Origin of the sequence: Enterobacter cloacae complex sp. I3 (assembly GCF_014896175.1) — a bacterium.
Taxonomy (GTDB): domain Bacteria; phylum Pseudomonadota; class Gammaproteobacteria; order Enterobacterales; family Enterobacteriaceae; genus Enterobacter; species Enterobacter bugandensis.
In genome coordinates this window covers 230,387-281,834 of sequence record NZ_JADBQZ010000001.1, presented here as the reverse complement: position 1 = coordinate 281,834, position 51,448 = coordinate 230,387, and the positions used below count along the sequence as shown (strand labels likewise).

Below are 51,448 nucleotides of genomic sequence, written 5' to 3'. Positions count from 1 at the left end.
TCTCTGCCCCGTTATATGCCTTTAAGATTATTTATCCATAATTATCGTGAATGTCATTTGGGAAACTAAAGAGAGATTCATTAATTATCTGGATTAGCCCGATGTGAAGACATCGGGCTTTTTTTATGGCAAAAAAATGCCCGGACAAGCCGGGCAGTGGAGTTAGTCGCTGGTTGATTTTTCGGCTTTACCCGCCATTTGTGCCAGGAAGTCATACCGTTTTTGCAGATCTTCGGCGGCGTCTTTCCAGAGCTGTTCTGCCACCTCAGGCTGTTGCGCATTCAGACGGCGGAAGCGCTGTTCCTGCATCAGCGTCTCTGCCAGGGCATCTGACGGCGGACGTGAATCTAGCGCCAGCGGTAATTTGCCCTCGTCCGCACGGCGCGGATCGAACCGGTAGAGCGGCCAGAAGCCGGTGGCCGTCAGCTGACGCATCTGATCGTGGCTTAGGGCCAGGTCGTAGCCATGCTCTTCGCACGGGCTGTAGGCAATGATCAGCGACGGCCCCGGATACGCTTCAGCCTCCTGAATGGCTTTCACCGTCTGGTTAAGCTGCGCCCCCAGCGAGATTTGCGCGACGTAAACGTGGCCGTACATCATCATGCTCACGCCGAGATCCTTACGTGCCTTGCGTTTACCGTGTTCACCAAATTTCGTGACGGCGCCCAGCGGCGTGGCTTTCGATGCCTGCCCACCGGTATTGGAATAACATTGCGTATCCAGAACCAGAATGTTGACGTTTTCGGTCAGGCTTAACACATGATCCAGCCCGCCAAAGCCGATGTCGTAAGCCCAGCCGTCACCGCCAATCAGCCAGATCGATTTTTCGACCAGGGCGTCAGCGTCGGTCAGAAGCTGTTCAGCGCCGTCAATTCCCTTGAGTGCGCTGCGAAGTGCAGCTACTTGCTCGCGACGAACCTCTGGCGTGGCTTCTGCGTGTAGCGCCGCGTTAAGTTCAGCCGGGATCTTATCGGCAAATTGTTCAAGCAGGCGCATCACGCGCGCGCGGTGCTGGTCAACGGTGAGTCGGAAGCCCAGGCCAAATTCGGCGTTATCCTCGAATAACGAGTTAGCCCATGCCGGACCGCGCCCATTCGCATCGGTGGTGTACGGCGTGGAGGGCAGGTTACCGCCATAGATAGACGAGCAGCCGGTGGCGTTGGCAATCAGCATCCTGTCACCATACAGCTGGGTAAGCAGTTTGATGTACGGCGTTTCACCGCAGCCGGAGCATGCGCCGGAGTACTCGAACAGCGGCGTGATCAGCTGCGAGGTACGAATATCAATGCGTTCCAGCTTGCTGCGATCGATTTCCGGCAGGTTCAGGAAGAAATCATAATTCACTTTTTCTTCTTCAACGTGTTCAAGGCGCGACATCATATTGATGGCTTTGATGTCCGGGTTCTGCCTGTCCTTCGCCGGGCAGACCTCAACGCACAGGTTACACCCGGTGCAGTCTTCCGGTGCGACCTGCAGAACGTATTTCTGGCCGCGCATGTCGCGGGATTTTACATCCAGAGAGTGCAGGCTGGCCGGGGCATCTTCCATTGCTTCCGGTGACACCACTTTGGCGCGAATGGCCGAGTGCGGGCAGGCCGCGACGCAGTGGTTACACTGGGTACAGAGTTCTTCTTTCCAGATGGGGATCGCTTCGGCGATGTTGCGTTTTTCCCAGCGGGTGGTGCCCATCGGCCAGGTTCCGTCCGGCGGCAGCGCAGAGACGGGCAGGGCGTCACCCAGCCCGGCCAGCATGGCGGCCGTGACGGTCTTCACGAAATCAGGTGCGGCATCCGAGACCACCGGAGGGCGATTCGGGCTGGCGTCATTGACCGGCTGCAGCGGCACCTCGAACAGCGACTCGCGCGCCAGCGCCAGCGCCTGCCAGTTTCGCTCTACCAGCTCCTGCCCCTTGCTGCTGTAGCTTTTGGCGATGGCGCCCTGAAGTTCCACCAGCGCGCTGTCGCCCGGCAGGATATTGGTCAGATGGAAGAAGGCCATTTGCATGACGGTATTAATACGCGCGGCCAGGCCACATTCGCGGGCAATTTTCGCCGCGTTAACCACATAGAATCGGGCTTTTTTCTGATTCAGCACCGTCTGTACTTCCTGCGGCAGGCGCGCCCAGACCTCATCCGCATTGTATGGCGTATTGAGGAGGAAAATACCGCCGGGCTTAAGGCGCTCAGCCATCTGGTACTTGTCGATAAACTGCAGCTGATGGCAGCCAACAAAGTCGGCCTGAGAAATAAGGTAGGCCGAGCGGATGGGCTGCTCGCTGACGCGCAGGTGAGAAACGGTCAGACCGCCGGCTTTCTTGGAGTCGTAGACGAAGTAACCCTGCGCGTACCACGGGGTTGAATTGCCGATGATCTTGATGTTGTTTTTGGTGGCCGAGACGCTGCCGTCGCTGCCCAGGCCGTAGAACAGCGCTTCAAGTTTGGCTGTCGCAGGCAGGGTATTTTCCGGTAAAGGCAGGGAAAGATTCGTTACGTCATCATAAATGCCGACCGTGAAACGCGGCTTAGGTTTCGCTTCCCTTAGCTCGTTAAACACGGCCAGCACGCAGTCCGGGCCAAACTCTTTGGAAGACAGGCCATAGCGACCGCCGATAACGCGCGGTAGCGTTTCACGTTCGCCGTTATTAAAGGCTTCAGCGAGGGCGGTCATCACGTCAAGATACAGCGGTTCCGCGTGTGCGCCAGGCTCTTTGGTTCGATCGAGCACCGCCACGGTACGCGCGCTTTCCGGCAGGGCAGAGAGCAGATGTTTAGCCGAGAACGGGCGGTAAAGACGCACTTTAAGCACGCCGACCTTTTCGCCGCGGGTCAGCAGCTCGTCAACGACTTCTTCACAGGTGCCGATAGCAGATCCCATCAGCACAATCACGCGCTCAGCCTGCGGATGGCCGTAGTATTCGAACGGCTTGTACTCGCGTCCGGTTGCGGCGGCAAAGTCATTCATTGCCTGCTCGACGTGGTCATAAACCGCGTTGTACCACGGGTTTGTGGCCTCGCGTGACTGGAAATAAGTATCCGGGTTTGCCGATGTCCCGCGAATTACCGGATGTTCCGGGTTAAGGGCGCGGGCGCGATGCGCGTCAATTTCCGCCTGCGGCAGCAGATCCAGGATAGTCTCGTCAGCCAGCGGGACGATTTTGTTGATTTCGTGAGAGGTGCGGAAACCATCAAAGAAGTGAATAAACGGCACGCGACTTTTAAGCGTGGCGATATGCGAAATTAAGGCAAAGTCCTGCGCTTCCTGAACGCTGCTGGCGCACAGCATCGCGCACCCGGTCTGGCGCACGGCCATCACGTCCGAGTGATCGCCAAAAATTGAGAGTGCGTGGGTGGCCACCGTACGCGCCGCGACGTGCAGGACGAAGGGGGTCAGTTGTCCCGCGAGTTTGTACAGCGTTGGGATCATCAACAGCAATCCCTGAGAGGAGGTGAACGAGGTGGAAAGCGCGCCAGTCTGCAGCGCACCGTGGACCGTAGCAATCGCACCCGCTTCAGACTGCATTTCAACCACTCTCGGGACATCGCCCCAGACGTTTTTTAACCCGTTTCCCGCCCAGGCATCCGCCTGCTCGGCCATAGTTGAACTTGGCGTGATCGGATAAATGGCGATAACTTCACTGGTGCGAAACGCGACTGAGGCAACTGCACCATTACCGTCAATAGTTTGCATAGGACGACACCCTTACATTGCGCAAAAAATAGGGGGCTGTCATAAGGCGACAAACCCTGAATATTATCTGTGTAGTCTAGCAAACAGGGGGTTTTACGATTTTCGCTTTTGTGTCCTCGGTATTCCCACCATCAATGGTTAGATCAAACTTAGGGCGAAAAAATTGCGAGAAATTGTTTCAGCGGCGCATAAATACGCACTTCCGCTCTCGACGACACGGGATGTGATGCCTATTATGCTTAGGTTTCGCACTAATTACGGGGAAGAGAGCATGCGTTCAGCATTTTGGGTAGGGTGTGCCGCGTTGTTGTTGTCGGCATGTAGCAGTGAACCTGTGCAGCAGGCCACGGCGGCCCACGTGGCGCCGGGAATGAAAGCGGCAATGTCCAGTTCAGGCCAGGCCAACTGCGCCATGATTGGCGGCTCGCTGTCTGTTGCCCGCCAGCTTGACGGTTCGGCTATTGGGATGTGCGCCTTGCCAAACGGCAAACGCTGCAGTGAACAGTCGCTTGCCGTTGGAAGCTGCGGTAGCTACTGATTATTCTGCTCGCTTAAACATCAGCGTCTTATCGGCCGTCGCCAGCGTCAGCTGGTCTTCAGTCAGGTCGACCTGCGCCCCTTTGCGCAGCATGTCGCCGATGGCCTGATCCAGCTCGTTAAGCTGTGGTTCGGTACAAAGTTTGCGGGTCATCGCCAGCGTTTTCACTTTCAGCTCACCTTCGGACAGCTTTCCCTGCCCGTTGAAGCGGTTACACATCTGGCCCGAAACGCTAATGTTATCAATGAGGCTAATGTCGGGAAGCGCATTAAAAGCGATCTCAGGCTGCGTTGTCATGCCCTTCACGGATTTGCCGTCCACGTTTTCCAGAACAAAACGGTGGCTCTTCAGCTGATCCGGCTGAACGGATGCTTTGCCCGGATTAACGCAGCCGCTGAGGACAAGGCTGATAACACTTAACGCGATGAGCTTTTTCATTTTTCTTCTCTAATAATAAATTCTGTGAATCTTTTACCAGTGTAACGATACTCTGCGGTGCGTTAATGGGGTTTATCTGAAAGTGCGGGGTGGTGCCGGGCAGCGCAGGGCTGCCCGGAATGAAGTTTAATGCGATTTAAACCCGGCAGCCGTCATCAGCATGCGAAAGAGCATGCTGACTGCTGCCAGCGCAAGAACGCTGCCGCCCCAGATAATGGCCAGCCACAGCAATCTTTTCCAGACAGGTTGTTGCATCAGTGATAACCCTCCCCAGGCTGAACTTTGCCGCGAAATACGTAGTAGCTCCAGAAGGTGTAGACCAGAATAACGGGAATGATCAACAGCGCGCCCACCAGCATAAAGCCCTGGCTTTGCGTCGGCGCGGCGGCCTGCCACAGGGTGATCGACGGCGGTATGATATGCGGCCAGATGCTGATCCCAAGCCCGCTAAAGCCGAGAAATATTAGCCCCAGCGTCAGAATAAACGGGCGAGCATGGCTGTCAGGATTACTCAAGCAGCGCCACTGGTAGAAGCTAAACATGACGACCAGGGCAGGGACTGGCAGCAGATAAAACAGATTCGGCAGCGTAAACCAGCGCGCCGCGATGGCCGGGTGTGCCAGCGGCGTCCAGAGGCTGATCGCTGCGATAAACGCCAGAAGCACGATTAACAGCGTTTTCGATACCTCACGCATCCGCTGCTGCAGCGCATTTTCGCTTTTCATCACCAGCCAGGTTGAGCCTAACAGCGCGTAGGCCACCACCAGACCCGCGCCGCAGAACAGGTTAAACGCGGTAAACCAGTCAAACGGTCCGCCGGTATACGTTCTGCCAGTGACGCTAAAGCCGTTAATGACGGCACCTACCGTCACGCCCTGGGTAAAGGTCGCCAGAACGGAACCGCCAATAAACGCCTTATCCCAGAAAGGACGGTGGGCCGGCGTGGCTTTAAAGCGAAATTCAAACGCCACGCCGCGGAATATAAGTCCAATCAGCATTAACGTCAGCGGAATGGTCAGAGCATCAACAATCACCGCATAGGCCAGTGGGAATGCACCGAACAGGGCGGCACCACCTAGCACCAACCAGGTCTCATTGCCGTCCCAGACCGGTGCGACGCTGTTGACCATCACGTCGCGATCGTCGGCGTTTTGTGTTGCCGGGAACAGAATACCGATTCCCAGATCAAACCCGTCCATGACGATATACATCAGCGTGGCAAAGACGATGATGACAAACCAGATAATGGAAAGATCGATACCCATTATGGCTGCTCCTTATGTTCAGCTGTGACGGCAGAAAGCGGGCGCGCCGGGCGTCCATCGGACTCGGTGGCGAACGATTCATGCGGCTGCGGGCCTTTTCGGATGAGGCGCACCATATAGCTATAGCCCACGCCGAATACCGAGGTATAGACGACGAAGAAGGCCAGCAGGCTCACGCTCATATGCAGGTCACCATGGGCTGAAACCGCATCCTTCGTTCGCTGGAGTCCGTAGACCACCCACGGCTGGCGGCCGACTTCGGTGGTAACCCATCCGGCCAGAATGGCAATCAGCCCGGATGGCCCCATCAGCAGGGCAAACCACAGGAACGGACGCGAAGAATAAACCCGCTTTTTATAACGCAGCCAAAGCGCCACTACTCCAAGCAGCAGCATCAGCATCCCTAAACCCGCCATAATGCGGAACGACCAGAAGACGATGGTGGAATTAGGACGGTCTTCCTTTGGAAACTCTTTTAGCGCAGGGACCTGTTTATCCAGGCTGTGCGTCAGGATGAGGCTACCCAGCGCCGGGATCGCCACTCCAAAGCGGGTGCGTTCCTGCTCCATGTCAGGCCAGCCAAACAGCAGCAGTGGGGTAGGCTCGCCCGGCGGATTTTCCCAATGGCCTTCAATAGCGGCAATCTTGGCCGGCTGATGCTTTAAGGTGTTCAACCCGTGCATATCGCCAACCAGGGCCTGGATGGGGGCAACAATCAGCGTCATCCACAGCGCCATCGAAAACATCGCCCGAATGGCAGGGGTATTATTCCCGCGCAGCAGATGCCATGCCGCGGATGCACCGACAAACAGGGCGCTACTCAGGAATGCCGCAATCGACATATGCAGCAGGCGGTAGGGGAAGGAGGGGTTAAATACCACGGCGAACCAGTCCACCGGTACCACCTGTCCGTTGACGATCTCGTAGCCTTGCGGGGTCTGCATCCAGCTGTTCGAGGAGAGGATCCAGAAGGTTGAGATAATGGTGCCCAGCGCCACCATGCAGGTGGAGAAGAAGTGCAGCCCTGGCCCCACTTTATTCCAGCCGAACAGCATCACGCCGAGGAACCCGGCTTCGAGGAAGAAGGCGGTAAGCACTTCATAGGTCAGCAGCGGGCCGGTAATGCTGCCTGCAAACTGCGAAAAGCCGCTCCAGTTGGTGCCAAACTGGTAGGCCATCACCAGCCCGGAGACCACGCCCATGCCAAAGTTGACGGCAAAAATCTTCGACCAGAAATGGTACAGCGAGCGCCAGACCGGATTTTTTGTTTTCAGCCACAGCCCTTCGAGCACGGCCAGATAGCTGGCCAGGCCGATAGTGATGGCCGGGAAAATAATGTGAAAGGATACGGTAAAGGCAAACTGTATCCGCGCAAGGTGAAAAGCATCTAAACCAAACATGCACAGCCTCAATGTCAAACGGTGTACTGTTATGCTATAGGGGCAACGTTCGGACTTTCAGACGCAGAAAAGTGATTTTTAACCATAACAGTTGGCATAAAACGCATGCTTTAGCTATCAGATATACCTCGCCAACGAGGAATAAAAACACTATTTTTATGAATTTTAGGCATTAAACCGCTTGCTTTGTCGTCATCGCCGTGCGTTAATGGTCTTCTGGTTTTGAGTCCAAAAAAATATCTGACGTAGTTTCATAAAGCAGTTCTCATCACGTTGTGCCTCTCCGCAGCCTCTCTTGGGTCTTTATCTACATTCCGATTAGTTTTGTTTAAAACCATTATTGCCTGATCGGCTCATGAGTAATTTACGTTTTTACGTTCACAGGAGAATCCTATGACTTCTTATATCCATTTCCGCTGCCCATGCTGTCATGGCTCGCAGTACCGTACCTCAGTCTTTGATGTATCTGAGAAAAACCCGCTCGGTGCGAAATGCATCTTTTGCAAATCGTCAATGATCACGCTCGATCACCTGGCCGCTGCGCGTCAGGCGCAAAGCCACGTTACCGAGTACCGTAAGTAATTTTTACTTAAACTATAACAGTTAGCAAAATCTTCTCTTTTTCTCCTGCTGATATACACTGTCGGCAATAAGGAGAATCTGATGAAAAAATACCAGCGTCTGGCGCAACAAATTATCTCGCAGATTGAGCTTGGCGTTTGGCTGCCAGGCGATAAGCTGCCTTCCCTGCGAGAGCAGGTGGCAAGCAGCGGCATGAGCTTTATGACCGTTGGCCACGCGTATCAGATGCTGGAAAGTCAGGGGCGCATTGTCGCCAGGCCGCAGTCGGGCTATTACGTTGCCTCGCGCCCGACCGCACAACAGCCTGCGCCGCCTGCCCAGGTAATGCGTGATGAAGCGGTAGATATCAACACCTATATCTTCGAGGTCTTACAGGCCAGCCGAGATCCGTCCGTTGTTCCTTTCGCCTCCGCGTTTCCCGACCCCCGGCTTTTCCCGCTTCAGCAGCTCAACCGCTCGCTGGCAAACGTCAGTAAAACCGCTACCGCAATGAGTGTGATTGAGAACCTGCCGCCCGGTAACGCTGAACTCCGTCACGCCATTGCGCGCCGTTATGCGCAGCAGGGGATGAACATCTCGCCGGACGAGATCGTCATTACCGCAGGCGCCCTTGAGGCCCTCAACCTGAGTTTGCAGGCGGTGACGGAGCCAGGAGACTGGGTGATTGTTGAAAACCCGTGTTTTTACGGCGCGCTGCAGGCGCTGGAGCGTCTGAAGCTAAAAGCGCTGTCGGTCGCCACAGACGTCCGGGAGGGTATCGATCTGAATGCGCTGGAGCAGGCGCTGAACGACTACCCCGTAAAAGCCTGCTGGCTCATGACCAACGGCCAAAACCCGCTTGGCTTTACGCTGAGTGCGGAAAAAAAAGCGCGTCTGGTCGCGCTCCTGACGGAGCACAACGTCACTTTGATCGAGGACGATGTCTACAGCGAGCTCTATTTTGGTCGCGAAAAACCGCTTCCGGCCAAAGCCTGGGACCGGGTAGATATGACGCTTCACTGCTCTTCCTTTTCAAAATGCCTGGTGGCGGGGTTTCGCATCGGCTGGGTGGCGGCAGGAAAACACGCGCGCCGCATTCAGCAGCTGCAGCTGATGAGCACGCTTTCAACCAGTTCCCCCATGCAGCTGGCGCTGGTGGACTATCTGGCGACAAAACGCTACGACGCCCATCTGCGCCGCCTGCGACGAACCCTCGCAGAGCGAAAACAGCAGGCGTGGCAGTCGCTTCTGCGCCATATGCCCGCCGGTGTCAAAATCCACCACAACGACAGCGGCTATTTTTTATGGCTGGAGCTACCTGCGCAGCTGGACGCGGGGCTGCTGAGCGAAAAGGCCTTAACGCACCATATCAGCATTGCGCCCGGAAAGATGTTTTCCACCTCTGACGCGTGGACGCCGTTCTTCCGGTTTAATACGTCCTGGGCGTGGGGCGAGCGGGAAGAGCAGGCGGTCATTCAGTTAGGTAAATTAATTAGCACAATGATGGAATAACTTTTCCCCTTTATTTAAATAATCATTTCTTATCCTGACGACGGCACGGCAAATATTTTGCGGTGCCATATCATATGAAATCTGCATACCGGCTTTCGCGGCTAACTCCTTGTCTATAATCCAGTTAACGGGGAATGCGTCCTCGGTCACACCTTGATGAAATTTCCTTAAGCCGAACGGTGCGGCGCATTTGCGCGGTCTACGTTTAATAAGGGAGATATTTTTACGGCACGGCTGCCGCTAAATTTCATTGCGACAGGAGTAACTCTTATGAGCAAAAAATTTGCCCGCAGCAGCCTGTGCGCGCTCGGCATGACTATCATGACCGCGCAAGCCGCAGAACCACCAAAGGCCATTGGCGACGGTGAAGGCCGACTGGATATTATCGCCTGGCCGGGGTACATCGAACGCGGACAGACGGATAAAAATTATGACTGGGTTACCCAGTTTGAAAAAGAGACCGGCTGCGCGGTCAACGTTAAAACGGCGGCCACGTCCGATGAAATGGTCAGCCTGATGGCGAAGGGAGGTTACGACCTTGTCACCGCGTCAGGTGATGCCTCGCTCCGCCTGATTATGGGAAAACGCGTTCAGCCGATTAACCCGGAACTGATCCCCAACTGGAAAACTCTTGACCCGCGCATCGTGAAGGGCGAGTGGTTTAACGTGGGCGGCAAGGTCTACGGCACGCCGTATCAGTGGGGGCCCAATCTGTTGATGTACAACACCAAAACCTTCCCGACGCCGCCGGACAGCTGGAGCGTGGTCTTTACGAAGCAGGATCTGCCGGACGGCAAAACCAATCAGGGACGCGTGCAGGCGTACGACGGTCCGATTTATATCGCCGATGCGGCGCTGTTCGTCAAAGCCACGCAGCCGCAGCTGGGTATTAGCGACCCGTATCAGCTCACTGAAGAACAGTATGCCGCCGTGCTCAAGGTACTTCGCGACCAGCATGCCCTGATCCACCGCTACTGGCATGACACCACCGTCCAGATGAGCGACTTCAAAAATGAAGGCGTCGTGGCCTCCAGCGCCTGGCCGTATCAGGCGAATGCCCTGAAGGGCGAGAACCAGCCCGTTGCCACCGTCTTCCCGAAAGAGGGGGTGACCGGCTGGGCGGATACCACCATGCTGCATGCAAAGGCAAAACACCCGATGTGCGCCTACAAGTGGATGAACTGGTCGCTCACGCCGAAAGTGCAGGGCGATCTGGCGGCATGGTTTGGCTCGCTGCCCGTCGTGCCTGAAGGGTGTAAGGCCAGCACGCTGCTGGGTGACAAGGGCTGTGAAACCAACGGTTATAACTATTTTGACAAAATCATGTTCTGGAAAACCCCCATCGCAGAAGGCGGAAAATATGTGCCTTACAGCCGCTGGACGCAGGATTACATCGCCATCATGGGTGGCCGTTGATCATCCGGGAGCAGAACATGACGTACGCGGTAGAGTTTAATGACGTTTCCCGTCTGTACGGCGACGTGCGGGCGGTGGATGGGGTCACCATTGCCGTTCGTGACGGAGAATTCTTCTCCATGCTGGGGCCTTCGGGCTCCGGCAAAACCACCTGCCTGCGTCTGATTGCCGGCTTTGAGCAGCTGTCAGGCGGCACGATATCTATCTTTGGCAAAGAGGCGAGCGCGCTGCCGCCGTGGGAGCGGGACGTGAACACCGTCTTTCAGGATTACGCGCTGTTCCCGCATATGTCGATCCTCGATAACGTCGCCTACGGGCTGATGGTGAAAGGCGTCGACAAGAAAAAACGCCACGCGCAGGCTCGCGACGCGCTGGAAAAAGTGGGCTTAAGCTTTGCCGTCGCCCGCAAGCCTTCGCAGCTTTCCGGAGGCCAGCGCCAGCGTGTGGCCATCGCGCGGGCGCTGGTGAATGAACCGCGCGTCCTGCTGCTCGACGAGCCGTTAGGCGCGCTCGATCTCAAGCTGCGGGAGCAGATGCAGTTCGAGCTGAAGAAACTTCAGCAGGAACTCGGCATCACCTTTATTTTCGTCACCCACGATCAGGGTGAAGCCCTCTCCATGTCGGACCGGGTGGCGGTGTTCAATAATGGGCGCATCGAGCAGGTCGATACCCCGCGCGATCTCTACATGCGCCCGCGCACGCCGTTTGTCGCCGGTTTTGTCGGCACCTCGAACGTCTTCGATGCAGGCCTTGCGCATAAAGTCTGCGGCATGGAGGGCAGCTATTCCCTGCGTCCGGAACATATCCGCCTGAATGAGGGCGGTGAGGTTCAGGTGCAGGGCGTCGTCCAGGCCGTTCAGTATCAGGGGGCTGCCACGCGCCTTGAGCTCAGGCTCGCCGACGGTGCCAAACTGCTGGTGAGCCAGGCCAATCTCAGCGATTTCTCGCCGCTAAGCGGCATTGCGCCGGGGCAGGCCGTCACGGCGTCGTGGTCGCGCGAGGCGATGATTCGCCTGCAGGAGGAGAGGTGAAATGGCTATGAGTGTCGCGCACCCTCCCGCCCCGCGCGGCCGCATAAGCCGCATTACGTCACTGTTCTGGCGTAAACCGTCGCTCGGACTGTTCCTGCTTCTGCTTGCACCGCTGATGTGGTTTGGCATCGTCTATTTAGGATCGCTGCTGACACTTTTGTGGCAGGGGTTTTACACCTTTGACGATTTCACCATGGCGGTCACGCCGGATCTGACCCTGGCGAACGTACTGGCGCTCTTCAACCCGGCAAACTACGACATCATCCTGCGCACGTTAACGATGGCGATTGCGGTGACGATTGCCAGCGCAATTCTGGCGTTCCCGATGGCCTGGTACATGGCGCGATACACCCGCGGCAAGTGGAAAGCGTTTTTCTATATCGCCGTGATGCTGCCAATGTGGGCGAGCTACATCGTCAAAGCCTACGCCTGGACGCTGCTGCTGGCGAAGGACGGCGTGGCACAATGGTTCCTCAACCACCTGGGGCTGGAGCCGCTCCTGACCTCGATCCTTACGCTCCCCGCGGTAGGTGGCAACACCTTATCCACCTCCGGGCTGGGACGGTTTCTGGTCTTCGTCTATATCTGGCTGCCGTTTATGATCCTGCCCGTTCAGGCGGCGCTGGAACGGCTGCCGGCTTCGCTGCTGCAGGCCTCTGCCGATCTCGGCGCCCGCCCGCGCCAGACCTTCCGCTATGTCGTTCTGCCGCTGGCTATCCCGGGCATTGCCGCGGGCTCAATCTTCACCTTTTCCCTGACGCTGGGGGATTTCATCGTACCGCAGCTGGTCGGGCCGCCGGGGTTTTTCATCGGTAACATGGTCTACTCCCAGCAGGGGGCGATCGGCAATATGCCCATGGCCGCCGCGTTCACGCTGGTTCCCATCGTGCTGATTTCACTCTATCTGGCGTTCGTGAAGCGTCTGGGAGCATTCGATGCACTCTGAACGCGCACCGCTGTTCCTGAAAGTGGCAGCGTGGGGAGGCGTCATCTTCCTGCACTTCCCGCTGCTGATTATCGCAGTCTATGCCTTTAATACCGAAGATGCTGCCTACAGCTTTCCGCCTCAGGGGCTGACGCTGAAGTGGTTTACTGCGGCGGCGGGGCGCGGGGATATCATCGAATCGGTGACGTTGTCACTTCAGGTTGCCGCGCTATCCACCGCGATAGCCCTTGTGCTTGGCACGCTTGCTGCAGCGGCGCTCTGGCGAAGCGAGTTTTTTGGCAAGAACGCGATCTCGCTATTGCTGCTGCTGCCGATTGCGTTGCCGGGGATCATCACCGGCCTGGCGCTGCTGACAGCGTTCAAAACAATCAACCTTGAGCCGGGGTTTTTCACCATTGTGGTTGGGCATGCCACGTTCTGCGTGGTGGTGGTCTTCAATAACGTGATTGCCCGGTTCAGACGCACCTCCTGGAGTCTGGTGGAAGCGTCGATGGATCTCGGGGCCGACGGATGGCAAACCTTCCGCTATGTGGTGCTGCCCAACCTGGGCTCCGCGCTGCTGGCCGGGGGAATGCTGGCGTTTGCCCTGTCGTTTGACGAAATTATCGTCACAACCTTTACGGCGGGACACGAACGCACGTTACCGCTGTGGTTGCTCAATCAGCTAGGCCGTCCGCGCGACGTGCCGGTCACCAACGTCGTTGCACTGCTGGTGATGCTGGTAACAACCATCCCCATTCTGGGAGCCTGGTGGCTAACCCGCGACGGCGAAAACATCGCCGGCGACGGGAAATAACATTGATTTGAACAGGACAATGCTATGCAAACACATCTGCTGATAAAGGGTGAACTGGTTGCCGGAGAGGGAGAGAAACAGCCTGTCTATAACCCGGCCACCGGAGAGGTGCTGCTGGAGATTGCTGAAGCGTCAGCGGCACAGGTCGACGCGGCGGTTCAGGCCGCCGACCGTGCTTTTGAGGCGTGGGGACAAACGACGCCGAAAACCCGCGCCGAGTGCCTGCTGAAGCTCGCGGATGCGATTGAAGCGCATGGCGAAGAGTTTGCCCGGCTCGAATCCCTCAACTGCGGCAAGCCGCTGCACTGTGCGCTGGGCGATGAAATTCCCGCAGTGGTCGACGTTTTCCGTTTCTTCGCCGGGGCGGCCCGCTGCCTGAACGGGCTGGCCGCGGGTGAGTATCTTGACGGCCACACGTCGATGATCCGCCGCGACCCGGTGGGCGTGGTTGCCTCTATCGCGCCGTGGAACTACCCGCTAATGATGGCGGCATGGAAGCTGGCGCCTGCGCTGGCGGCCGGTAACTGTGTGGTCATCAAGCCGTCTGAAATCACGCCGCTAACGGCGTTAAAGCTGGCGGAGCTGGCGAAAGATATCTTCCCGGCTGGCGTTCTCAACGTGCTGTTTGGCCGTGGAAAAACGGTGGGCGACCCGCTCACCGGACATGAAAAAGTGCGCATGGTGTCGCTGACCGGTTCGATTGCCACCGGGGAGCATATCATCGGCCACACGGCGTCCTCCATTAAGCGCACCCACATGGAGCTGGGCGGTAAAGCGCCGGTTATCGTGTTCGATGACGCCGACCTGGATGCGGTTGTAGAAGGCGTGCGGACGTTTGGTTTCTACAATGCCGGGCAGGACTGTACGGCGGCCTGCCGTATCTATGCCCAGAAGGGGATCTACACCCGGCTGGTGGAAAAGCTCGGTGCCGCGGTGGCCAGCCTCAAAATGGGTGCCCCGGAGGATGAGTCTACTGAACTCGGTCCGCTCAGCTCGGCTGCCCATCTTTCACGCGTCTGTCAGGCGGTTGACGAGGCGAAAGCCCTCGGCCATATCCGCGTGGTGACGGGCGGGAGCAAAAAAGAGGGGGCGGGCTACTACTTCCAGCCAACGTTGCTGGCCGGGGCGAAACAGGAGGATGCCATCGTTCAGCGAGAAGTGTTTGGACCTGTGGTGAGCGTCACCGAATTCGACGATGAAGCGCAGGTCCTGGCCTGGGCGAACGATTCGCAATACGGCCTGGCGTCGTCGGTCTGGACGAAAGACGTGGGACGCGCCCATCGCCTGAGCGCGCGCCTGCAGTACGGCTGCACCTGGGTCAATACCCACTTTATGCTGGTGAGCGAAATGCCGCACGGCGGCATGAAATTGTCTGGCTATGGAAAGGATATGTCGGTGTACGGGCTTGAGGACTATACGGTTGTCCGGCACGTTATGATTAAACATTAGAAAATCATGCCCGGCGGTCTGCATCGCCGGGCGTTTGCTTTACCAGCCACACACCTCGTGCTCATTTTCCGTGTCGTAAGCGCGGACGGTATTCACCAGATCTTTTACTACGTCTGCGGCGATGTCGGGGATGAGCAACTCCATGGGGGCCTCTGTTTCGTAATCCACCGAGACGCCGTTGCTGTTGTTGGTCACGGTCACTGTGTACGTTGCTTTACCCACGCGGTTACTCCTTATGTGTATTGACCACTTTGCCGATGCCCGCGCCCTGAAGCGTAACGTCAGGATCGGCAAAAAAGTCGATATTGAAATAGGTATCGTCGGTCAATAGCTCGATGCGGTGCCATTTCTCTGGCGGCGAGATGCCAAACGATCCGGCTTCAATCACCAGTTCCAGATCCGGTTCGGTCGCGTCAGCGTTCGGGAAACCAAAATAGCGCACCGCACCCTGCATCACCGACAAACGGCCATATACGCTGGCTTTCGTATTATGGTGGGTGAAAAGGGCTTTTGGCGCGGTGTCTTTGTTCCAGAATGGCGTGGAGCGGGTATGAACAAAATTCTCAGGGATACGTAGCATAAAGGTTACCTCGTAAATAAAAGCCGCTTAAAGCGACTTCAACACCTCTGGTTCGACGAAAAATTCAATATTAAACAGCGTGTCGTCGCTCATCACCTCGATGTGATGCCATTTCTCAGGGGGAAAAACACCGAAGTGGCCGGCCCTGATAATCAGTGTGCTGTCAGGCTCAGGGGCATGTTCATCAGCATAACCCAGGTAGCGGACGGCACCCTGCATAACGGACAGGCGTGGATAAACGCCCGGACGGGTACCCGTATCGAGATGACGCTGAAAGATCCCGGCGGGGGCGGTTTCTTTATTCCAGAAAGGGGTAGAGCGGATATGAATACAGCTTTGCGGAATGCGTAGCATATTGCCTCCCATGTATGTCTGCATTTATTAGACGCCTTTGCGGAAGAGAGGATTTATCAAAAAGTGCATTTAAATTGCATGTTATCAATAAAGATAATGGGTGGCTCCCCCTGTTTGTAATACAAAATACTCAGTTGTTATTAGCCTTAATATTTAAGTGGTTATTATGTAATGAAAAAACTTGATCTGTATCAACATATGACGCATATTGCGTGCGGTTATTTTTTCGGCTCTGGTATACAGAATGACGTTGTATCAAAAGATGTTGGTTTTTTACGCAGTGATGGCTTCCATCTGTGCATTAATTACCTGGTTCCTTTCTAAAGACCGCAAGCGCATCCGCCTGCTTAGCGCGTTTCTGGTCGGGTCGACCTGGCCGATGAGTTTCCCCGTTGCGCTGCTGATTTCTCTTTTCTGAAGCATCCTTCCAAGTTCGAAAGATGAACATAGCATTCCAGTTACGATGGCTGTATAAATACACAGTGCATCGTAAAAGGAGTGCTTATGAACAGTTTTTACTCGCAGCATGCGGGTTGCACCGTGCGCTGGCATGATTTGCCCGGCTCTGGCGATCCCGTAGTCTTTATCCACGGATTGGGCTGCGCCTCTTCCTATGAATATCCTCGCGTCGTCCGAGACCCTCAGTTTGGCGGGCGCAGAGCTATTCTCATCGATTTACCCGGCAGCGGTTACAGCGATAAGCCTGAACATTACAGCTATAAAACGACTGAACAGGCGCGCGTCGTGGCGGAGTTGATTGACCATCTTCAGCTGGATGCCTTCTGGTTATACGGTCACAGCATGGGCGGCAGCATTGCTATAGAAACGGCGGGGCTGCTGGCACCGCGCGTGAAGGGACTGATGGTGTCGGAGCCCAATTTTCACGCCGGTGGGGGGATGTTTAGCCGCGCTATTGCGGCGCAAACCGAACACCAGTTTGTGGCGCAGGGCTATAATGCCATGCTCCGTAAAGAGACCACCGCCTGGGCCGGGTGCCTGCAAAGCAATGCACCCTATGCCGTCTGGCGCGGCGCATCAAGCCTGGTCGCCGGTGTTGAGCCGGACTGGGAAGCGCAATTTCTGTCGCTGCCTTGCCCGGTGACGTTGATTTTTGGTGAGCTCTCACTGCCGGATGACGATGTGGATAATCTGAAGCTGAAGGGCGTTGAGGTCAAAATCATCCCTGCGGCGGGGCACTCCATGTCGTGGGAAAACCCGTCGGCACTGGCGCAGGCGTTAGCGGAGTGTATGGCGGCGTGATTATCGTCGCGGAATACAGGCCGGGTAAGCGCAGCGCTACCCGGCAAGATAGGCCGCTACAGGATTAAAGCCCGCAGTGCCCGACGTGCGTCAGGCTGAACATCATGCGGGTGCTGATAATCAATGTTTTCGATTGCCCGGCTATAGAGGGCAACCAGCCAGTCGTAAACGTACGCGGTGGCCGCATGAACAGGCTGCTCCCCCAGACGCGTCAGGCGCGGTGCGGCACTGCTGACGACGGGCGTAACAAAGATTGCCTGACCTTTGCGAATGCGGCTTGCGGGGCGTTCTGCTGACGGGGTCTGGTCGTAACCCAGCCAGCCAACGAAATTCCCTATCACCGCATGCAGCTGCGCCGCGCTGCTTTTATCCGCGTCGACAATGCGCTGAAGCTGTTGCGGCAGATTAAGCCGGTAGCTGGTTACCACCAGCACATCCGCGATTTGCTGCAGCACCGCGGGCTCCAGACCAAGACGGGCGGCGGTAGCTTCATTGCGGCTCCACTGGCGCAGATGATTTATCCATACTCTGTGCGCCAGGCGCGCTTTGTCTTTTGTCTGGAATCGTCCTGCGCTTTCCTGGGCGTTATCGGCGAACAGATCGATGGTGTCCGTGAACAGCCCGTTCACCTGCTCCTCGCGCGGCTGCTGAACGGCGAGCAGCGTTTCAAAGGCTTTCAGCGGCGGCAGCAGGCCCTCAAGCAGCTCGCCGTGACGGGCGGCACTGCTTTGCAGCGTGCGCACCATGTTTTCGGCCTGAGCACGTCGCGTACCCGGTTCCTCAACCAGCGGCGCCAGATAGCTTTGCATCAGCGACGCGATCTCCTGCCGCAGCAGGTTTTTCAGCGTGCCGAGACGCTTCTGCCGCTGTGCCGGGAGCGTCGCCTGAGACAACCACTCAATGACGCGCTGCATGCTGTGGCTGTCCAGCGCCTGCAGAGTTCCCCAGCGCAGGCCTGGCTTGCCCAGCAGATGCTGTACGGCTTCATCGAGATTCTGTCGGGTAGTGAAACGAGCGTCATGCGGGGTGATCGCCCACACCAGCCCCGGCAGGGCAGACTCCTCGGCAGGCTGGGTCTCTTTAATCCAGTTAATTAACACTTTTGCTTTTTGGGCCGTCTGCTCGTGCCGCGCTGTCGCGTTGCAGATAACCAGCACATCCGGCTGGAGCTGCTGGCGGTAATGTTCAAACAGCCACTGGCATTTAGCCTGTACTAAAGGATCGGCACTGCCGTATTCAAAGACCGGAATATCAATGATATCAACGTTATCCAGCGCGCCATTCTCAACCGGCAAGACCAGCTCGCGGGTAAGGAAGGCAAGCACGTCGACCGGGATGCTGATGGCGTTGAGCATTTCACCGTTGTTCAGCGGATGAAGCAGCGTCTCCTGAGTTTCCTGCTGGGTTAAGGTACCGTGCGTCAGGAACCCTTCACCAGGCAGACCAAAGCTGTCCACCAGCAGGCTCAGCGGCGCAGCCAGCTCGCTCGCATGGCTGGTCTGATGCAGCACGTGGGCAAGCTTCAGCCACTGCTGGGTTAACTCCTGTTGCTCGCCCCACAGTAGCGACCAGACGCTGGCGCGGGTGCTGAGATCGAGCGATGGCACCAGCTGGGCAAACTCATGCCACAGGGCGTCATCAATTTGCTGTCTCGCGGCGGGTACCGTGCTTTGCCAGAAACGCGAAATCGCACCCACATCCTGCGCCGTGATGCCGGGCACGCTCTGCGGCTGGCGAAGGCCGCGCCATTTCTCCAGACGCGTCTCAATGACCGCCTTATCCACCGCGCGCATCTGCGGGTGCAGCGTCGTGCGGGCAATAAACAGCTGTACCAGTTCGGCCTCTGTGACCAGGCTCAGACGCAGCGGAAACGCCTCATCCGCTACCTCCGGGGTGTCTCGTGTGAAGCGCACGGCCATGTTGGTCAGGGCATGCCCTGGGTTAATATGCGAAAAATAGTCAAAGGTGCGCTGGCCCGGCATCACGTTCAGGCGCCCGTTACCGCTGCCGCACAGCGACAGCAGCAGGTGCGCTTTGGCGCTCTGAGAATGGCCGTAAAGCCCAATGCTGCTCCGGCGGGTCAGGGCGTGTTCAATGGCCTGCTCCCGCGCCTGCGCCGCGTTGATGCGAGCAAGCAGGGCATCAGCATCGTTATCCAGCACAGGGGCGGTCAGGCGCGTCTCATTAATCCACCCGATTAAGGCCTGAGTGGTGGTCGTGGTCGCTGTCATTTCAGGTATACGCTCCCGCTGTCGATCCAGTAGTGGCTACCGCTGTGTCGGCGATCGGCCAGGGTATTCAGTTTGAAGGTTAACGCGTCAGGCGCAACCGGCGTGCCGTCCTGAAGCCAGGCATCGCTGAGCTCGAAGGACTCAGAGCCCTCTAATTTGCTGCCGCCGCAGAGCTTAAGCCGCACGTTCAGCACGCCGTCGCCGGCAATCGCTTTTGCCAGTTCAGCCGAGTTGATGCTGAGCGTATAAAGCGGCGTGGCGGGCCAGCGCGCGTTCGCCAGCTGGCGGAAGCCGAGGGTAACGTTACCGCGCAGCGGGAAGTGCAGACGGGCGTCAAGCTTCGCGCCGGGTTTATCGAGATCGATATCCTGATACCAGACGTTTTCCTCGCGCAGGGTATTGACGGTGTTATCCAGCACGCCCAGATAGCGCACGGTGGAATAGGCGCCAATGTCCGCGGCCTTAAAGTTAAAGCGCGGCAGACGCAGATCGAGCGCCAGGCTGCAGAGCATGGCCCCCACCGCGGCGGTCGATTTCGGATTGCCTATGCGCCCCTGCTGGCTGAAGGGATACCACTCGTGAACCTGATATTTATCCAACCAGACGATGCGGTTGACCGGCACCGGCTGCAGATGCCGAATCAGCGCCTGAACGCCCGGCAGGCAGCCCGGGCGCCCGGTGATGAGCAGAATATCGCAGCTGTAATGGGAAATCGCTTCACACACCGCGTGAAGCGGCGAGGTCAGCGTAAACTGACCGGCCAGCATTGCATCCTGCATTTCGCGGAAGTTCACGTGCAGCGGCACGGCGAACAGGTCGAACGCCTCTGAGCCCGCCGGCAGGGCATGATCGATTGCCTGCTGAAGATAGTTCATCACGTTGCGGGTTGGTTTCTGCGCAAGGAGCTCGCCAAAGGTGGCATGCAGGCCCGCCAGCGGATCGTCAATGTCGCTGGCTTCCCACGCGGAAAGAATGGCGTGGCCAATCGGCATAAAGAGCTGAAGCGCCGTTTGCTGGCGCAGTACCGCCTGGGTATCAATACGCCCGGAGTCGCCGAACAGCGACGCCATCAGCAGTGAGGCGTCCGCAATGCCGGATTTCTGCAGCTGCGTTTGCAGGGCGGGCAGGACATAGCGCTGAATCACGTCCAGCAGGGTATCGTCGCCCGCCACCTTGAACCCTTCGCGGAACAGCAGTTGCGGGGTGATTTTGACGTTATTACCGGAGCCGTCATCAAGCTGGTAGTGGGTTATTGCCATATCCGTGGTGCCACCGCCGATGTCGATAGACGCGACGCGTAATGCGCGGCCCGGCTGCACGCCTGGCTCAGGTTCACGATCCGTGCGGGCGAGTGAGGCGAAAAAGGCTTCCGTCTGGCCGCCAAAACGGGAAATCGCTTCGTTATACAGCCACACCAGCTGACCGCAGCTGGCTTCATCCCACTCCATCTGGATCTCAGGGACCGGCACCACGCTTTTTTCCTGCTGCTTGCGGGTGGCAAAATCTTCATCCTGCGGGTGCCAGCCCATCGCTTTCCAGACGATGGCAATGGCTTCAAACATGCGGCGACGGAAAATCTCGCGCTCCTGCTTCGGCATGGCCGAGGGCAGGGTCAGGATCAGGGTGCGCAGCTGGCGCGGCGAGGCCGGGAAGCCCAGGCGCAGGCGGGTGGCGACGCTGTTGATCTGGCCCAGCGCCTGCGCCAGCAGCTCGCACAGCATGTGCGTCATCAGCGTGCTGCGGCTGTACTGCGGCGAAAAGACCGGCAGCCGCTCGTCCTGCGGCAGCGTAAACAGCGGCTCACCGTCATCGTTCATCAGGTTCATCAGCGGAAACGCCGTGGCGAGCGGTTCACGCTGGGTTTTGCCGTTCATCTGGCTAAAGCGCCAGTCCTGCACGACAGGCGTTTCATCCCACAGGTAGCGGCGCGGGCTGGAAATGCCGCTGTTACCTTCGGTTCCCAGGCGCTGCATCGCCAGCTTGCGGGCTTCATCGCCTACGCGAACAATCGACGGCCAGACAAACGCATCTTCGCGACCGCTTTCCACCGAGAAGTGCTGTTTGCCAAAACGCGCTTCGGAGAATTCAAGACGGCTGGTAAAGAGAGGTTCGTTCAGGAACTGGGGCTCGCTTAACGAACGAACCTGCAGCTCGGCGGTCTGCCGAAGCCCGTCGTTTGCATCACCGTGGTCTTCAATAATGACGCCGCAGGTGTGGGTGTTGCCCACGTCGAGGATCAGATCGACCGGAATGGCAGGCGTGCTGAGCGTGTGGGTGACAAATTTCACTTCCGGAATGGTGAGCTGTTCACCGAGCATGGTCAGTACATTGAGCCAGTGGGCCTGATATTCAAAACTGCGCATCGCCTGATGCAGGTCGCGTTCAGAGCGGTTTTCAACGCCGTCGGCATACTGGGTAAATGCCTCGCGCAGCCAGCCGTCAATCCAGGTCTGGTCGAGGAAGCTTTCTACCTCACTATCGCGCCACGCCAGCGCAAAGCGGGTTCCATTCAGAATATCGTTTTCAACCGGCGACAGGGCTGAAGTGGCATGCTCCGCGATCTGGCTGTCGAGCGCGAGGGTGACGCGGTGCGAGTTGCCTGCCGTATCGGGCTTCTCGAGCTTGCGCACCTGAACGCGCGCCCAGTTATCCGGTCCTTCCACAAAGGTCCGCGGCGGGTTGAAGCGCAGGAAGGGCACGGGAAGCCAGACGCCGTCCAGCACGGCAAGGGACTGATGCAGCGGAATGGTGGTTTCCGGTTTAACCACTTCAGGCTGACCGCCGTTCGTCCCCGGCAGGGTATAGCGCCCGTTCACCAGGTCGAAATCGAGTCGCAAAAGGGGGCCGTTCGCGGTTTTACGTACGAAGCGCCCGTTGCTGGCGGTGTCCTGCGGCGTCAGGCCGAAATCCAGGAACTGCACGCCGCTGTTGGCAATAAGCGTGACGCTTTGTTTATAGTCGCAAAGATTTACCAGCATAGGATCAGGCACCTGCTTTCTTGAACGTCAGTGGGACGACGGTGTTGGCGTCATAGCGAGCGCGACATTCTGCGATATCGCTGGCCCCGGCTTTACAGGCGACTTCCGGCATCGGGTAGCGGGAACCGTCGGTGCAGCGGGCATTGCCGCGACTTTTAATCATCAGCTCGCCATTGCTGTGCAGCCCGGAGAAAATCTCCGCGCGGCAGACAATGTTGTCGCCGTGCACGACGCGGGCGAAACCTTTATTGTTCTGGATTTGATAGCGCATTGAGGGCGGCTTGCCGGTGACCGGATCTTTCACGTCGAGAACCGCGCGCCAGGTACCGTTCAGGAAGCGCGTCGACCCGGCTTTCACCTGACCGGCTTCCATCACCATGGCATCTTTCGGGATCGGAACAATTACCACCGGTGCGGCTTCAGGCGAAGGAGCGGGTTCTTTTTCTTTACTGGCGACGACCTCAGCCTGATGCAGGGGGAGATTCATAGCCAGCGGCTCTACCGCTTTGATCGGCTGCGGTGCAATAGCCACGGGCTCAGGAGCCGGTGCCGGAGCGGGCTCTGCCGAAGGGGCCTGTTTTGGCCACAGCAGCGGCGCGGCAACGGCTGCCACAATCACGGCGGCAACCGGCAGGGTCCACAGGGGAATGCGACGTTTTTTCGTGACGGCAACAGGCGCAGGTTCCTGAGCGGGTTGCGCAACAACCGGCGCGGGCTCCGGCTCATACAGTTCTTCCGGCGTAATACGCACGGCGGTGACGGGCGCAATCAGCGGCTCGTCTGCTTTTTCAAAGGTGATGGCCGGTTCGGGCGCGGGTTCTGGCTCGGGCTCATCAATCACAACGGGGGCAGGCTCGGGGATCAACGCTTCACGCAGGCAGTCGAGGACATCGTCGCGCGCATTTTCGTTCAGGTTTACAAAACCCCAGAAGCAAATAATCGGCTTTCCTGCGACCAGGAAAACAAAATTCTCGCCGGGAAACTGAAACGCTTTCGACAGCAGCGAGCCGAAAAGCTGCTGCGCGGTTTTGGGCGACTGGAGGCATTTCTTGCTTAACGACTCAACGCTGGCAAGCGTGTTTTCCAGATAGCGCAGGGCACGATAGCGGTCGTCTTCACTGGCCGCCTTCCAGCTGGTGACGCTTCCCTCAACGGGGGAATACCAGTCCACGCGGTCGCCGCTGTCGTTGACCTGAGGAATAGCCAGACTGTCCACTATGGCCTGCTGTTTGCGCAATCGAAGCGCTTCCCGGATTTGTAACGCTGATTCAAAAACGGCCTGTCCGCCGCCGCCAACGGCCTGAAAATCATCCAGATTACCGCTGCGTAAAAGAGTTTTTGCCACGATTTGATCCCATATACTTCTTCACACCGTTACTTTAACGAAACGAGGAAGCAAACAAACGGAGGAAGAGACGCTAAAAGCGCCGATTTCTTGCGGCATAGATCGTGACGGTTGTGCTTGACGAATAACGTCACTTAAGGCAAATCACCTTTTTTTGCACTGGCGGCAAAACCGGCAAAAAACGCGGCTTTAGAATAAGCTGATAGTGTTTCGTTATTTGCCAGGTGATAAGGGCTGTGCTGTTATTACTGACCTATATAATAAAACTGTCAGGGTTATAACTATGTCTACAGGGAAAACGCTTCTCGCCCTTGCGCTGAGCGCTCTTTTACCAGCCGGTGCCGCATGGGCGGCAAACAACGACACCCTTATTTACTGCTCCGAGGCATCGCCAGAGTCGTTCAACCCGCAAATCGCCAGCTCCGGCCCGTCGTTCGTGGCCAGCTCTCAGGTTCTGTACAACCGCCTGATCAATTTCGACCCGGTGAAAAATACCCCGGTCCCGTCACTGGCGGAATCCTGGACGATTTCACCGGACGGCAAGACCTATACCTTTACCCTGCGCAAAGGGGTGAAGTTCAACAGCAACAAATACTTCAAGCCGACGCGCGACTTTAACGCCGATGACGTTATTTTCTCGGTGATGCGTCAGAAAGACCCTAAACACCCGTACCATAATGTGTCCCAGGGCAACTACGAATACTTCAACGATGTCGGGCTCGATAAGCTGATTCAGGACGTTAAAAAGGTCGACGATTATCACGTCCAGTTCACCCTGAGTGAACCCAACGCCGCGTTCCTGGCCGACTGGGGAATGGATTTCGCATCGATCCTCTCCGCCGAATACGCCGATGTGATGCTGAAAAAAGGCACGCCTGAGAACGTAGATACCTGGCCGATCGGTACCGGGCCCTATGTGCTCCAGCAGTACAAGGTGGACTCGCTGATCCGCTACGTCGCTAATCCGAACTACTGGGATGGCGAGGTGCCGACCAAACATCTTATCTTCTCCATCACGCCAAACGTGGAAACCCGCCTGGCGAAATTGCAGACCAACGAGTGTCAGATTATTCCTGCGCCGTCTCCGGTTCAGTTTGACGTGATTAAAAAGAACAAAGACCTGACGCTGCACTCTGTCGATGCGCTGAATGTTGGCTATCTGGCGTTTAATACCGAGAAAAAGCCGTTCGATAACGTGCTGGTGCGTCAGGCGCTAAACTACGCGACCGACAAGAAGGCTATCGTTAATGCGGTCTTTATGGGCTCCGGTACGGTGGCAAAATCGCCGATCCCGCCAAATATGCTGGGCTTTAATAAAGATCTGCAGGACTACAGCTACGATCCTGATAAAGCAAAAGCGCTGCTGAAGCAGGCCGGGCTGGAGAAGGGCGCGGAAGTCACGCTGTGGTCAATGCCGGTTCAGCGTCCGTATAACCCTAACTCGCGTCGTATCGCGGAGATGATCCAGAGCGACTGGGCGAAAGTCGGCGTGAAGGCCAAAATTGTCTCCTATGAGTGGGGCGAATACCTCTCCGGCATGCGTAAAGGCGAGCACGACTCCGCGCTGTTCGGCTGGATGTCCGATAACGGCGACCCGGACAACTTCGCCGATGTGCTGCTGGGCTGCAACAGCATTAAAACCGGGTCAAACGCCGCGCGCTGGTGCGATAAGGGTTATGATGCCCTGGTGCAAAAAGCGAAGCTGACCAGCGATCCGGCCGAGCGTGCGAAACTGTACGGCCAGGCGCAGGAGATTTTCTACCAGCAGGCACCGTGGATCGCGCTGGCAAACGGCAAAACGTTCTTTGCAACCCGCAGCAACGTGACCGGATACAGCGTGAGCCTGATGGGCAGCGATTTCTCTAAAGCGAAGCTGAACTAAGCATTTATTGCCGGGTAAGGCATAAGCCGCCACCCGGCAAAAACGAGGAGTGACAATGTCACATTTAAACGAAGTTACCGCCCGCGTGGATGCCGCCATCGAAGAGAGCGTCATCGCCCATATGAACGAACTGCTGATTGCATTGAGCGAGGATGCCGATCTCAGCCGTGAAGACCGTTACGCCCAACAGCAGCGTCTGCGTACCGCGATTTCGCACCACGGTAAGCAGCACAAAGAGGAGATGGACGCGCGCCAGGAACAGCTGACCAAGGGCGGCACTATACTGTAATCAAAACTGGCGTCGCGCTACCAGCCAGGCCCCGACGACCAGCATCACCGCGCCGCATACCGGGCCGATCAGCGCGCGCAGGGGAATGCCATGGCTTCTCAGCACGTCAAGGACCAGCCCGCCAATCAGCTGGCTTGCGACCAGCACCGCGATGGTCGTTGCCGCGCCCACGTTCTGGTAGCCGCTGATGCTGGCAAACACAAAAAACGACCCCAGCAGCCCCGGGATCAGCGTCCACCAGCGCACCGTTGCGGCCAGCTCGCTGAACCCGGCGAAGCCCTGCTTCAGCAGCAGAATGCTGACAAACAGCACAATGCCGACCAGGGAGTTCAGCAGCATTGCGATAAGAATGGTGGAGGAGGACTGGGTGATACGCACCATTAAAGTGTTTTGCACCACCAGCCCGATCCCCGCCGCCACCAGGAACGCCAGCGTCAGCGACTGATTCATGGGATTGCGTCCGGGTCGCTGCGCTCGTCCAGCTGCAGCTGCATAAAGGTTAAGTCCAGCCAGCGGCCAAACTTGGTTCCCACCTGCGGCATCTGCCCCGTGGTCACAAAACCGAGCGTTTCGTGGAGGTGAATCGAGGCCTTATTTTGCGCTTCAATGCCGGCCACCATCACGTGTTTGCCGATGGCGCGGGCCTCGTTGATCAGCGCTTTCATTAACGTGCGGCCAATGCCTTTACCCTGATGCTCCGGATGGATATATACCGAATGCTCAACCGTGTGACGAAAGCCGTCGAAGGCGCGCCAGTCGCCGAAAGAGGCGTACCCGGTAACCACACCATTTTCCTCAGCTACAAGAACCGGGTAACCCGCGAGCGTGCGGGCCTCGAACCAGGCGATTCGGTTATCGGTATCAACGGTTTTATCGTTCCAGATCGCGGCAGTATGCAGCACCGCATGGTTATAGATCTCTCCTATCGCAGCGCAGTCTTCTTTACAGGCGTGACGAACGATCATGATTAAACCTCTGTATGTTGTTTACTATAGTATTACGCTATAGATATGATATTACACAACTGTATCGTCAGAGCGCTACGTGAGAATGATTATGAGCCCCATTGAAACGGCGTTCATACGCTTTAGTATGACGTTATGAACACAATAACAGACACAATGAATCAGCGTATTAGCGCCAGAATTCGCCTCGAACGTGAATCACGCGGCTGGTCTCTTAGCGAGCTGGCCGAGCGGGCAGGCGTATCTCGCGCCATGATCCACAAGATAGAGCGCGGCGACAGCAGCCCGACGGCAACCTTGCTTGCCCGCCTGTCAGGCGCGTTTGGGATCAGCATGTCGACCCTGATTGCCAGAGCCGAGATGCAGGAGGGAAAACTCCTGCGCCTGGCGAACCAGCCCGTCTGGCGCGATCCGCAAACCCACTACCTTCGTCGCCACGTTTCTCCCCGTACCGATCTGCCTATCGACCTCGTTCAGATTGAGTTACCCGCGAGGAGCGACGTCCCGATGCCGGCGTCCTCCTACGCGCTCGCGCGGCAGCTGATCTGGCTGCAGTCCGGCGAGCTGGTATTTCAGGAGGGCGATACTCGCCACGAGATGAAGGCCGGAGACTGTCTGGAGCTGGGGCCGCCAAACGACTGCCGTTTTATCAACGAAACGAACGAAACCTGCATCTATCTTGTGGTCCGGCTTAACCAGTCTGCCTCGTAATGTTAAGGCGATAATGCCGATCGTGAGCCAGGCTGTAATGACATTTGTACCAGAAGGAGAATCCGATGAATCAATCTGTTTCGCAAAACCGCCGCTGGGTGCTGGCCTCTCGCCCACAGGGCGCGCCGGTGGCGGAGAATTTTCGTCTGGAAGAGCAGCCCGTTCCTGCACCTCAGGCGGGGCAACTGCTGCTTCGCACCGTATGGCTGTCGCTGGACCCTTACATGCGGGGCCGCATGAGCGATGCGCCATCCTATTCTCCGCCGGTTGAGATTGGTGCGGTGATGGTAGGGGGAACAGTTAGCCGCGTTGAGCAGTCAAACCACCCCGACTTTAAAGCGGGTGAATGGGTGCTGAGCTACAGCGGCTGGCAGGAGTACGCGCTTTCGGACGGCAGCGGCCTGGTCAAGCTGGGCGATAATCCCACCCATCCCTCCTGGGCGCTGGGCATTCTTGGGATGCCGGGCTTTACCGCCTATATGGGATTGCTGGATATCGGACAACCGCAAGCGGGTGAAACGCTGGTGGTCGCCGCCGCGACGGGCCCGGTTGGGGCGACCGTCGGGCAGATCGGTAAAATTAAAGGCTGCCGCGTGGTCGGGGTAGCCGGTGGGGCAGAAAAATGCCGCCACGCCCTTGAGGTTCTTGGATTTGACGTGTGTCTCGATCACCACGCGGCGGATTTCGCTGAGCAGCTGAAACGCGCCTGCCCGAATGGCATTGATGTCTACTATGAAAACGTCGGCGGGAAAGTGTTTGACGCCGTGCTGCCGCTGCTGAATACCTCCGCGCGCGTGCCGGTGTGTGGCCTGGTGAGCGGCTACAATGCAACGGGGCTGCCTGACGGGCCAGACCGTTTGCCGCTTCTGATGGGGACCATTCTGAAGAAACGCATCCGGATGCAGGGCTTTATCATTGCCCAGGACTACGGCCACCGCATTCATGAGTTTCAGGAAGAGATGGGGCGCTGGGTGCAGGAGGGCAAAATTCGCTATCGTGAACAGGTGACGGACGGGCTGGAAAACGCGCCTGAAGCGCTGATTGGCCTGCTGGAAGGAAAAAACTTCGGTAAAGTCGTGATTCGCGTCGCGGGTGACAATAAATAAAAGGCACTATGGCGGGGTTTCCCGCCATATTTATTTGTGAAGATACGATATATTGTCTTTAATTAACGGACATGGCTTTTCGCGCCATCATCCCGGATGAGCCCGAAACCGATAAAAAAAACACATTTTGCATTTTTTGCTGTTTTACGTACTTCCCACCACCAGGCATGACGATACAGGATATATCGGACCAGCGTCGTTTTATTAAAACTGGCGTTTAAAAATAGCATTAAGTTTTAGCTACAGGAATTGAACATGCTTGATTTGGATCACTTAGAAAAAGCCCAAAGGATCAGTCTTACCATGCAAGTTGAACTCAGTTTGAAAGGAGCGTTAATTACAGGCTCCCTTAAACCGGGTGCACGACTGATTACGAAAGAGATCGCCGATAAATTAGGAACCAGCATTACCCCAGTGCGCGAGGCGCTGCTGCGTCTGGTGTCTGCAGGGGCATTACATGCCACGCCGGCACAGGCATTTCTGGTGCCGGAGGTGACGCTGGACCGTTATAACGAAATCAACGCTATTCGCAAGCAGCTTGAACCCATGGCGGTTGCCGCAGCCTGTCAGAATATGTCTGACCAAAAGATCGAGACGTTGCGCAAATTGTCGGAAGCGTTTCATGAGGCCATGCGCAACGGGAACGTTCAGCAGGCATTGCAGGCAAATCGCATCTTCCGCTTTACGCTTTATCAGTACGCGGAAATGCCCACGCTGAATGCATTAATTGAACAGCTATGGGTGCGCATCGGGCCTTGCATTAACTATCTGCACCAGGAGCTTAATGACATTAAGGAAGCGACGTATCACTATGACGAACTGCTTTCAGCCCTGGAACGCCGGGATGTCGACGCCAGCCAGAAGGCGATTGAAAAATCGATTGATGAAGCGAATACGCTTTTACAGCGACAATATTTTAACTGAGAGATAATTTAACAGAGCGACTATATACCGCGTCTATTTATTTATCTGGTGAATAACTCCTGATGGCATTTTGCCATCAGGATCGTTATTTTCGGTATAAAATAAACTTTACTTATTTGTTACTCGAATCGATAAGACACCGACAGACCCACACCGTAGTTACGGCCAGGCGCTGGCTCGTAATAACGCCCGTTGGATTCGTTGACAATAACCGAGCCAACGTACTCTTTGTCGAACAGGTTATCTACGCGGCCAAAGACGTCCATCCCCCAGTTGCCGTAGTTGAATTTATACCCGGTATTCAGCCCGACCACCGTGTACGATGGCGCTTTCGCCGTGTTCTCGTCGTCGGCCATGATATCGCTCATGTAGCGCACGTCCGAGCCCGCGTACCAGCCTTCTTCAGGCTGCCAGCCAAACGACGCATAGCCCATATTGCGGGCAATGCCCGGCATACGGTTACCGTTACAGTCCGCGTCGCCGCAGACGTTGGTCCGGTAGATGGCATCAAGGTAGGTCCACGCCATTTTCAGCTTCCAGTTCTCAGCAAACTGCTGATCGAGAGACACTTCGACTCCCTGACGGCGGGTCTTTCCGGCATTTTTATAGCTTGTGCGGCCACCAGAGCTGGCATCCACCACGATCTCGTCATCCGTATCGGTGCGGAACAGCGCTGCCGTCAGCAGGCCATTGCCAATGCGGGTTTTGCTGCCCACCTCATACGTGTTGTTCGTGGAAGGCTGCAGGCCGATATTCAGGCCGCCCTGGTTATCGGCGCGATACGAAAGCTCGTTGATGGTTGGCGTTTCGAACCCACGCCCTGCGGCAGCGTAGAGGTTCCACGCGTCCGTCACCGCATACTTCACGGAGCCCGCCGGGAGCCACTTGTGATAGCTCGCGTCACCGCTGTCGTCGCCGTTGCCCGGCGTAACGTAATGGTCGTTAGAATCAAACCAGACCGAGCTATAACGCACGCCCGCATCCACGGACAGTTTCTGCGTCAGCTGCCAGCTGGTCTGCAGGTAAGGGTCGACGTTCCACATCAGGTTACGTTCGTTCCGGCGTTTATCACCCTTCACGCCGTAATCCGGCACGCCGTTGTTCATCACGAAGTTCTCGTACCCGCGACGATCTTCACTCATATTTTCATAGTTCAGACCGGTGGTGAAGGTGACCGGCACCAGCAGCTCGCCGCGGTGTGTCCAGCGGGTATCAACCCCCTGATAATGACGCTGCATATCGATCACGCCGCCGGAGTGAGAAGGCCTCAGCTGCGGCTGGTAGGGAATCGACTGGTACTGGGTCATTTCACGCTCGCCGGCGTACATCATCACGCTGAGATCGTCCTGAGCGCTAAGCTGGCGGTCGTAGCGCAGCCCCGCCTGAGTCTGCTTGATGGTCTTGCGCGTGTTGTACTGATCGCCGCGCGGGGACTGACGCGGGTTATCCTGCCACTCCTGATAGCTCAGCCCGCCCGGATCGTTTGCTTTCATGTCCACGCTGTTAAAAATCAGCGTTAACTTGCTGGCATCGTCAATGCGTACGCCCAGTTTGGCATTAGCGAGATTCTTCCGCGCGCCGCTGTGGTCGCGGTAGCCTTTAGTGGTGAAGCGGGTGGTGGATACGGTGTAATCCACGTCCCCGGCATGGGTGCCATCGCCCATTGCGCCGGTGGCTTTCATGCCGTAGCGCCATGTCCCGTAACTGCCGTAATAGCTGCTTGCCTCGATGGTCGGCGGCTGCTGCCCGGTTTGCGTATTGATGTTAATCACGCCGCCAGAGGCGTTGCCATACAGGGCGGAGAAGGGACCGCGCAGCACCTCAACGCTGTCAATGCTGGAGAGATCGATGTTGGAGGTCTGGCCCTGTCCGTCCGGCATGGTGGCTGGAATACCGTCGACGTACATGCGAATGCCGCGCACGCCAAACGTTGAGCGGGCACCAAACCCGCGCATCGAAAGCTGGAGATCCTGAGCATAGTTCTGACGGTTCTGAATCTGTAGTCCCGGAACGCTGCCAAGCGATTCGGAGAGATTAATGCGCGGCGCGGCGTGGCGCATATCCTCGCCATTCACGACGCTGACCGCCGCCGGAGTATCAAGCTCTGATACGGTTTGCGGCGTGGCGCTGACGATCATGGTCTGTTCCTCTGCGCTCATCGCGCTTAGAGGCGCAAAAACAACGGGAACCAGCAGCAGCGGGAGAGATGCCTTACGGGCAGATATGATTTTCATGAGTAAAACCGGTTGTGATGTATAAACGAACCAAATGGAACATGTCCATACATGTTAAAGGTTTTGTAAATGTTTTGAAAACTATAACCGCACATTGCGTTAATGAAAGGCAATAGGGAAAAGAAAAACTCTACTTTTAACTTATTAATGATTACTATTCTCATTATCAAAACGGCAATGCCATGACGTTGCCAGCCGGAAGCGATGTCAGCAGTACCCCCAATTTTCAAAAAAGGAATTGTTATGTCTTTACGCCATCTGAGCTCGCCACGCCTGAGTACGTCTCTGCTGTCTGCCGCTTTACTGTTTGCCGGAACCTTCCAGGCGCATGCCGCCGAAGAGATGCTGCGTAAAGCGGTGGGTAAAGGTGCCTATGAAATGGCGGTCAGCCAGCAGGAGAACGCCCTGTGGGTTGCGACGTCGCAAAGCCGTAAACTCGACAAGGGTGGCGTTATCTATCGCCTCGATCCTGCTACGCTTGAGGTGACGCAGGCCATTCATAGCGATCTCAAACCGTTTGGCGCCACCCTCGACGGCGCGACGCAAACCCTGTGGCTGGGTAATACGATCAACGGCGCAGTGACGGCCATTGATGCGAAAACGGGCGACGTGAAAGGGCGACTGGTGCTTGATAGCCGCCAGCGCAGTGAAACCGTCAAGCCGCTGCAGCCGCGCCAGCTGGTGGCGGATGACGCGAGCAACACGATTTACATCACCGGAGTCGGCAAAGAGAGCGTGATTTGGGTCGTGGATGGCGCAAAGCTGAAGCTGAAAGAGACCATTGCCAACACCGGCACATACAGTACCGGTCTGGCGCTGGATGCAAAGGCGAAACGCCTGTACACCACCAATGCAGACGGTGAGCTGGTCACCATTGATACCGCCACCAACAAAATCCTGAGCCGCAAAAAAGTGCAGGACGACGGAAAAGAGCACTTCTATCTGAACCTGAGCCTGGACACCGCCGGTCAGCGCGCGTTCCTGACCGATTCAAAACAGCCGGAAGTGCTGGCGGTGAGCCTGAAAGACGGCAGCGTGATCGAGAAAATCGCCGCGCCTGAATCCCTGGCCGTTCTGTTTAATCCGGCTCGCAATGAAGCCTACGTGACGCACCGTGAGGCCGGCAAGGTGAGCGTGATTGACGCGAAGACCTACAAAGTGACGAAAACGTTCGATACGCCGGTCTACCCGAACAGCCTGGCGCTCTCTGCGGATGGCAAAACGCTTTACGTGACGGTGAAGCAGAAATCTACCCGCCAACAGGAAGCGACCCAGCCTGACGATGTGATTCGTATCGCGCTGTAATATAAAAAAAGGGAAGGCATATGCCTTCCCTTTTTAATACCTGTTTGATGCTTAACGCGAGGTCTCTTCCACCAGCGGCGCGTCGTGTTTTTCATCGTCAGGATGAACCGGCGCGGTGCTGTGAATTTCGTGAACGCGCTTACGCACGCCGAACCAGCCAGCGATCAGCAGCACGGCCAGCAGCGGGATGGTGGCGATGGTATAGGTGCCGTTCGGGTAGTCGAACGCCATCAGCACCAGCACGCTGAACAGGAAGAGCAGGGTGAGCCAGGAGGTCACCGGCGCGCCCGGCAGCTTAAAGCTGATATCTGCGGCTTTGCCTTCTTTAATGGCTTTACGCAGACGCATCTGGCAGACCACGATAAAGGCCCAGGAAGCGATAATGCCGAGTGCGGCCACGTTCAGAACGATCTCAAAGACCTGAGACGGCACCAGATAGTTCAGGAAAACGCCGAAGACATACACCACCAGCGTGGCAAGAATGCCTGCGTAAGGCACGTGCTGCTTGCTCATCTTCGACATGAACTTCGGCGCTGAACCGCCCATCGACATGGAGCGCAGGATACGCCCGGTAGAGTAAAGTCCGGAGTTCAGGCTGGAGAGCGCCGCCGTCAGCACCACGATGTTCATGATGCTGCCCACGTAAGGCACGCCGAGCTTCGAGAAGAAGGTGACGAACGGGCTCTGGCCGGCCTGATAGGCGTTCCACGGCAGCAGCAGAACCAGCAGCACCACGGAGCCGACGTAGAACAGACCGATACGCCAGATCACGCTGTTAATGGCTTTTGGCACCATCGTTTGTGGGTCTTTACATTCGCCCGCAGCGGTACCGACCAGCTCAATAGAGGCAAAGGCAAACACCACGCCCTGCACCAGAACCAGCGCAGGCAGCAGACCGTGCGGGAAGAAACCGCCGTTATCGGTTATCAGGTGGAAGCCGGTAGCATTGCCGTCCAGCGGCTTGCCGCTGCCGAGGAAGACGGTACCGACCACCAGGAAAATCACAATGGCGAGCACTTTGACCAGCGCAAACCAGAACTCCATCTCGGCGAACCACTTCACGCCGATCATGTTCATGGTGCCGACGATCGCCAGCGCGCCAAGGGCAAAGACCCACTGCGGCACATCACCGAACGCGCCCCAGTAGTGCATATACAGCGCAACGGCGGTGATATCGACGATACCGGTCATCGCCCAGTTGACGAAGTACATCCAGCCTGCCACGTAGGCGGCTTTTTCACCGAGGAATTCTCGGGCGTAAGAGACGAAGCTTCCGCTGGAAGGGCGATGCAGTACCAGTTCACCCAGCGCGCGAAGAATGAAGAAAGAGAAGATCCCGCACACCAGATAGACCAGGGCGAGAGCCGGGCCCGCCATCTGCAGACGCGCGCCAGCACCTAAAAACAGACCCGTTCCGATAGCGCCGCCGATGGCGATCATTTGAACCTGACGGTTGCCCATCGCTTTGTGGTAGCCCTCTTCGTGGGAGTTCAACCAGCGACGTTTCGCAGCGTGATGATCGGCTGCGCTTTTATTGCTTGTTTTCATTGAGTTACCTGTTTGCCTGTCTGAACCATTATCGTGATAGTCCTGCCTGGCAGAGCGCAATACAAACGATTGCTTCTGCGCAAACACATGCCGCCTTCCCAGTCATTCTGCGTATGGATAAGGCGAAACATGGCGAGGCATCCTACCTGCAATTGATAAGCGACGCAAAATATAACCGTGCCGAAAGTGATGCACGTCGAAGGAAATCGTGTGGTCAGAGCAGAGGGGGATCACAACACGCTGAATCGTGATGAGTTTTTAGTCAAAACAATCGCGACGTTGTTTATTTAATCATCAGATTCCCTTAATTATTACCAGATGGTATAAATTTTTACTGCCGCAGGGCATCGAGAAGCAACCTGAACGCGGTTGTGTGCTGTCGACGGCTTGGATAATAGAGGTGATATCCTTCAAACGTGGGGCACCAGGACTCAAGGACCCTGACGAGCCGTCCGTACTGAAGGGCGTCCAGGACCGAGGACTCGGGCACGTAGGCTAATCCGAGGCCACTCTCCGCCGCGTCGATGCGCTGCGACAGATTACTCAGTGTAAGCTGTCCTTCAACCCGCACCCGAAGCTCGCGCCCGTCGCGCTCAAACTCCCAGTCATACACTGCCCCTCGGGTGGGCAGGCGGAGATTGATACAGCGGTGTTCACCCAGCTGCTCCGGCACGAGCGGCACGCCAAAACGAGCCAGGTAATCCGGGGAGCCGACGACCGCCATGCGCATGTCCGGCGCTATCCGCACCGCAATCATATCTTTTGCCACCTGTTCACCCAGGCGTACCCCCGCGTCGAAGCGGCCATCGACGATATCTGTCAGGCCGTTGTCGACCGTCACTTCGACGTTGATTTCAGGATACTGCAGCATAAAAGCCTTCAGTGCCGGCCAGAGCACGGCGTTCATCGCGTGCTCGCCGGCGACGATGCGGATAGCGCCTGCGGGTTTGTCGCGGGTGCTGCAAAGCGCCGTGAGTTCCTGTTCGATCTCCTGCAGATGCGGGCTGAGGCGCGAAAAGAGCTGCTCACCCGCGGGTGTCGGAACCACGCTGCGGGTTGTGCGGGTTAACAGGCGAACGTCTAATCGCGCTTCAAGCTTGCGCATCGCATGACTCAGTGCCGATTGCGAGTCGCCCAGCTGCGCCGCTGCGCGCGTAAAGCTGCGCTCGCGGGCCACTACCATAAAGGAGAGCAGGTCGTTGAAATTATCTTTTAGCATTGCGGTTCTATTTATGAATTTGAGTCATGTGTTCTATCTCATTATGTACCCTAATGCTCCAGAATGCTTTGCGCTACTGTTAACGCAACAGTCAACAAGGAGCAAAAGATGAAAATTATCCGCAGCGGTTCATTACCTTCAGCAACAGGCCCGGAGGCCTGGTTTACCGGCGCTGTTCGCATTGACGCGCCCTTTCAGGCGAGCGAACCTGCCAGCGTCGGCGGGGCAACCGTGACCTTTGAGCCGGGGGCGCGCACGGCCTGGCATACGCATCCCCTGGGACAAACGCTGATTGTGACGCAGGGGCGCGGCTGGTTACAGGCGTGGGGCGAAGAGGCGGAAATCCTGAATCAGGGCGATATCGCCTGGATCCCACCCGGCGTGAAGCACTGGCACGGCGCAAGTGCGCAAACGGCGATGACGCATATCGCCATCGCCGAAGCGGTAAACGGCAGCCCGGTAACGTGGCTGGAAAAAGTGACCGACGAACAGTACCCGAACGGCTAACCGCCAAAAACGGCAATCGCCTGCTGCAGGCGCGGTTGATCAAACAGCAGCACCAGACTGGCCAGCTGCAGACGTTTCTCAGGGAATAAATAGACTGCCAGACAGGAGAGTAACACCGCCGCGGTAATACCAGGAAGCATTTCGTTAACAGAATGAAAACGTTATGATTCGGTCTCATTTTCGTAAATACAGGGAGGCTGAGGTGAAAATTAACGTCATCGGAACCAGCGGAAGTGGAAAAAGCACGCTGGCGAAGCAGATTGCGACCGAACTGGCTATTCCCTATATCGAGATGGACAGACTCTACTGGCGACCCGAATGGCAGGGAACGCCGGACGATGAGTTTCAGGAAAAGCTTGAGCAGGTGCTACAGGCGTCGCCAGACTGGGTACTCGACGGCAACTATAACCGCACGCGGCCCGTTAAATGGCGTAATGTAGACGTTGTCGTGTGGGTGGATTATGGGTTTGTCCGCACCCTCTGGCAGGCCGTCAACAGGGCAATCAAACGGGCCTGGCATAAACACGAGCTTTGGCCCGGAACCGGGAACAAAGAGAGTTTCCGGCGCGCGTTCTTCAGTAAAGAGTCGATTCTCATCTGGACGATGAAAACGTGGCGTAACAACCGCACGCGTTATGAAGCCGATCTGCAAAACCCGCAATATGGGCATATCCGCTTCGTCCGTATTACCCGCCGCGGGCAGGCGGAAACGCTGATTGCCGCCTTAAAATCTTATTCTTAGTAGGGTTTTATATATCTGATTTCCGGCAAACCAAATGTAAATTAATTGTTTCTCAGTGGTGAAATACGCCTTTAATAATGTCGACATGTTAAGTCAAACGAGAACGCAACATGTCATGGCGAATCAGCATTCTGGATAAAAGCCCCATCGCTGAAAATGAAACGGCTGCCGATGCGCTGGCGCGGACGTTAGCGCTGGCGCAACAGGCAGAAAATCTGGGCTATCACCGCTTCTGGATTGCCGAACACCACAACACTCCCCATCTTGCTAGCCCTTCGCCGGAGCTGCTGATTGCCTGGATCCTCGGGCAAACAAAGCGCATCCGCGTGGGCTCTGGCGGCGTCATGCTTCAACACTACAGCCCCTATAAAGTCGCTGAAAACTTTAACGTTCTGGCCGCGCTGGCGCCGGGTCGCGTGGATCTGGGCGTCGGGAAAGCCCCCGGTGGTTTGCCGCTCTCAACCCGCGCGCTTCAGCAGGGCCTGAATCAGCAGGAAAAGGGCAGCTTTGCCGAACAGCTGGACCAGCTCGATCGCTGGATCCGTCCTGAAAACCAGTCGGCGGAAGAGGCCGTTCGTGCCACGCCGTTGCCGCCGGTCCCTGCACAAGGTTTCCTGCTGGGGGCCAGCCCCGAAAGCGCGCTGCTCGCCGCATCGCTCGACTGGCACTTCGTCTTTGCCGCACACCTGAACGGCGATCCGGAGCTGCTGCGCGAGGTGGTATCGATCTGGCGGAAGAACAGCGCGCGGGAGGTGATTGTGGCGGTGCAGGCGGTTGTCGCGCCGACCCAGGCCGAAGCGGACGCGCTGGCGCAGAAGGTCGAAGTGTGGGGCGTTGAGCTGGCAAACGGCCAGCGCGTAACCGTCGCCAGTGAGGAGCAGGCCTACGCCTTTGCCCGTCAGGCGGGGAGCGAGCCGGTACGCATTGCCCGTCGGGCCCAGTCGCTGCTGGCGGGAACAGCTGAGTCGGTGCTGGAACAGCTTAACGCGCTGCACGAACAGTGGGGCATTGACGAATTTATCATCGACACGCCGGTCGCGGAGGGGGCAACGCGCGTCGCGTCTCTGCGTCTGCTGGCCGAGGCGCGTCTTAACAGGGAGGTCACCGTATGAGCTTCGGCGAACAACTGATTGCCTGGCGTCGTGAGCTGCACCGGAACCCGGAGCTGTCCGGCCAGGAAGTGGAGACCACCGCGCGCCTGCGCCAGTGGCTGACGAATGCCGGTATTCCCCCACAGCCTTACGATCTGCCGACCGGTCTGGTGGCGGAAATTGGAACCGGTAGCAAGCTGATTGCGCTGCGGGCAGACATTGATGCCCTGCCAATTGAAGAGCGCAGCGGCGTGCCGTTTAGCTCGCAGCATGCAGGCGTGATGCACGCCTGCGGACACGATATCCACACCAGCGTGATCCTCGGCGCCGCGTTAAAGCTCAAAGAGCGGGAAGCCTCACTTAACGGCAGGGTGCGTATCCTGTTTCAACCTGCCGAAGAGAACTTTGGCGGTGCGAAGAGCATGGTGCGTGCCGGTGCCCTGCGTGACGTCAGCGCCATTTTCGGTATGCACAACGAGCCGGGCCTGCCGGTCGGTGAGTTCGCCACCCGCGGCGGACCGTTTTATGCCAACGTCGATCGCTTCGTGATCCGCATCACCGGCAAGGGCGCACATGCGGCCCGCCCGCACGAAGGCAACGACGCCATTGTGCTGGCGAGCCAACTGGTGACGGCGCTGCAAAGCGTCGCCAGCCGCAACGTCAACACGCTGGATTCGGTGGTGCTGAGCGTGACGCGCATCGCAGGGGGTAACACCTGGAACGTGCTGCCCGAAAGCGTCGAGCTGGAGGGCACGCTTCGCACCCACCGCACGGAGGTGCAGCAGAACGTGAAGGCCCGCGTGGGCGAAATTGCCGCCGGGTTTGCCAGCGCCTTCAGCGCGCAGATCGACATCACCTGGTATGCCGGGCCCACCGCGCTGGTGAACGACGAGCGCTGGGCCGACTTCGCCACCTCGGTCGCGCGTGAGGCCGGTTATGAAACCCGGCACGCGGAACTGCATATGGGCGGGGAAGATTTTGCGGTCTACCTGCAGTCTGTTCCCGGCGCGTTTGTCAGCATCGGCAGCAACAGCCCGTATGGTTTACACCACCCGGCGTTTAATCCTGACGAAGCCCTGATTGAGCCCGCAGCCCGCTATTTTGCACAGCTGGCGGAAAAAGCCCTGCAACACGTTTAATTCTGGAGAGGTAAATATGTCTGCACATCGTCAACTGCGGCTTGGGACCATTTTGCATGGTGCATCGGGCAATATGTCCGCCTGGCGTCATCCGGCGGCGGTCGCGGATGCAAGCATTAATTTTGAATTTGTAAAAGAGACGGCGTTAAAAGCGGAGGAGGGCAAACTCGATTTTTTATTCGTTGCCGACGGTCTTTATATAAATGAAAAATCCATTCCGCATTTTTTAAACCGCTTTGAGCCGTTAACGGTATTATCCGCGCTGGCAAGCATCACTACGCGGCTGGGGCTGGTGGGAACGTTATCCAGCTCCTACAGCGAACCCTTTACCACGGCGCGCCAGTTCGCCAGCCTCGATCATCTGAGCAACGGACGTGCGGGCTGGAACGTGGTGACTTCGCCGCTGGAAGGGTCGGCAAAGAACTTCTCGCGCGAAAAACACCCCGAGCATGCGCTGCGCTATCGCATTGCGGATGAGTATCTCGACGTGGTGAAAGGGCTGTGGGACTCCTGGGAAGGCGACGCGTTTATTCGCAACAAAGAGAGTGGTCAGTTTTTTGACCCGGCCAGGCTGCATACCCTCGATCACCACGGTGACTTCTTCCAGGTCGCCGGTCCGCTGAATATTGGTCGCACCCCGCAAGGGCGTCCGATTGTTTTTCAGGCGGGCGCGTCGGACGACGGGAAAAAGCTGGCGGCAAAACATGCCGACGCCATCTTCACGCATCACGAAACGCTCGACGAGGCAAAAGCGTTTTACCGCGACGTGAAGCAGCAGCTGGAAACAAACGGCCGCCGCGCGTCAGATTTACATATCTTCCAGGGCGTCAGCGTGATTGTGGGTAAAGACGCCGATGACGTGGAAAACCAGTATCAAACCACGGCGGCGCTGGTGTCGGTTACCGATGCCCTCAATTACCTCGGGCGTTATTTTGAACATCACGATTTCAGCCAGTATCCGCTCGACGAGCCGTTCCCGGATATCGGTGACTTAGGCAAAAACAGCTTCCGCAGCACCACCGATGAAATTAAGCGAAATGCCCGCGAGCGCAACTTAACCCTGCGCCAGGTGGCGCTTGAGGCCGCATCGCCGCGCCCGCGCTTTTCCGGCACGCCGGAGGAGGTCGCCGACGGTCTGCAGGCCTGGTTTGAAGGCTATGCCGCAGACGGCTTCATCATCCAGGGCGGTACGCCGGATACCTTTCCGCGCTTTATTGACCAGGTGGTGCCCGTTTTACAGGCCCGCGGCCTGTTCCGCACCGACTACCCGGGAACTACGCTGCGCGAAAGCCTTGGCTTAGACCAACCGAAAAACCAGTTCACACAACAATAAAAGAGAACTCCGCTATGCAGAAAACATCGCTTATTCTGGCGCTCGCGCTGGCCTTTACCCCTGCCGTCTGGGCAGAGAATGTGAACATTAACGGCACCGGCGTGAGCATCGAGGCCAATAAAACGCCGATCAATACCGCCAAAAACAGCGATGCAGTGGCGCAGCTGCCGAAAGATTATCGCTTCGCCGTGCCGGGGAAATTTACCGTGGCGGTGGCGGGCCTGAATCAACCGCCGCTGACGGTATTTTCCGACGACAACAAAACGCTGCTCGGGAGTGAAGTTGACGTCGCCCGTCTGGTGGCCGACAGCCTCGGGCTTGAATTGAACGTGGTGCCAACGTCGTGGGAAGACTGGCCGCTGGGCGTGGCGTCCGGGAAATATGATGCCGCCATCAGCAACATTACCGTTACCAAAGCGCGCAAAGAGAAGTTTGATTTCGCCACCTACCGTAAGGACTCCCTCGGTTTCTACGTGAAATCGACCAGCCCGATCGAATCGCTTCAGAAGGCTGAGGACATCGCCGGGCTGCGGATTATCGTTGGTTCCGGGACCAATCAGGAGGCCATCCTGCTGGCATGGAATGCTGAAAACCTGAAGAAGGGGCTGAAACCGTTTACCCCGATCTATACCAAAGACGATGCGGCGCAAACGCTGGCGCTCCAGTCCGGGCGCGCGGATGCCTACTTTGGCCCGAACGTAATTGGCGCATGGAAAGCGGCGCTGAACGGGAAAACTAAACTGGTCGGCAGCGTCGACGGCGGCTGGCCGAAGGCGGCGCACATTGCGGTGACGCTGAAGAAAGGCAGCGGGCTGGTTGAGCCGGTGCAGACCGCGCTGAACGGCGTCATCAAAAACGGCGATTACGACAAAGTGCTGAACCGCTGGGGGGAAGGCGTTGAGCGTATTCCGCAGTCAGAAGTGAATCCTGATGGCCTGGGTGATTAAGGAGGCGCTATGCGTGAACAATTTCGTGACGTTTCACCGGAAGATGCCGAACTTCAGCCCATTATCGAGGGGCTGTTCGGTGAATATGCCGCCCGCTACGGTGACTACTTCTCTAAAGACGCGGAAGTGGAACTCACCGAGTGGTATTTAGCGCCGCGGGGGCTGTTTATCGTTCTGGAGCGTGACGGAAAAATCATCGCCACCGGTGCGTACAAACCCTTCGACGAACGCACCGCGGAAATCAAGCGCATCTGGACGGACAAAACCCTGCGTCAGCAGGGGCTTGCCGGACGCGTAGTGCAGGAGCTGGAGCGCAGGGCGGTGCTGGCAGGTTACAGCCAGATCTACCTGACAACCGGTTTTCGCCAGCCGGAAGCGGTCAGGCTCTATCTCAGCCAGGGCTACCAGCCACAGTTTGATCTGAACCGGGATCCGGAAGAGTACAGCCAGCCGCCGTTTGACGGTCGGCTGCGCTTCACTAAAACGCTGGTACGCGAAGCGTTCAGTAAAACCGCATGAGGAACGACGATGAGCAACGTTGAAACCATTAAGGTGGTCCCGGCGCGTTATCCGCTGCGGACCGTCGGCGCCGCGGTGGCGCTGTTTGTGCTGGCGGTCGTGATCCAGTCCGTCGCTTTCAACCCGCGCTGGGAGTGGGCGGTGTTTGCCCGCTGGTTCTTTGACCCGGTTATTCTCGAAGGCGTAGGGCAGACTCTGCTGCTTACCCTGATCGGTACCGCGCTGAGCGTGGTATTGGGCGGCATGCTGGCGCTGGCGAGACTCTCCTCGTCATGGCTGCTGAGCAGCCTGGCGTGGGGCTATATCTGGCTGTTTCGCTCGCTGCCGCTGATCGTGGTGCTGATCATTCTCTACAACTTTTCCTATCTCTACGACACGCTCTCCCTCGGCGTGCCGTTCACCAGCATTAGCTGGGGCAGCTTTGAGACCATTAACGTGCTCGGGCAGTTCTCCACCGCCGTGGTGGGACTAACGCTGGTGCAGAGCGCCTATACCGCCGAGATCATTCGCGGTGGATTCCTCGGCGTCGATCATGGGCAGTATGAGGCCGCCGCCGCGCTCGGCCTGCCGGCCTGGCGACGTACGGTGCGGATAATCCTGCCTCAGGCGTTGCGCACCATTCTGCCGTCCGGGTTCAATGAAATTATCAGCCTCGCCAAGGGGACGGCGATGGTCTATGTCCTGGCAATGCCGGAGCTGTTCTATACCATCCAGATGATCTACAACCGCACGCAGGAGGTGATCCCGTTGCTGATGGTCGGTGCCGCGTGGTACCTGGTGATTACCACCGTCTTGTCCGCTATTCAGTACGGTGTTGAACGCGCACTCGCCCGCAGCGAACGCCGCTCTGCGGTTAATCAGAACCGCGCCGCCCGTCGCACCCGTTCCGTCACCACCACGCCAGCACAGGAGCCTATCCATGCAAGCCTCTCCTGAAGGACATATCTCGATTACCGGCGTCAGCAAGTATTTTGGTCGCCATAAGGCGCTCGACAACGTTTCGCTTGAGATCCCGCCCGGTTCCGTGACGGTCATTCTCGGGCCCTCAGGCTCGGGCAAATCGACGCTGCTGCGCACCATTAACCATCTGGAGCGCGTCGACGAAGGCTTTATTCAAATCGACGGGGACTACATTGGCTACCGTCGTCAGGGCGACAAGCTCTATGAGCTGAAGGAGAAAGAGATCCTCAGGCAGCGCGTCAACGTGGGCTATGTGTTTCAGAACTTCAATCTCTTTCCTCACCTCACGGTGCTGGAAAACCTGATTGAGGCGCCCATCGCGCATAAGAAGCTCAGCAAAAAAGAGGCGGTGGAAAGGGCATACAGCCTGCTGGATGTGGTCGGGCTGCGGGATAAGGCCGATGCCTGGTCTCGCCATCTCTCCGGCGGGCAGCAGCAGCGCATTGCGATTGCCCGCGCGCTGGCGCTACGCCCCCGCGTGATGCTATTTGATGAGCCGACTTCCGCGCTGGATCCGGAGCTGGTGGGAGAGGTGCTGGACGTGATCAAAAAACTGGCCCGGTCCGGCACTACGCTGGTGGTGGTCACCCACGAGATCGGTTTTGCCCGCGAGGTGGCGGATCAGGTGGTGTTTATGGTCGACGGGAAAATCGTGGAGCAGGGCAGCAGCGACGCGGTATTGAACCGTCCGTCGCACGCGCGAACGCGCCAGTTCCTGTCAAAAGTGCTGTAAGGAGCGCAGATGAAATACGGACTTCTGGCGGGGCTGGTCTTCACAACGGCAAGCCACGCCAGCATCGATCTGAAAGCCAACGAGCAGCCGCTGCCGGTGACGGTGGATCGGCAGGCCGTGGCGAAGATCCCCGCCGGTTATAAATTCGTTGAGCCGGGTACGCTGACGGTCGCCGTCTCGATGCTGAACTCCCCGCCGCTGGCGCTGCTGGCCAGCGATAACCGCACGCGGATTGGCAGCGACCCGGATATCGCCCGCCTGCTGGCGGGCAGCCTGGGGCTGAAGCTAAAGCTGGTGCCAACGGCGTGGGAAGACTGGCCGCTGGGCATCGCTTCCGGGCGCTACGACGTGGCGCTGGTGAACATTGCGGTGACCGAACAGCGTAAAGAGAAGTTTGATTTTGCGACCTACCGCGTCGATTCGCTGGCGTTTTCAGTTAAGTCCACCAGCGAGATTCAATCAATCAAAAGCGCGGAAGATCTGGCCGGGAAAAAGGTGATTGTCGGCTCGGGCACCAATCAGGAGCGCATCCTGCTGGGCTGGAACGAAGAGAATAAAAAGGCGGGGCGAGCGCCTGCGCTGCCGGTCTATCTCCACGACGATGCCTCGGGCAATCTCTATATCCAGTCCGGCAGGGCGGACGTGTTCTTTGGCCCTCAGTCGGTTTCAGCTTACAAAGCGGCGCTCACCGGCAAAACCCGCGTGGTCGGTTTAGGTCCGAAAAAAGCTTATGTCGCCACCACGACCAAAAAAGGCAATGGGCTGGTGTACGCGCTGCAGGCCGCGCTGAACGGGGCGATTGAGCGCGGTGATTACCAGAAGGTGCTGGCGCGCTGGGGGGAGCAGGGCGAAACGGTGGCGCAATCGGAGGTCAACCCGCCTGGGATAACCTACTAATGGTGCTCTACACTTAGGATTTTCACTCCTGAGGGGGCAACATGATGAAACTCTATGGCGTACCCGGCTGGGGCTCGGCAATCAGTGAAGTGATGCTGACCCTGGCTGATATCCCTTATCAATTTGTGAACGTTGACGGGTTTGACCAGCCCGGCCCGCAGCGTGAACTGCTGCAAAAACTCAACCCGCTGTGCCAGGTGCCCACGCTGGAGCTGGAAAATGGCGCCATCATGACCGAAACGGCGGCGATTGCCCTGATGGTGCTCGACCGCTGTCCCGATCTCGCCCCGCCCGTGGGGCAGGCCGAGCGTCAGCAGTTTCAGCGTCTGCTTATCTGGTTCGTGGCGAACGTCTATCCCACCTTTACCTATGCCGATTATCCCGAACGCTGGGTGCCCGATGCGCCGGAACAGCTGCAGAAAAACTGCATTGAGTACCGGAAATCCCTCTATCTGTGGTTTGAAAATCAGCTTAAGGCCGCGCCGTTTGCGCTGGGTGAACGGCTGACGCTGCTGGATGTGTATATTGCGGTGGCGCGCACCTGGGGGCCTCGCCATGAGTGGTTTGCGACAAATACGCCGAAGCTTACGGCGATTGCGGATACCGTGTGTCAGCTGCCGGAACTGCACAAGGTGTTAAAGGCAAACAACATTATCTGATAACGTGGATTGCTCACACATAACAGGAAGCCTGCATATGCCACACGTAGATATCAAATGTTTTCCCCGCGATCTTAACGACGAGCAAAAAAACGCGCTGGCGGCAGATATCGCCGAGGTGATAATTCGCCATTTCAACAGCAAAGACGGTTCAGTATCGGTGGCGTTGAACCAGGTAAACCCGGAAGACTGGAAGGCACAGGTCTGGGATACCGAAATCGGACCGAAGCTGGACGAGTTGATTAAAAAGCCCGGGTATTCAATGTAATCTTTCGCCGGGTGAGGTCATCGTCTTACCCGGTTTCTCCTGCCGCTTACGCCTTCTTTTCGCAAAAAACGATAAAAATAAGTTTTATCTGATCCGTTACACTTAATGTTCACGACCGACATTTAATCAATCCTTAGGAAAGATCGACAACAGAATCAATTAAGGACAGTCACATTAAAGGATAATTTTCTCATGACAAAATTACCCCGGTTTTCACCTGCTTTTTTCCACCCGCGATACTGGCTAAGCTGGACAGGCATCGCCGCCCTGTGGCTTATCATGCTGCTGCCTTACTCGCTGTTGTTCAGACTCGGCCACGTTCTGGGCCGGTTAGCCATGCGCCTCCTACCGCGCCGTGTCGAGATTGCCCGCCGCAACCTGGAGCTTTGCTTTCCGCAGATGGAAGCAGAAGCGCGTGAATCTTTGCTGCAGCGAAATTTTGAATCCGTGGGAATGGGGGTAATCGAAACCGGCATGGCGTGGTTCTGGCCTGAATGGCGGGTGCGTAAATGCTTTACCGTGCGCGGTTACGAACATATGGAGCAGGCCAGGGCGCAGGGAAAGGGCGTGGTGCTGGTTGGCATGCATTTTCTGACGCTTGAGCTGGGCGCGCGGATATTTGGCATGCTTAACCCCGGTATTGGGGTTTATCGTCCCAACAATAATGCGCTCCTGGACTGGCTACAAACGCGCGGTCGTCTGCGTTCGAATAAAACCATGCTGGATCGTCATGATTTAAAAGGCATGATCCGTGCCCTGAAGCAGAATGAAATTCTCTGGTACGCGCCGGATCATGACTATGGCAAAGCCAACAGCGTGTTTGCGCCATTCTTCGCCGTCCCGGATGCCGCCACGACGGCGGGCAGCTATATGCTGGTCAAAAGCGCTAAGCCTGCCGTTATTCCGTTTGTGCCGCGCCGCAGAGAGGACGGTACAGGGTACGAGCTGATTATTCTTGAAGATATCAGCGCGTCATTGCAGGGTGCGGATAAAGAGTCTGTCGCAACCCAGATGAACCGGGCGATCGAGCGCGTGGTGCTGATGGCGCCGGAGCAGTATATGTGGCTGCACCGTCGCTTCAAGACGCGTCCTGAGGGCGTGCCGGACAGATATGCCCGTAAAAAAATCTCCGCGCCCCCTCGGGCTGGCTTAACCGACGATGAATTCTCGCAGCAGTCGGGCATGCAGCACTAAAACGCCACGCAAAAGGCTGCTGGAGCTAGTTTCCGGCAGCGCTTTTGGCCTTTAGCAGTATTTCCATCAGCCCGGGAAAACGGGCATCCAGATCCTCCCGACGCAGTGAAATCATATTTTCTCGTCCCTGCGGACGCTGCCAGATGACCCCACTGTCGCGCAACACGCGCCAGTGGTGGGTCATCGTGGACTTCACCACGTCCTCCGGGCGCAGCGCGTTACAGCTGAGTTCGCTGCCGTCGGCGAGCCGGCGAATAATCGATAGCCGGAGCGGGTTGCCGAGAGCAAACAGCACATTTTCCAGCAGTATTTGTTCAGTTTCAGGGTGGTTAGGGATCATCGTTTTCCTGCGCGTGATGTCAGATTGAGCTATATCAACAATAGGTCAACCCTTAAAAAATAGTTCGATAATACTCGTACAATAGGACTATTATAGCAAACGAACCAATGCACGACCATCCCGGTCGTCACAAACACGTCATAGTGACTAAGGAAATATCATGCCCCGACCCATTCCTCTCGAACGTTATCGCAACATCGGTATCTCCGCGCATATCGATGCCGGTAAAACCACCACCACTGAGCGCATCCTGTTTTATACCGGGATGAGCCACAAGTTGGGTGAAGTACACGATGGCGCGGCAACCACCGACTGGATGGCGCAGGAGCAAGAGCGCGGGATCACCATTACGTCCGCGGCGGTCAGCTGCTTCTGGCCAGGCATGGACAGAGGCTTTGAGCCGCACCGGATCAACATCATCGACACCCCGGGGCACGTGGACTTCACCATCGAGGTGGAGCGTTCCATGCGCGTGCTCGACGGCGCGGTGATGGTGTATGACTCCGTGGGTGGCGTGCAGCCGCAGTCGGAAACCGTCTGGCGTCAGGCCAATAAATATCACGTACCGCGTCTGGCCTTCGTCAACAAAATGGACCGTCCGGGTGCCGATTTCTTCCGCGTCGTGCGGATGATGCAGGAGCGCCTGAAGGCCAATCCGGTGCCGATTGTCATCCCGGTGGGTGCCGAAGATCATTTCACCGGCGTGGTGGATCTCATCAAGATGCGCACCATTCTGTGGGACGATGCGACGCAGGGTATGGTGTTTACCTATGCCCCCGTGCCGGACGATTTAGTCAGTACCGCCCAGGAGTGGCGGGAAAAAATGGTCTCCGCGGCGGCGGAAGCCAGCGATGAACTGATGGACAAATACCTGGAAACGGGCGACCTGACGGAGGCGGAAATTATCCAGGGGCTGCGCATTCGCACCATCTCGGGCGAAATCCAGCCGATGCTGTGCGGCAGCGCCTTTAAAAACAAAGGTGTGCAGCGCATGCTGGATGCGGTGATTGAGCTGATGCCGTCCCCGCTGGACGTGCCGGCCATTGACGGCGTTGATGAAAAAGGGCAGCACGCGGAGCGTCATCCGAGTGATGATGAGCCGTTCTCGGCGCTGGCGTTCAAGCTGATGAGCGACCCGTACGTCGGGCAGCTGACCTTTATCCGGGTCTACTCTGGCGTGCTGCGCAAAGGCGATGCGGTCTATAACCCGGTGAAAGAGAAGAAAGAGCGCATCGGGCGCATCGTGCTGATGCATGCCAACGATCGCCATGAGGTGGATGAACTGCGCGCCGGGGATATCGCGGCCTGTGTCGGGTTAAAAGACGTGACCACCGGTGACACGCTCAGCGATCCGAACGCCGTCATTACGCTTGAGCGCATGGAGTTCCCGGACCCGGTGATCTCGCTGGCGATTGAGCCGAAAACCAAAGGCGATCAGGAGAAAATGGGCATTGCGCTGCAGCGTCTGGCGGCGGAAGACCCGTCTTTCCGCCTGCATACTGACGAGGAGTCCGGTCAGACGATTATCTCCGGGATGGGTGAGCTACACCTCGAGATTATCGTCGACCGCATGAAGCGTGAGTTTGGCGTCGAGGCGAACATTGGTCGTCCGCAGGTAACCTACCGGGAAACCCTGCGCAAGGCGGTGAAGGATATTGAAGGGAAATTTGTCCGACAGTCCGGCGGGAAAGGGCAGTACGGTCATGTGGTCCTGAGCCTGGAGCCGCTGGAGCCCGGAAGTGGTTTTGTATTTGAAGATGCCACCAAGGGCGGCGTGGTACCGCGCGAGTATATCCCGTCCGTGGAGAAAGGGCTGCGGGAAGCGATGAACAGCGGCGTGCTGGCGGGCTATCCGGTGGTGGATGTCAAAGCGACCCTGACCTTTGGTTCGTACCACGACGTCGACTCCTCGGAGATGGCGTTCCGCATGGCGGCGATCCTCGGCTTCAAGGAGGGCGCTCGCAGGGCGGATCCGGTGATCCTTGAGCCGATCATGCACGTGGAGGTGGAAACGCCGGAAGAGTACGCCGGGAACATCATGGGCGATCTCTCTTCCCGACGCGGCATGGTGCAGGGAATGGCGGAGCAGTACGGAAGCCAGATTATCCGCGCCGATGTGCCGCTGGCCGAGATGTTTGGCTACGCCACGACGCTGCGTTCGATGTCCCAGGGACGCGCGACGTACACGATGGAGTTCCACCATTTTGCAGAGGCACCGCGAAATGTGGCGGATGAGATTATTGCGAAGCGTGCGAAGTAGTTAATTAATTGCACATGGTAGTCGGTGGGCTACCATGTGCTTTTTAATACCTGGCGGAAGAAATAGGACGCTGTCATTGAGGCAGTGCCAATAGCTTATGCTACCACTCTATGGTTCCAGCTATCTTTGTAAACGATATTACCTTCACAGTGCTTCCAGGTAATACTTTCATATCGAAGAAGAACTGTTTCCAGGTGGGTGCCGGAGCCTACGCCAGGGTATAAATCAGGTGTTATTGACGTGATTTTAACATTCTCAAGTAGAATGTTAAAATACTCGATTTCTACTCCTGCTTCGTTAATCATGAACATTTTTATCATTGCTGATTTGAGCGTGACCCCGGTTGTTAAAGCTTTGTATAAAAGAGGCGTTACCCGATCGAACTCTTTCTGAAACATAATCGGTGCGTGAATTCGTGTACCCGTCAGGCGACCTGTATTACTATCGGCTGGAATATTGACATTATGAGTGAGTGATTTTAGCTCAATAGCCCCAATACGTCCGGAGACCAGCGATGATCCCGTCATGGGTGAACCATTTTCATCCGTTAACCACATATAAGCTGGATTAGACATAGTACATCCTTTTATTTCATTTTCGTTATGCGTGAAGTTAATCGAGGGAATAACCAAACCAGAATGAAGATTGTAAGCAATGTCAATAACAAGCAATGCTCCGGAAAAAGATGAAGCCATAGCAAGCCAAAACCAATGACAAGCGCAGGGAAGACTACGCTTTCTAATAACAGTCTGATTAGGTTCTTAAACATTTAAATCCCTTTCTATAAAATCGGCTAAATCATCCAGATTTGAAAAGGAATTCAATTTCATTTTTTCAAATAATTTTGAAAGAATGGGTTCGCAAAAATAATAGAGCATCTCCAGTTTCGCCTGGTACAGAATCCAGTAATAATCGGAGTTAATCGCTTTCAAATGGCGGGCAGCGAGTGCGCATTTTTGTTGAATGCCATAAAATTGAAGGACGAAGATCCCTTGTGGCAATTTCGCAGACAGGCGTTCAACAACAAGTTTGGACATAAGGCTGGAGTGAGAAAGCATGATCGAGGCGGCAGTAGCAAACGCATAGCGTGTAGCTCCCGCTACGTTTATGTGAGAGCTGAATTCTGCAATTCTTTTTGTGAGTTTACGGGCTGAACCTTCTGGGTTGCCATCCTTTACGTCATCACATACGGTTTTCAGGTACAGATAAAATACGTGAGCAATAACATCGGCGTGTTTGAATATCGACTCTATTGAGTAAAGCGTTCTGATTTCTTCAGCTTGTAACTCCTGACAGATATCATTGTACCTGGGAATAAAACATGAAGAATACCAACTGACTCGCTCAATACCGGAATATATGTCGGATGCAACTCCTTTTGCCGACTGCAAAATGCCGCCAATTGCGTTCTCCATAGTGAGGGCCAAATGGTGGTCACTCTGAAATTTTATCCTTAAATAATCAGATGCTGTCATGATGTAAGGCCCTTTGTAAGCTTTATATTTACGTCATTAGTTCTAAAACATAGCGAGTTTCCTCTTTTTTTCTGACAGCGGGTAAGCATTAAATGTTATATAAAATCATAATATTTCAATGATATATGATTGATCTTATCAATCCAGCGCCTTCACCATTTTCCCGCTCGCCACAAACGTCCCAGCCCCTAGATGATGCAGGGTATTCAACTTATCCCCGTCAAACTGCCAGCGCCCGGCGACAAACGCGCGCTCATCGGCTGCCGCTGAAACCACTTGTCCAAACAGCGTGTCGTATTTCTCTGCCGCAGAGGTGACGGGAAGTAATCGGCACTCCATCCACGCCAGACATTTTTCTTCAATCACCGGCAGCCCGAGCTCAGGGCCGTTCACGACCGGGATCCCGTAGCAGTT

Annotated in this window: 49 protein-coding genes and 1 pseudogene (1 of these 50 only partly in view); 29 read left to right on the top strand and 21 right to left on the bottom strand. The window is 56.7% G+C overall.

Features of this window, described 5'->3' with window-relative positions; all coding sequences use genetic code 11:
• Window positions 1-162: 162 nt before the first annotated feature.
• Entirely contained in the window at window positions 163-3,687 is a 3,525-nt protein-coding gene (nifJ, locus tag IM271_RS01260) for a pyruvate:ferredoxin (flavodoxin) oxidoreductase (protein WP_063154247.1), read from the bottom strand.
• Between the two features lie 271 nt (window positions 3,688-3,958).
• Here nifJ and IM271_RS01255 point away from each other — a divergent pair, with 271 nt between their 5' ends.
• Window positions 3,959-4,225 (top strand): DUF333 domain-containing protein, encoded by a 267-nt coding sequence (locus IM271_RS01255; protein WP_028013313.1) that lies wholly within the window; start codon window positions 3,959-3,961, stop codon window positions 4,223-4,225.
• Here the strand turns inward: IM271_RS01255 and hslJ are convergent, their stop codons facing one another.
• From hslJ to IM271_RS01235, 4 genes are all read right to left on the bottom strand, one after another.
• Window positions 4,226-4,663: a heat shock protein HslJ gene (gene hslJ, locus IM271_RS01250; protein WP_028013312.1), complete on the bottom strand. Its 438-nt coding sequence runs from the start codon at window positions 4,661-4,663 to the stop codon at window positions 4,226-4,228.
• 126 nt (window positions 4,664-4,789) lie between these two features.
• Window positions 4,790-4,918: a DUF2474 domain-containing protein gene (locus IM271_RS01245; RefSeq protein ID WP_008501283.1), complete on the bottom strand. Its 129-nt coding sequence runs from the start codon at window positions 4,916-4,918 to the stop codon at window positions 4,790-4,792.
• Entirely contained in the window at window positions 4,918-5,928 is a 1,011-nt protein-coding gene (cydB, locus tag IM271_RS01240) for a cytochrome d ubiquinol oxidase subunit II (RefSeq protein ID WP_045630504.1), read from the bottom strand. Before cydB ends, IM271_RS01245 begins: the two co-directional genes overlap by 1 nt.
• Window positions 5,928-7,328: a cytochrome ubiquinol oxidase subunit I gene (locus IM271_RS01235; protein ID WP_047365011.1), complete on the bottom strand. Its 1,401-nt coding sequence runs from the start codon at window positions 7,326-7,328 to the stop codon at window positions 5,928-5,930. Before IM271_RS01235 ends, cydB begins: the two co-directional genes overlap by 1 nt.
• A gap of 393 nt (window positions 7,329-7,721) precedes the next feature.
• Here IM271_RS01235 and IM271_RS01230 point away from each other — a divergent pair, with 393 nt between their 5' ends.
• From IM271_RS01230 to patD, 7 genes are all read left to right on the top strand, one after another.
• On the top strand, window positions 7,722-7,910 hold the full coding sequence (locus IM271_RS01230) for a hypothetical protein (RefSeq protein ID WP_028013309.1): 189 nt from the start codon (window positions 7,722-7,724) through the stop codon (window positions 7,908-7,910).
• A gap of 81 nt (window positions 7,911-7,991) precedes the next feature.
• Window positions 7,992-9,401, top strand: coding sequence for a PLP-dependent aminotransferase family protein (locus tag IM271_RS01225; protein ID WP_048959047.1), 1,410 nt, complete (start codon window positions 7,992-7,994; stop codon window positions 9,399-9,401).
• Window positions 9,402-9,671: 270 nt separating this feature from the next.
• Window positions 9,672-10,817: a putative ABC transporter substrate-binding protein YdcS gene (gene ydcS / locus IM271_RS01220; protein WP_193052035.1), complete on the top strand. Its 1,146-nt coding sequence runs from the start codon at window positions 9,672-9,674 to the stop codon at window positions 10,815-10,817.
• A 17-nt stretch (window positions 10,818-10,834) separates the two neighbouring features.
• Window positions 10,835-11,848 carry an ABC transporter ATP-binding protein gene (locus tag IM271_RS01215; RefSeq protein WP_028013306.1) on the top strand — a complete coding sequence of 338 codons (1,014 nt, stop codon included), beginning with the start codon at window positions 10,835-10,837 and terminating at the stop codon, window positions 11,846-11,848.
• 1 nt (window position 11,849) lies between these two features.
• Window positions 11,850-12,794 (top strand): ABC transporter permease, encoded by a 945-nt coding sequence (locus tag IM271_RS01210; protein ID WP_028013305.1) that lies wholly within the window; start codon window positions 11,850-11,852, stop codon window positions 12,792-12,794.
• Window positions 12,784-13,590 carry an ABC transporter permease gene (locus IM271_RS01205; RefSeq protein WP_193052034.1) on the top strand — a complete coding sequence of 269 codons (807 nt, stop codon included), beginning with the start codon at window positions 12,784-12,786 and terminating at the stop codon, window positions 13,588-13,590. The genes IM271_RS01210 and IM271_RS01205 overlap by 11 nt, the downstream gene beginning before the upstream one ends.
• 24 nt (window positions 13,591-13,614) lie before the next feature.
• Window positions 13,615-15,039, top strand: a complete 1,425-nt coding sequence (patD, locus tag IM271_RS01200) for an aminobutyraldehyde dehydrogenase (RefSeq protein ID WP_028013303.1) — start codon at window positions 13,615-13,617, stop codon at window positions 15,037-15,039.
• A gap of 39 nt (window positions 15,040-15,078) precedes the next feature.
• On the opposite strand, the gene IM271_RS01195 is transcribed toward patD, so the two are convergent.
• Genes IM271_RS01195 through IM271_RS01185 form a run of 3 tightly spaced genes read right to left on the bottom strand, consistent with a single transcriptional unit; the run spans window position 15,079 to window position 15,973 of the window.
• Window positions 15,079-15,261: a DUF1869 domain-containing protein gene (locus IM271_RS01195; protein ID WP_193052033.1), complete on the bottom strand. Its 183-nt coding sequence runs from the start codon at window positions 15,259-15,261 to the stop codon at window positions 15,079-15,081.
• A 4-nt stretch (window positions 15,262-15,265) separates the two neighbouring features.
• Window positions 15,266-15,619, bottom strand: coding sequence for a DUF1971 domain-containing protein (locus IM271_RS01190; RefSeq protein WP_028013302.1), 354 nt, complete (start codon window positions 15,617-15,619; stop codon window positions 15,266-15,268).
• A 27-nt stretch (window positions 15,620-15,646) separates the two neighbouring features.
• Entirely contained in the window at window positions 15,647-15,973 is a 327-nt protein-coding gene (locus IM271_RS01185) for a DUF1971 domain-containing protein (protein ID WP_193052038.1), read from the bottom strand.
• 244 nt (window positions 15,974-16,217) lie between these two features.
• Here IM271_RS01185 and IM271_RS01180 point away from each other — a divergent pair, with 244 nt between their 5' ends.
• The gene (locus tag IM271_RS01180) at window positions 16,218-16,391 is read left to right on the top strand and encodes a GhoT/OrtT family toxin (protein WP_014883956.1); all 174 of its coding nucleotides are present in this window, start codon (window positions 16,218-16,220) and stop codon (window positions 16,389-16,391) included.
• Between the two features lie 86 nt (window positions 16,392-16,477).
• Window positions 16,478-17,233, top strand: a complete 756-nt coding sequence (locus tag IM271_RS01175; RefSeq protein ID WP_047365021.1) for an alpha/beta fold hydrolase — start codon at window positions 16,478-16,480, stop codon at window positions 17,231-17,233.
• 56 nt (window positions 17,234-17,289) lie between these two features.
• Here the strand turns inward: IM271_RS01175 and IM271_RS01170 are convergent, their stop codons facing one another.
• From IM271_RS01170 to IM271_RS01160, 3 genes are read right to left on the bottom strand one after another with little or no spacing between them, the layout of a single operon-like run.
• Entirely contained in the window at window positions 17,290-19,464 is a 2,175-nt protein-coding gene (locus IM271_RS01170; protein ID WP_193052032.1) for a virulence factor SrfC family protein, read from the bottom strand.
• Window positions 19,461-22,442: a virulence factor SrfB gene (locus tag IM271_RS01165; protein ID WP_193052031.1), complete on the bottom strand. Its 2,982-nt coding sequence runs from the start codon at window positions 22,440-22,442 to the stop codon at window positions 19,461-19,463. Before IM271_RS01165 ends, IM271_RS01170 begins: the two co-directional genes overlap by 4 nt.
• A gap of 4 nt (window positions 22,443-22,446) precedes the next feature.
• Window positions 22,447-23,787 carry an SrfA family protein gene (locus tag IM271_RS01160; RefSeq protein ID WP_193052030.1) on the bottom strand — a complete coding sequence of 447 codons (1,341 nt, stop codon included), beginning with the start codon at window positions 23,785-23,787 and terminating at the stop codon, window positions 22,447-22,449.
• Window positions 23,788-24,070: 283 nt separating this feature from the next.
• Here IM271_RS01160 and IM271_RS01155 point away from each other — a divergent pair, with 283 nt between their 5' ends.
• Window positions 24,071-25,669 (top strand): ABC transporter substrate-binding protein, encoded by a 1,599-nt coding sequence (locus tag IM271_RS01155; protein ID WP_028013296.1) that lies wholly within the window; start codon window positions 24,071-24,073, stop codon window positions 25,667-25,669.
• Between the two features lie 55 nt (window positions 25,670-25,724).
• Window positions 25,725-25,958 carry a YdcY family protein gene (locus tag IM271_RS01150; RefSeq protein ID WP_028013295.1) on the top strand — a complete coding sequence of 78 codons (234 nt, stop codon included), beginning with the start codon at window positions 25,725-25,727 and terminating at the stop codon, window positions 25,956-25,958.
• Here the strand turns inward: IM271_RS01150 and IM271_RS01145 are convergent, their stop codons facing one another.
• Window positions 25,959-26,408, bottom strand: a complete 450-nt coding sequence (locus IM271_RS01145) for a DMT family transporter (protein ID WP_028013294.1) — start codon at window positions 26,406-26,408, stop codon at window positions 25,959-25,961.
• A complete protein-coding gene (locus IM271_RS01140; RefSeq protein WP_193052029.1) occupies window positions 26,405-26,923 on the bottom strand; it encodes a GNAT family N-acetyltransferase in 519 nt (172 codons plus the stop codon). Before IM271_RS01140 ends, IM271_RS01145 begins: the two co-directional genes overlap by 4 nt.
• Window positions 26,924-27,058: 135 nt before the next feature.
• On the opposite strand from IM271_RS01140, the gene IM271_RS01135 reads away from it, so the two are divergent.
• The 3 genes from IM271_RS01135 to IM271_RS01125 all read left to right on the top strand — a co-directional run bounded on the left by IM271_RS01135 (window position 27,059) and on the right by IM271_RS01125 (window position 29,664).
• Window positions 27,059-27,634 carry an XRE family transcriptional regulator gene (locus IM271_RS01135; RefSeq protein ID WP_193052028.1) on the top strand — a complete coding sequence of 192 codons (576 nt, stop codon included), beginning with the start codon at window positions 27,059-27,061 and terminating at the stop codon, window positions 27,632-27,634.
• Between the two features lie 65 nt (window positions 27,635-27,699).
• A complete protein-coding gene (locus IM271_RS01130) occupies window positions 27,700-28,740 on the top strand; it encodes an NADP-dependent oxidoreductase (protein WP_193052027.1) in 1,041 nt (346 codons plus the stop codon).
• A 255-nt stretch (window positions 28,741-28,995) separates the two neighbouring features.
• A complete protein-coding gene (locus IM271_RS01125) occupies window positions 28,996-29,664 on the top strand; it encodes a GntR family transcriptional regulator (RefSeq protein ID WP_028013290.1) in 669 nt (222 codons plus the stop codon).
• Window positions 29,665-29,783: 119 nt separating this feature from the next.
• Here IM271_RS01125 and pqqU read toward each other — a convergent pair whose 3' ends face one another.
• Complete coding sequence (gene pqqU, locus IM271_RS01120; RefSeq protein WP_193052026.1) at window positions 29,784-31,898, bottom strand: TonB-dependent receptor PqqU; 2,115 nt, start codon at window positions 31,896-31,898, stop codon at window positions 29,784-29,786.
• 243 nt (window positions 31,899-32,141) lie between these two features.
• On the opposite strand from pqqU, the gene IM271_RS01115 reads away from it, so the two are divergent.
• The gene (locus IM271_RS01115; protein WP_192971134.1) at window positions 32,142-33,203 is read left to right on the top strand and encodes a YncE family protein; all 1,062 of its coding nucleotides are present in this window, start codon (window positions 32,142-32,144) and stop codon (window positions 33,201-33,203) included.
• A 51-nt stretch (window positions 33,204-33,254) separates the two neighbouring features.
• On the opposite strand, the gene ansP is transcribed toward IM271_RS01115, so the two are convergent.
• A complete protein-coding gene (gene ansP / locus IM271_RS01110) occupies window positions 33,255-34,751 on the bottom strand; it encodes an L-asparagine permease (RefSeq protein WP_028013287.1) in 1,497 nt (498 codons plus the stop codon).
• 331 nt (window positions 34,752-35,082) lie between these two features.
• On the bottom strand, window positions 35,083-35,970 hold the full coding sequence (locus tag IM271_RS01105; protein ID WP_193052025.1) for a LysR family transcriptional regulator: 888 nt from the start codon (window positions 35,968-35,970) through the stop codon (window positions 35,083-35,085).
• Window positions 35,971-36,078: 108 nt separating this feature from the next.
• Here IM271_RS01105 and IM271_RS01100 point away from each other — a divergent pair, with 108 nt between their 5' ends.
• Window positions 36,079-36,477 carry a cupin domain-containing protein gene (locus IM271_RS01100; RefSeq protein WP_045260619.1) on the top strand — a complete coding sequence of 133 codons (399 nt, stop codon included), beginning with the start codon at window positions 36,079-36,081 and terminating at the stop codon, window positions 36,475-36,477.
• On the opposite strand, the gene IM271_RS01095 is transcribed toward IM271_RS01100, so the two are convergent.
• A complete protein-coding gene (locus tag IM271_RS01095; protein ID WP_154818592.1) occupies window positions 36,474-36,617 on the bottom strand; it encodes a hypothetical protein in 144 nt (47 codons plus the stop codon). The genes IM271_RS01100 and IM271_RS01095 overlap by 4 nt on opposite strands.
• Window positions 36,618-36,679: 62 nt before the next feature.
• Here IM271_RS01095 and IM271_RS01090 point away from each other — a divergent pair, with 62 nt between their 5' ends.
• The 11 genes and pseudogenes from IM271_RS01090 to IM271_RS01035 all read left to right on the top strand — a co-directional run bounded on the left by IM271_RS01090 (window position 36,680) and on the right by IM271_RS01035 (window position 46,959).
• The gene (locus IM271_RS01090) at window positions 36,680-37,219 is read left to right on the top strand and encodes an AAA family ATPase (protein WP_193052024.1); all 540 of its coding nucleotides are present in this window, start codon (window positions 36,680-36,682) and stop codon (window positions 37,217-37,219) included.
• 110 nt (window positions 37,220-37,329) lie between these two features.
• Window positions 37,330-38,331 (top strand): LLM class flavin-dependent oxidoreductase, encoded by a 1,002-nt coding sequence (locus tag IM271_RS01085; RefSeq protein WP_192971132.1) that lies wholly within the window; start codon window positions 37,330-37,332, stop codon window positions 38,329-38,331.
• Complete coding sequence (locus tag IM271_RS01080) at window positions 38,328-39,449, top strand: amidohydrolase (RefSeq protein ID WP_028013282.1); 1,122 nt, start codon at window positions 38,328-38,330, stop codon at window positions 39,447-39,449. Before IM271_RS01085 ends, IM271_RS01080 begins: the two co-directional genes overlap by 4 nt.
• 16 nt (window positions 39,450-39,465) lie before the next feature.
• Window positions 39,466-41,729 (top strand): annotated as a pseudogene (locus IM271_RS20155) (NtaA/DmoA family FMN-dependent monooxygenase).
• Window positions 41,730-41,738: 9 nt separating this feature from the next.
• Window positions 41,739-42,248: a GNAT family N-acetyltransferase gene (locus IM271_RS01065; RefSeq protein WP_192987004.1), complete on the top strand. Its 510-nt coding sequence runs from the start codon at window positions 41,739-41,741 to the stop codon at window positions 42,246-42,248.
• Between the two features lie 9 nt (window positions 42,249-42,257).
• The gene (locus IM271_RS01060) at window positions 42,258-43,184 is read left to right on the top strand and encodes an amino acid ABC transporter permease (RefSeq protein ID WP_063437940.1); all 927 of its coding nucleotides are present in this window, start codon (window positions 42,258-42,260) and stop codon (window positions 43,182-43,184) included.
• Window positions 43,168-43,941 (top strand): amino acid ABC transporter ATP-binding protein, encoded by a 774-nt coding sequence (locus IM271_RS01055; protein WP_045260613.1) that lies wholly within the window; start codon window positions 43,168-43,170, stop codon window positions 43,939-43,941. The genes IM271_RS01060 and IM271_RS01055 overlap by 17 nt, the downstream gene beginning before the upstream one ends.
• 9 nt (window positions 43,942-43,950) lie before the next feature.
• A complete protein-coding gene (locus tag IM271_RS01050; RefSeq protein ID WP_193052022.1) occupies window positions 43,951-44,838 on the top strand; it encodes an ABC transporter substrate-binding protein in 888 nt (295 codons plus the stop codon).
• A 41-nt stretch (window positions 44,839-44,879) separates the two neighbouring features.
• Window positions 44,880-45,497: a glutathione S-transferase family protein gene (locus tag IM271_RS01045; RefSeq protein WP_041909801.1), complete on the top strand. Its 618-nt coding sequence runs from the start codon at window positions 44,880-44,882 to the stop codon at window positions 45,495-45,497.
• A 37-nt stretch (window positions 45,498-45,534) separates the two neighbouring features.
• Entirely contained in the window at window positions 45,535-45,765 is a 231-nt protein-coding gene (pptA, locus tag IM271_RS01040; protein WP_045630478.1) for a tautomerase PptA, read from the top strand.
• 192 nt (window positions 45,766-45,957) lie between these two features.
• The gene (locus tag IM271_RS01035; RefSeq protein WP_193052021.1) at window positions 45,958-46,959 is read left to right on the top strand and encodes a Kdo(2)-lipid IV(A) acyltransferase; all 1,002 of its coding nucleotides are present in this window, start codon (window positions 45,958-45,960) and stop codon (window positions 46,957-46,959) included.
• A 25-nt stretch (window positions 46,960-46,984) separates the two neighbouring features.
• On the opposite strand, the gene IM271_RS01030 is transcribed toward IM271_RS01035, so the two are convergent.
• On the bottom strand, window positions 46,985-47,299 hold the full coding sequence (locus IM271_RS01030) for a helix-turn-helix transcriptional regulator (protein ID WP_041909805.1): 315 nt from the start codon (window positions 47,297-47,299) through the stop codon (window positions 46,985-46,987).
• Between the two features lie 160 nt (window positions 47,300-47,459).
• Here IM271_RS01030 and fusA point away from each other — a divergent pair, with 160 nt between their 5' ends.
• Window positions 47,460-49,559, top strand: coding sequence for an elongation factor G (gene fusA / locus IM271_RS01025; RefSeq protein WP_193052020.1), 2,100 nt, complete (start codon window positions 47,460-47,462; stop codon window positions 49,557-49,559).
• Window positions 49,560-49,654: 95 nt separating this feature from the next.
• On the opposite strand, the gene IM271_RS01020 is transcribed toward fusA, so the two are convergent.
• From IM271_RS01020 to IM271_RS01010, 3 genes are all read right to left on the bottom strand, one after another.
• Window positions 49,655-50,134, bottom strand: coding sequence for a type VI secretion system tube protein TssD (locus IM271_RS01020; RefSeq protein WP_193052019.1), 480 nt, complete (start codon window positions 50,132-50,134; stop codon window positions 49,655-49,657).
• Between the two features lie 186 nt (window positions 50,135-50,320).
• Window positions 50,321-51,034 carry a hypothetical protein gene (locus IM271_RS01015; RefSeq protein ID WP_193052018.1) on the bottom strand — a complete coding sequence of 238 codons (714 nt, stop codon included), beginning with the start codon at window positions 51,032-51,034 and terminating at the stop codon, window positions 50,321-50,323.
• A 138-nt stretch (window positions 51,035-51,172) separates the two neighbouring features.
• On the bottom strand, window positions 51,173-51,448 hold the 3' portion of the coding sequence (locus tag IM271_RS01010) for a flavin reductase family protein (protein ID WP_193052017.1). The gene runs 297 nt beyond the window's last position; 276 of the gene's 573 nt are visible here — the last part of the coding sequence; its start codon lies off the right edge, out of view; it ends in the stop codon at window positions 51,173-51,175.

Coding starts and splice junctions, on each gene's coding strand:
- nifJ (WP_063154247.1), bottom strand. CDS start 3,687: ATGCAAACTATTGACGGTAATGGTGCAGTTGCCTCAGTCGCGTTTCGC.
- IM271_RS01255 (WP_028013313.1), top strand. CDS start 3,959: ATGCGTTCAGCATTTTGGGTAGGGTGTGCCGCGTTGTTGTTGTCGGCA.
- hslJ (WP_028013312.1), bottom strand. CDS start 4,663: ATGAAAAAGCTCATCGCGTTAAGTGTTATCAGCCTTGTCCTCAGCGGC.
- IM271_RS01245 (WP_008501283.1), bottom strand. CDS start 4,918: ATGCAACAACCTGTCTGGAAAAGATTGCTGTGGCTGGCCATTATCTGG.
- cydB (WP_045630504.1), bottom strand. CDS start 5,928: ATGGGTATCGATCTTTCCATTATCTGGTTTGTCATCATCGTCTTTGCC.
- IM271_RS01235 (WP_047365011.1), bottom strand. CDS start 7,328: ATGTTTGGTTTAGATGCTTTTCACCTTGCGCGGATACAGTTTGCCTTT.
- IM271_RS01230 (WP_028013309.1), top strand. CDS start 7,722: ATGACTTCTTATATCCATTTCCGCTGCCCATGCTGTCATGGCTCGCAG.
- IM271_RS01225 (WP_048959047.1), top strand. CDS start 7,992: ATGAAAAAATACCAGCGTCTGGCGCAACAAATTATCTCGCAGATTGAG.
- ydcS (WP_193052035.1), top strand. CDS start 9,672: ATGAGCAAAAAATTTGCCCGCAGCAGCCTGTGCGCGCTCGGCATGACT.
- IM271_RS01215 (WP_028013306.1), top strand. CDS start 10,835: ATGACGTACGCGGTAGAGTTTAATGACGTTTCCCGTCTGTACGGCGAC.
- IM271_RS01210 (WP_028013305.1), top strand. CDS start 11,850: ATGGCTATGAGTGTCGCGCACCCTCCCGCCCCGCGCGGCCGCATAAGC.
- IM271_RS01205 (WP_193052034.1), top strand. CDS start 12,784: ATGCACTCTGAACGCGCACCGCTGTTCCTGAAAGTGGCAGCGTGGGGA.
- patD (WP_028013303.1), top strand. CDS start 13,615: ATGCAAACACATCTGCTGATAAAGGGTGAACTGGTTGCCGGAGAGGGA.
- IM271_RS01190 (WP_028013302.1), bottom strand. CDS start 15,619: ATGCTACGTATCCCTGAGAATTTTGTTCATACCCGCTCCACGCCATTC.
- IM271_RS01185 (WP_193052038.1), bottom strand. CDS start 15,973: ATGCTACGCATTCCGCAAAGCTGTATTCATATCCGCTCTACCCCTTTC.
- IM271_RS01180 (WP_014883956.1), top strand. CDS start 16,218: ATGACGTTGTATCAAAAGATGTTGGTTTTTTACGCAGTGATGGCTTCC.
- IM271_RS01175 (WP_047365021.1), top strand. CDS start 16,478: ATGAACAGTTTTTACTCGCAGCATGCGGGTTGCACCGTGCGCTGGCAT.
- IM271_RS01170 (WP_193052032.1), bottom strand. CDS start 19,464: ATGACAGCGACCACGACCACCACTCAGGCCTTAATCGGGTGGATTAAT.
- IM271_RS01165 (WP_193052031.1), bottom strand. CDS start 22,442: ATGCTGGTAAATCTTTGCGACTATAAACAAAGCGTCACGCTTATTGCC.
- IM271_RS01155 (WP_028013296.1), top strand. CDS start 24,071: ATGTCTACAGGGAAAACGCTTCTCGCCCTTGCGCTGAGCGCTCTTTTA.
- IM271_RS01150 (WP_028013295.1), top strand. CDS start 25,725: ATGTCACATTTAAACGAAGTTACCGCCCGCGTGGATGCCGCCATCGAA.
- IM271_RS01145 (WP_028013294.1), bottom strand. CDS start 26,408: ATGAATCAGTCGCTGACGCTGGCGTTCCTGGTGGCGGCGGGGATCGGG.
- IM271_RS01140 (WP_193052029.1), bottom strand. CDS start 26,923: ATGATCGTTCGTCACGCCTGTAAAGAAGACTGCGCTGCGATAGGAGAG.
- IM271_RS01135 (WP_193052028.1), top strand. CDS start 27,059: ATGAACACAATAACAGACACAATGAATCAGCGTATTAGCGCCAGAATT.
- IM271_RS01130 (WP_193052027.1), top strand. CDS start 27,700: ATGAATCAATCTGTTTCGCAAAACCGCCGCTGGGTGCTGGCCTCTCGC.
- IM271_RS01125 (WP_028013290.1), top strand. CDS start 28,996: ATGCTTGATTTGGATCACTTAGAAAAAGCCCAAAGGATCAGTCTTACC.
- pqqU (WP_193052026.1), bottom strand. CDS start 31,898: ATGAAAATCATATCTGCCCGTAAGGCATCTCTCCCGCTGCTGCTGGTT.
- IM271_RS01115 (WP_192971134.1), top strand. CDS start 32,142: ATGTCTTTACGCCATCTGAGCTCGCCACGCCTGAGTACGTCTCTGCTG.
- ansP (WP_028013287.1), bottom strand. CDS start 34,751: ATGAAAACAAGCAATAAAAGCGCAGCCGATCATCACGCTGCGAAACGT.
- IM271_RS01105 (WP_193052025.1), bottom strand. CDS start 35,970: ATGCTAAAAGATAATTTCAACGACCTGCTCTCCTTTATGGTAGTGGCC.
- IM271_RS01100 (WP_045260619.1), top strand. CDS start 36,079: ATGAAAATTATCCGCAGCGGTTCATTACCTTCAGCAACAGGCCCGGAG.
- IM271_RS01095 (WP_154818592.1), bottom strand. CDS start 36,617: ATGCTTCCTGGTATTACCGCGGCGGTGTTACTCTCCTGTCTGGCAGTC.
- IM271_RS01085 (WP_192971132.1), top strand. CDS start 37,330: ATGTCATGGCGAATCAGCATTCTGGATAAAAGCCCCATCGCTGAAAAT.
- IM271_RS01080 (WP_028013282.1), top strand. CDS start 38,328: ATGAGCTTCGGCGAACAACTGATTGCCTGGCGTCGTGAGCTGCACCGG.
- IM271_RS01065 (WP_192987004.1), top strand. CDS start 41,739: ATGCGTGAACAATTTCGTGACGTTTCACCGGAAGATGCCGAACTTCAG.
- IM271_RS01060 (WP_063437940.1), top strand. CDS start 42,258: ATGAGCAACGTTGAAACCATTAAGGTGGTCCCGGCGCGTTATCCGCTG.
- IM271_RS01055 (WP_045260613.1), top strand. CDS start 43,168: ATGCAAGCCTCTCCTGAAGGACATATCTCGATTACCGGCGTCAGCAAG.
- IM271_RS01050 (WP_193052022.1), top strand. CDS start 43,951: ATGAAATACGGACTTCTGGCGGGGCTGGTCTTCACAACGGCAAGCCAC.
- IM271_RS01045 (WP_041909801.1), top strand. CDS start 44,880: ATGATGAAACTCTATGGCGTACCCGGCTGGGGCTCGGCAATCAGTGAA.
- pptA (WP_045630478.1), top strand. CDS start 45,535: ATGCCACACGTAGATATCAAATGTTTTCCCCGCGATCTTAACGACGAG.
- IM271_RS01035 (WP_193052021.1), top strand. CDS start 45,958: ATGACAAAATTACCCCGGTTTTCACCTGCTTTTTTCCACCCGCGATAC.
- IM271_RS01030 (WP_041909805.1), bottom strand. CDS start 47,299: ATGATCCCTAACCACCCTGAAACTGAACAAATACTGCTGGAAAATGTG.
- fusA (WP_193052020.1), top strand. CDS start 47,460: ATGCCCCGACCCATTCCTCTCGAACGTTATCGCAACATCGGTATCTCC.
- IM271_RS01020 (WP_193052019.1), bottom strand. CDS start 50,134: ATGTCTAATCCAGCTTATATGTGGTTAACGGATGAAAATGGTTCACCC.
- IM271_RS01015 (WP_193052018.1), bottom strand. CDS start 51,034: ATGACAGCATCTGATTATTTAAGGATAAAATTTCAGAGTGACCACCAT.